This is a genomic window from Halolactibacillus miurensis (assembly GCF_900116255.1).
GTDB classification, from domain to species: Bacteria; Bacillota; Bacilli; order Bacillales; family Amphibacillaceae; genus Halolactibacillus; species Halolactibacillus miurensis.
Window position 1 is genome coordinate 57672 of record NZ_FPAI01000008.1, and the last position, 54395, is coordinate 112066.

General features: G+C 40.2%; 41 protein-coding genes and 1 riboswitch (1 of these 42 only partly in view). Of the genes, 14 read left to right on the forward strand and 27 right to left on the reverse strand.

Annotation, left to right across the window (positions count from 1 at the left end; genetic code table 11):
• The 3 genes from BM390_RS06915 to BM390_RS06925 all read right to left on the reverse strand — a co-directional run.
• A protein-coding gene (locus BM390_RS06915) for an ABC transporter substrate-binding protein (RefSeq protein ID WP_089853717.1) crosses the window boundary here: on the reverse strand, positions 1-21 show its 5' portion. It extends 1254 nt beyond the left edge of the window; only the first 21 of its 1275 coding nucleotides appear in the window; its start codon is at positions 19-21; the stop codon falls past the left edge of the window.
• A 41-nt stretch (positions 22-62) separates the two neighbouring features.
• Positions 63-1862: a sensor domain-containing diguanylate cyclase gene (locus BM390_RS06920; protein ID WP_089853721.1), complete on the reverse strand. Its 1800-nt coding sequence runs from the start codon at positions 1860-1862 to the stop codon at positions 63-65.
• A gap of 164 nt (positions 1863-2026) precedes the next feature.
• Positions 2027-2114: riboswitch (cyclic di-GMP riboswitch) on the reverse strand.
• A 117-nt stretch (positions 2115-2231) separates the two neighbouring features.
• On the reverse strand, positions 2232-3107 hold the full coding sequence (locus tag BM390_RS06925) for a RimK family alpha-L-glutamate ligase (protein WP_177220657.1): 876 nt from the start codon (positions 3105-3107) through the stop codon (positions 2232-2234).
• A 171-nt stretch (positions 3108-3278) separates the two neighbouring features.
• Here BM390_RS06925 and BM390_RS06930 point away from each other — a divergent pair, with 171 nt between their 5' ends.
• Together BM390_RS06930 and BM390_RS06935 are read left to right on the forward strand one after the other, a co-directional pair.
• Positions 3279-5054, forward strand: a complete 1776-nt coding sequence (locus BM390_RS06930) for a methyl-accepting chemotaxis protein (RefSeq protein ID WP_089853723.1) — start codon at positions 3279-3281, stop codon at positions 5052-5054.
• A gap of 99 nt (positions 5055-5153) precedes the next feature.
• Complete coding sequence (locus BM390_RS06935) at positions 5154-6158, forward strand: Gfo/Idh/MocA family protein (RefSeq protein ID WP_062321384.1); 1005 nt, start codon at positions 5154-5156, stop codon at positions 6156-6158.
• A 122-nt stretch (positions 6159-6280) separates the two neighbouring features.
• Here BM390_RS06935 and pfkA read toward each other — a convergent pair whose 3' ends face one another.
• From pfkA to BM390_RS06955, 4 genes are all read right to left on the reverse strand, one after another.
• Positions 6281-7237, reverse strand: coding sequence for a 6-phosphofructokinase (gene pfkA / locus BM390_RS06940; protein ID WP_371859885.1), 957 nt, complete (start codon positions 7235-7237; stop codon positions 6281-6283).
• A 112-nt stretch (positions 7238-7349) separates the two neighbouring features.
• Positions 7350-9071, reverse strand: coding sequence for a putative bifunctional diguanylate cyclase/phosphodiesterase (locus BM390_RS06945; RefSeq protein ID WP_062322728.1), 1722 nt, complete (start codon positions 9069-9071; stop codon positions 7350-7352).
• Between the two features lie 74 nt (positions 9072-9145).
• Positions 9146-10171, reverse strand: a complete 1026-nt coding sequence (locus BM390_RS06950; RefSeq protein ID WP_062322731.1) for a TIGR00341 family protein — start codon at positions 10169-10171, stop codon at positions 9146-9148.
• A 21-nt stretch (positions 10172-10192) separates the two neighbouring features.
• Positions 10193-12442 (reverse strand): putative bifunctional diguanylate cyclase/phosphodiesterase, encoded by a 2250-nt coding sequence (locus BM390_RS06955; protein WP_062322733.1) that lies wholly within the window; start codon positions 12440-12442, stop codon positions 10193-10195.
• A 123-nt stretch (positions 12443-12565) separates the two neighbouring features.
• Here BM390_RS06955 and BM390_RS06960 point away from each other — a divergent pair, with 123 nt between their 5' ends.
• The 6 genes from BM390_RS06960 to BM390_RS06985 all read left to right on the forward strand — a co-directional run bounded on the left by BM390_RS06960 (position 12566) and on the right by BM390_RS06985 (position 18355).
• Complete coding sequence (locus BM390_RS06960; RefSeq protein WP_089853730.1) at positions 12566-13540, forward strand: hypothetical protein; 975 nt, start codon at positions 12566-12568, stop codon at positions 13538-13540.
• Positions 13541-13769: 229 nt separating this feature from the next.
• Positions 13770-14231 carry a GNAT family N-acetyltransferase gene (locus BM390_RS06965; protein ID WP_089853733.1) on the forward strand — a complete coding sequence of 154 codons (462 nt, stop codon included), beginning with the start codon at positions 13770-13772 and terminating at the stop codon, positions 14229-14231.
• Between the two features lie 53 nt (positions 14232-14284).
• Positions 14285-15253 carry a G5 domain-containing protein gene (locus BM390_RS06970; protein WP_177220658.1) on the forward strand — a complete coding sequence of 323 codons (969 nt, stop codon included), beginning with the start codon at positions 14285-14287 and terminating at the stop codon, positions 15251-15253.
• A gap of 185 nt (positions 15254-15438) precedes the next feature.
• A complete protein-coding gene (locus BM390_RS06975) occupies positions 15439-15972 on the forward strand; it encodes a DNA-3-methyladenine glycosylase I (protein WP_062322740.1) in 534 nt (177 codons plus the stop codon).
• Positions 15973-15991: 19 nt separating this feature from the next.
• Positions 15992-16282: an MGMT family protein gene (locus BM390_RS06980; protein ID WP_089853740.1), complete on the forward strand. Its 291-nt coding sequence runs from the start codon at positions 15992-15994 to the stop codon at positions 16280-16282.
• Between the two features lie 276 nt (positions 16283-16558).
• Positions 16559-18355, forward strand: a complete 1797-nt coding sequence (locus BM390_RS06985) for a heme NO-binding domain-containing protein (RefSeq protein WP_062322742.1) — start codon at positions 16559-16561, stop codon at positions 18353-18355.
• A gap of 80 nt (positions 18356-18435) precedes the next feature.
• On the opposite strand, the gene BM390_RS06990 is transcribed toward BM390_RS06985, so the two are convergent.
• The 4 genes from BM390_RS06990 to BM390_RS07005 are packed head-to-tail and all read right to left on the reverse strand — an operon-like array spanning position 18436 to position 22636.
• Positions 18436-19464, reverse strand: coding sequence for a MupG family TIM beta-alpha barrel fold protein (locus BM390_RS06990; protein ID WP_062322744.1), 1029 nt, complete (start codon positions 19462-19464; stop codon positions 18436-18438).
• Positions 19457-20881 (reverse strand): PTS transporter subunit EIIC, encoded by a 1425-nt coding sequence (locus BM390_RS06995; protein ID WP_062322746.1) that lies wholly within the window; start codon positions 20879-20881, stop codon positions 19457-19459. Before BM390_RS06995 ends, BM390_RS06990 begins: the two co-directional genes overlap by 8 nt.
• A 2-nt stretch (positions 20882-20883) precedes the next feature.
• Positions 20884-21789, reverse strand: a complete 906-nt coding sequence (gene murQ, locus BM390_RS07000) for an N-acetylmuramic acid 6-phosphate etherase (protein ID WP_062322748.1) — start codon at positions 21787-21789, stop codon at positions 20884-20886.
• Positions 21734-22636 carry a MurR/RpiR family transcriptional regulator gene (locus BM390_RS07005; RefSeq protein WP_089853743.1) on the reverse strand — a complete coding sequence of 301 codons (903 nt, stop codon included), beginning with the start codon at positions 22634-22636 and terminating at the stop codon, positions 21734-21736. Before BM390_RS07005 ends, murQ begins: the two co-directional genes overlap by 56 nt.
• Positions 22637-22918: 282 nt before the next feature.
• Here BM390_RS07005 and BM390_RS15805 point away from each other — a divergent pair, with 282 nt between their 5' ends.
• The 3 genes from BM390_RS15805 to BM390_RS07020 all read left to right on the forward strand — a co-directional run bounded on the left by BM390_RS15805 (position 22919) and on the right by BM390_RS07020 (position 29778).
• Positions 22919-26215: a glycosyl hydrolase 53 family protein gene (locus BM390_RS15805; RefSeq protein ID WP_177220659.1), complete on the forward strand. Its 3297-nt coding sequence runs from the start codon at positions 22919-22921 to the stop codon at positions 26213-26215.
• A gap of 563 nt (positions 26216-26778) precedes the next feature.
• Entirely contained in the window at positions 26779-27426 is a 648-nt protein-coding gene (pgmB, locus tag BM390_RS07015) for a beta-phosphoglucomutase (protein WP_089853746.1), read from the forward strand.
• A 48-nt stretch (positions 27427-27474) separates the two neighbouring features.
• On the forward strand, positions 27475-29778 hold the full coding sequence (locus tag BM390_RS07020) for a glycoside hydrolase family 65 protein (protein WP_089853749.1): 2304 nt from the start codon (positions 27475-27477) through the stop codon (positions 29776-29778).
• Between the two features lie 107 nt (positions 29779-29885).
• Here the strand turns inward: BM390_RS07020 and BM390_RS07025 are convergent, their stop codons facing one another.
• The 12 genes from BM390_RS07025 to BM390_RS07080 all read right to left on the reverse strand — a co-directional run bounded on the left by BM390_RS07025 (position 29886) and on the right by BM390_RS07080 (position 47814).
• A complete protein-coding gene (locus tag BM390_RS07025; RefSeq protein ID WP_089853752.1) occupies positions 29886-32285 on the reverse strand; it encodes a sensor domain-containing protein in 2400 nt (799 codons plus the stop codon).
• A 190-nt stretch (positions 32286-32475) separates the two neighbouring features.
• Positions 32476-35586 carry a beta-galactosidase, LacZ type gene (lacZ, locus tag BM390_RS07030; protein WP_062322760.1) on the reverse strand — a complete coding sequence of 1037 codons (3111 nt, stop codon included), beginning with the start codon at positions 35584-35586 and terminating at the stop codon, positions 32476-32478.
• Complete coding sequence (locus tag BM390_RS07035; protein ID WP_089853755.1) at positions 35583-37796, reverse strand: alpha-galactosidase; 2214 nt, start codon at positions 37794-37796, stop codon at positions 35583-35585. The genes lacZ and BM390_RS07035 overlap by 4 nt, the downstream gene beginning before the upstream one ends.
• Before the next feature lie 68 nt (positions 37797-37864).
• Positions 37865-38692, reverse strand: coding sequence for a carbohydrate ABC transporter permease (locus BM390_RS07040; RefSeq protein ID WP_062322762.1), 828 nt, complete (start codon positions 38690-38692; stop codon positions 37865-37867).
• Positions 38689-39561: a carbohydrate ABC transporter permease gene (locus BM390_RS07045; RefSeq protein ID WP_062322764.1), complete on the reverse strand. Its 873-nt coding sequence runs from the start codon at positions 39559-39561 to the stop codon at positions 38689-38691. Before BM390_RS07045 ends, BM390_RS07040 begins: the two co-directional genes overlap by 4 nt.
• 75 nt (positions 39562-39636) lie before the next feature.
• Positions 39637-40959, reverse strand: a complete 1323-nt coding sequence (locus tag BM390_RS07050) for an ABC transporter substrate-binding protein (RefSeq protein WP_089853758.1) — start codon at positions 40957-40959, stop codon at positions 39637-39639.
• A 194-nt stretch (positions 40960-41153) separates the two neighbouring features.
• Positions 41154-42923, reverse strand: coding sequence for a sensor histidine kinase (locus tag BM390_RS07055; protein ID WP_062322766.1), 1770 nt, complete (start codon positions 42921-42923; stop codon positions 41154-41156).
• Positions 42920-44422 carry a response regulator transcription factor gene (locus BM390_RS07060; protein ID WP_089853761.1) on the reverse strand — a complete coding sequence of 501 codons (1503 nt, stop codon included), beginning with the start codon at positions 44420-44422 and terminating at the stop codon, positions 42920-42922. The genes BM390_RS07055 and BM390_RS07060 overlap by 4 nt, the downstream gene beginning before the upstream one ends.
• A 247-nt stretch (positions 44423-44669) precedes the next feature.
• Positions 44670-45038 (reverse strand): dihydroxyacetone kinase phosphoryl donor subunit DhaM, encoded by a 369-nt coding sequence (dhaM, locus tag BM390_RS07065; protein WP_089853764.1) that lies wholly within the window; start codon positions 45036-45038, stop codon positions 44670-44672.
• Complete coding sequence (dhaL, locus tag BM390_RS07070) at positions 45035-45619, reverse strand: dihydroxyacetone kinase subunit DhaL (RefSeq protein ID WP_089853767.1); 585 nt, start codon at positions 45617-45619, stop codon at positions 45035-45037. The genes dhaM and dhaL overlap by 4 nt, the downstream gene beginning before the upstream one ends.
• 12 nt (positions 45620-45631) lie before the next feature.
• A complete protein-coding gene (gene dhaK / locus BM390_RS07075; protein ID WP_089853772.1) occupies positions 45632-46612 on the reverse strand; it encodes a dihydroxyacetone kinase subunit DhaK in 981 nt (326 codons plus the stop codon).
• 95 nt (positions 46613-46707) lie between these two features.
• The gene (locus BM390_RS07080) at positions 46708-47814 is read right to left on the reverse strand and encodes a glycerol dehydrogenase (RefSeq protein ID WP_089853775.1); all 1107 of its coding nucleotides are present in this window, start codon (positions 47812-47814) and stop codon (positions 46708-46710) included.
• A 187-nt stretch (positions 47815-48001) separates the two neighbouring features.
• Between BM390_RS07080 and dhaS the strand changes: the two genes are divergently transcribed.
• From dhaS to BM390_RS07095, 3 genes are read left to right on the forward strand one after another with little or no spacing between them, the layout of a single operon-like run.
• The gene (gene dhaS / locus BM390_RS07085) at positions 48002-48562 is read left to right on the forward strand and encodes a dihydroxyacetone kinase transcriptional activator DhaS (RefSeq protein ID WP_062322771.1); all 561 of its coding nucleotides are present in this window, start codon (positions 48002-48004) and stop codon (positions 48560-48562) included.
• A complete protein-coding gene (locus BM390_RS07090; RefSeq protein WP_089853778.1) occupies positions 48559-49542 on the forward strand; it encodes a dihydroxyacetone kinase subunit DhaK in 984 nt (327 codons plus the stop codon). The genes dhaS and BM390_RS07090 overlap by 4 nt, the downstream gene beginning before the upstream one ends.
• Positions 49543-49554: 12 nt before the next feature.
• A complete protein-coding gene (locus BM390_RS07095) occupies positions 49555-50466 on the forward strand; it encodes an alpha/beta hydrolase (protein WP_089853781.1) in 912 nt (303 codons plus the stop codon).
• A 131-nt stretch (positions 50467-50597) separates the two neighbouring features.
• On the opposite strand, the gene BM390_RS07100 is transcribed toward BM390_RS07095, so the two are convergent.
• From BM390_RS07100 to BM390_RS07115, 4 genes are all read right to left on the reverse strand, one after another.
• Entirely contained in the window at positions 50598-51959 is a 1362-nt protein-coding gene (locus BM390_RS07100; RefSeq protein WP_082394600.1) for a sensor histidine kinase, read from the reverse strand.
• A complete protein-coding gene (locus BM390_RS07105) occupies positions 51943-52665 on the reverse strand; it encodes a response regulator (protein WP_062323919.1) in 723 nt (240 codons plus the stop codon). The genes BM390_RS07100 and BM390_RS07105 overlap by 17 nt, the downstream gene beginning before the upstream one ends.
• Positions 52666-52800: 135 nt before the next feature.
• Positions 52801-53613 carry a formate/nitrite transporter family protein gene (locus tag BM390_RS07110; protein WP_062323917.1) on the reverse strand — a complete coding sequence of 271 codons (813 nt, stop codon included), beginning with the start codon at positions 53611-53613 and terminating at the stop codon, positions 52801-52803.
• 246 nt (positions 53614-53859) lie between these two features.
• Positions 53860-54395: DUF4351 domain-containing protein (locus tag BM390_RS07115; RefSeq protein WP_143103149.1), on the reverse strand; the 536-nt coding region annotated here is incomplete at its 5' end.

The window sequence follows — 54395 nt, forward strand, 5'->3', positions numbered from 1 at the left end:
AAGTCGACAACCTTTAGCCATGACCGATCCCTTCCCTTCTGCCTCCAAATATAAGCTGCGTTTTATTCTTTTCCTTTAGAAACCTTTTTATCTTCATACATCGATTGGTCTGCAATATGCAGCAGTTCTTCAAATGTTGAGCCATCTTCCGGCATTAAACTCAGACCAATACTTACACTCATCTGTTGTTCTTCTCCCGCAATATAAAACGTGGTGCTAAACGTCTTTTTTAACGTCTTTGTGAAAAAGGCGACATCTTCATGATGATCACGTTTTAAAATGGCGACGAATTCGTCACCCGCTAATCGGTAAAATCGAACGGGAAACTCTGTCTCTAAACTTTTCAGACGATCACCCACACGCTTTAACAGCGTATCTCCCTCTTTATGACCGTACCGGTCATTCACTGCTTTAAAATCATCCAGATCAAGGAAAAACAAGGCAAAACTATCCTCACGGTCAATTTTTTTCTCTAGTGTATGATAAAACAACCGGCGATTCGGTAAATCCGTAAGTGCATCGTGATGAGCGACATGATACAGCTCTTTCCTTGAGGCGTTGAGTTCTGACGTTTTTTCATTGAGTTCACGATTCGTATTCGTTAATTCTTTAAACATACGCCGCAGTTGTTTATCAACTTTTGCGAGACGCTCAGCTAATATTTTCACCTCTAATATGCGGGTCGATGGTATTTGGGTCGGATGTTCATGCATCATGCGACGTGGTATTTGATCGGCCATTCGAGTAATGCCTTCAATTTGATTTAATAAGACCCGTTCACTTAAAAGACCGATGACAAATGAAGTTAGAAAGACAATCAACATCAGGATATGATAATAATAAATCGCTTTCATTTGTTCAACAACAGCATCCGCCATACGAATGAAATAATAGGCGGGTCGGTTTAATACCGTCAACTCACTCACAACATAACCGTGATACCAATCCCTCGGTGTCATGCCTCTTCGACTAAGCCAAACATGACGATCGTCATTCGGTTGATATATGACCCCTTTAGACAACGTTTGATTAAACACATCGAATTGATCAGATAGAGATGAGCGAAGAAACACTTGACCACCGGTGTTTAATATGTAGATATATTCTTCTCTTGTGCCAATGTGCCGATCAATCACTTCCGTTAAACGTCCCCGATCAATAGCCGAACCAATTTCTAGCCGCTGGATTTCTGTCTCGTCAAGACGGTTGATTTGTTCTGTCAGCACAGACTCCAAGGCCTCTGTCCGGTCATCAAAGGTCATCAACATTTGATGTTCTAAAGACATTGATTGGACAATGGTGATTAAGATGAGCGGGAGGATTGCAACAAGATTGACCCCCATAAAAATAAGTTCATTAAAGCGTACGGGTTCTCTTTTGATCGGTAATCGATTAAACAATGGTAACTGAGGAAGGATTAAAAATAACACATCCGTCAACAGACTGACAAATAGGAGCATTAACCAATATGATAATACTTCTACTTTATACAATAATTCTAAACTATTCGAGTCGACAAGTAGTTGGACAGCGACATAACTCGCACCGAAACCGATGAGCGTATACGCAATCGTCCAAGTAAATAAATTGCGACGGAAGCGCTCGTAAAGCACACCAATCACAAACACATGAACAACCATCATCAAATGAAAAATGATCGGGTCTCCCATGAAGATAAATAGGATGCTTAATAGACTTGTTAAGACAACAGCATACTGAAGCCGGCATAAACGTAGAGCTAAAATCGGTACGAAGAAATAAAGGGGGAGATACAGACTATAGGATACTTGAACATCCCATTGTCTTAGCACAATCCCTAATAACAACAGCAACATAAACTTCCACATGCCCGTCATTCGCATACTGCCCACCTCTTTTCCTATTAGTTTGCATCGCTTACGCGTTAATCTATTAGATTGGCTTGTTTCACTATACTTTTTGAAGTTTTAAATGACGTCTAAAGAACTTAACACCATTAAAAAAGCCGACCCAAAGAAAGGATCGACAAAACCGGTAATGAGACTATATCGGTAACCCAGCCGTCATGGTACAATATGCACCGAAGACCTGAAGCTTTGCGTCACTATTTTTCAATAGTTTTGCCTTTATCCTAGTCTTATCGTAACATAATGTACAAAAAAATCCACTATTTTTTGGTGTTTATTAAGTATTATGTCGCGAAATTTGTCTTAACTCGTCACACCATTGTCATAATATAATCATCTTCCGCCTTAAACACGCGTGAGTATATGCGTGAGAATCCTTTCACTCACGTCTATCCCAGTCGCATGATAAATATTCTCTATATGCGCATTTGAGTTTACTTCACATACAACCGGTTGTTCATCTTGGTCAAATAATAAATCCACACCCGAAAAATCAAGTCCCAGTGCCTGTGTCGCTTCAATGGCTAGTCGTTTAAAGTCGTCTGGTACGTCTACAACAGACATCTTTCCGCCATTAGTGACATTCGCTCTAAAATCTGTATCTGACTGACGTAACATACTGGCAACGACCTCGTCACCTACCACATGAATTCTTATGTCACGTCCATGACTTGATTGGATATATTGTTGATACAGATGTGGCGTATGTTTTAATGCTTCGCTGTATTGCTTTAAAGCCGCCATTGTTTCAACTAAATATACCCCTTCCCCAAAGGAACCAAAACTTTTTTTCACGACCAGAGGAAATCCGAGTGTCTCTTTGACTCGGTCTAAGAACGCCTCTGGAAAAGATTGACCTGTTTGAAAAATGAGCGGCGCGACGATGGTTTTCGGTTGCCGAATGCCTTTAGTCGCAAGCACATGGTGCATCAAACCTTTATTGTCACACTGCTCAATCGCCTGACTCGTGTTAAAGATCGGTAGACCTAATGCTTCTAATTGTTTGGCAAGTAACACATCTTTATCTAGAAACAAGACAAAATCAATGTTTTCTAATTGAGTGAGCGACAGATGCGCCTCTCCTAGCAACACCATCACCTCATCGTTTCGTTTTAACGTGAGCTCGATGCCTTGTTTTTTTGCCTGTCTAAGATAACGGGTATGCACTTGTTGAAACTTCTCTGTCTTTAGACTACCATTATAAATTAACCACCCATTCATTTCGATCCATCCTTTCAATATTTAACTAAACTTGTGATATTCAAGGAAAAAGAGACTGAAAAATCTGATTTATTTTCACTTTTTCAAGTCAATGTTCTTCACATTTACGCTCCTGCTGACGACATATACAGTAAAGAGATAAAAAACTACATGCAGAAGGGGAAGACCATTATGTCACGTGTTAAACAAATTAAATTTTTATTACCTGCTTTTATGATGTTACTGCTTATTTTACCCGTCGCTATTTCTAGCTTTATTTCATATCAGAACACCGCCATTATTGAACGAGCGATTATTGAAAAAGAAGAAATGGCCCAGCTCGGTTCCCGGTTTGAGGATACTTTTACTGACTACGAGAATAAAATAGAAGCCTTCAGTAACCGTGAAGACTTTCAATTGGAGGCAACAGAGGGATCGGCTGATTCATCCATTGATCTGTCTAAGTTGCCACAAGTAAATGATCCAGCCTTAACGAGCTATTACCAACAAACACTCTCAGACTTAGCTAAAGGTGACGACTACATCGTCAACTTGTTTATCGGTTCAACTGACGGTGCCCTTTATCTCCACAGCATTCCAGATGCTGACCTGTCTGAGTATGACCCGCGAGAGACCGAATGGTACCAAACAGCCGTCGCTGAAAATGATACGATTTGGACAAGCCCTTATATCGATACGGCCACAAGCCGTTCCATCATTACCGTTGCCCGTCCCATTATACGTAATGGTGAAACCGTAGGTGTTGTTGGCCTTGATTTTGATATGGCTGAACTTGCCAGTCTCGTTCGGACCGAGATTTTAATCAGTTCTTTAATTACCGTCGCTGTTGCGATTGTCATTGGTCTTATTATTGTCTTTTATTTCGTGAGAAATATCAATCATAATTTAACGACTGTCTCAAAAGAAATGGATCAGCTCGCGCATGGCGTGATTACAGAAGAGGATGTTGACATAAAGGGCGACAATGAATTTAAACAACTGGCTGTTAGTGTCAATCAAATGAAACAACACACCCGAAAAATGTTACTGGATATAAAACGCGCGACCGATCAAGTCGCCAGTCAATCTAGCACCTTATCTCAAGCGTCAGAACAAGTGCGAGAAGGTAGTGAACAGATTGCCGCAACGATGGAAGAGCTCTCAAGTGGCAGTGAAACACAAGCTAATAGTGCCAGTGACTTAGCCATGACGATGGAACGATTTAATCAATACGTGATTAATGCGACACATGATGCCAGTGACATTGATGAACGCTCAACCCATGTGTTAACCTTGTCTAATGATGGCACGACAAAAGTACATGATTCGATCCGTCAGATGACACATATTGAAGCCATCGTCAAAGAAGCCGTTGATCAAGTTGAAGGCTTAGAAAGTAAAGCTTCAGAAATTGGATCGATTGTTGAAGTGATTCAAGCTATTTCAGAACAAACAAACCTCCTTGCCTTAAATGCCGCCATCGAAGCGGCGCGTGCTGGTGAAGAAGGTCGAGGGTTTGCGGTCGTTGCGAATGAAGTGAGAAAGCTAGCTGAACAAGTGGGGGCGTCTGTCACGGATATTACCTCAATCATTGAGGCGATTCAAAACGAATCAAAAAGTGTCGCAACTTCCCTTCATAAAGGATATGACGCCGTAGAACAAGGCTCTAGCCAAATGACCGATACCGGTCAGGCGTTTGATACGATTAAGCAATCGATTACCGACATGGTTGAGAATGTTCATCGAATTGTCAATGATTTATCAAAAATCAAATCAGAGACCGCGGATATGCAAAAGTCGGTCGATGATATCGCGGCCGTTTCTGAACAATCAGCCGCCGCCGTTGAAGAAACGGCCGCTTCAGCCGAAGAAACAAGCAGTTCAATGGAAGAAGTTTCACGTAGTGCCGACGAGTTACGTCATCTTTCTAAAGAACTGGAAGAAGATGTGAACCACTTTAAACTATAAGCGGATAAACAACCATACAATGTCGTGTGGTTGTTTTATTTTCTTTAAAAAGGGAAAGGTGTATATGAGAAAGATTCTTACTAAAGGAGTGGATCATCTATGACACAAAAGGTCAGATGGGGAGTTTTAAGTACCGCAAGTATTGCGCAAAATCATGTGATTCCGGCATTTATGCGCGCAGAAAATGCAGAAGTTGTGGCGATTTCGAGTTTAAGCGGAAGAGCGGAAGAAGTTGCTGAGGCTTTAGGGATTGAAAAAGCCTATGATAGCTATCATGAAGTACTTGATGATGAGACGATTGATGCGGTCTATATTCCGTTACCAAACAGCCTGCATAAAGAATGGGCCATACGTGCCGCGTATAAGAAAAAGCATATCCTTGTTGAAAAGCCGATGGCTTTATCAAGTACTGACGTACTAGAAATTAAGCAAGCGTGTTTAGATAATGATGTCATGATCATGGAAGCTTTTATGTATATGTTACATCCACAACACCAACGCGTGAAAGCACTTATTGAAGAAGGCGCGATTGGTGAGGTCAAACATTTCGAATCAACCTTTACTTTCTATTTAGCCGACCGCGACAGTAATATCCGGATGGAAAAAGAATTAGGTGGCGGCAGTTTGTATGATGTTGGAAGTTACAACGTTCATGCGATGCGGTATATATTAAACGAAGAACCGATTTCCGTTAGAAGTGATGCGGTGATAGATGAAGCATCAGGCGTTGACTTAACAAGTGTCAGCTATTACACGTTCAAGTCAGGCGTGACCGCTTCTTTAACAAGTAGCTTCGATCACTTCCATCAAAACGCCTATAAAGTTATCGGTACCGAAGGGATGATTACGGTCCCATACGCCTATCGACCAGATAATCACGGGGGACTTGGTGAAGTTATTCTACAGACAAATACGTATACAAAAACAGAAACCTTTATGAATGACCTATATCGAGATGAAGCAGAACATATCTCGTATGCCATTTTAAACAATCAAGAGCCCATAAACACGCTGACAAACAGTTACCAAAATATGCGTGTCTTAGAATCAACAACCGCATCATTTACACATAACGAAACCGTTACGATTGATAATGATGAGTAACCTCATTCACTAAAGACAGATAGAAGCTTTTAATCATCTTAACCAACGAAAAAGCACCGGCCACTGGCAGGTGCTTTTTCGTATATCCCCTGAGATATATTCATAACGTTGATACTAAGATGTTAAACAAGATCCATAAACACTTGATACATTTTTTTATTGATTGTATTTTCACCCGCAAAAATCTCATCAAACGTATGATAAGTAATCTCATTTTTCTCCATACCTAACGCGACACCATCAATGCCTTCATCAATCAGTTCAATCACCCGGTGGCCCATCCGACTCGTAAAGACACGATCAAACGCACTCGGGGTGCCACCGCGCTGAATGTGCCCTAAGATCGTTGCCCGCGTATCAAGACCGGATAACGCTTTAAGTTCTTTTGCGACTTCTTCAGCATTCCCAGCCCCTTCTGCGACGACAACAATGCTGTGAGATTTGCCTCGGTCAAAGCCAGCTTTTAGTTCTGCTGCAATATCATTTAAATTGTATGGCACTTCCGGTATTAAGATCGCATCAACACCGCTACTAATCCCGGCTTGTAAGGCAATATCACCACAATGACGTCCCATTGCTTCAATCACGCTCACACGTTCATGAGAACTCATCGTATCACGCAAGTTACCAATCGCATCTGTAACAACATTCAGCGTAGTATCAAAACCAATGGTATAATCAGTGAGTGGAATATCATTATCAATCGTCCCTGGTAGGCCAAACGTTTTAATGCCGTGTTTGATTAACGCCTGTGCCCCGCGATAACTCCCATCACCACCGATCACTACAACATAATCGATGCCACGTTTTTTTAAGTTGTCAACCGCTACCTGTTGTCCTTCTGGCGTTTTAAATGTCTCCGATCGTGCCGATTGTAAAAACGTCCCCCCTCGATATAAGATATCACTGACATCTCGTGAGGCCATTTTGAAAAAGTCATCGTTCATTAAACCTTTAAACCCTCGTCTCACACCATACATCTCATGCCCATGATGTAAACCTGTTCTCACTACCGCACGAATCGCACTGTTCATCCCTTGCGAGTCGCCACCTGAGGTTAATATTGCGATTTTTTTCATCTTATCCACACCCTTTCCTTTGTTACTTTTCCCTTTCCGATGCCTCATTAATCACGTTCACACCGAAATATAAAAGAAAAAAACATCCCACTCACAAGATGCGTTTTACTTATTACGACTGAGGATAGGTTCTGTCATCGAACTTTAAATCAAGTTGAACTTGTTCTTTTGACACTGGTTTTTGAATTAAATAACCTTGAGCTTTATCCGCATAGTTATTCCTTACAAAGACTAACTGATTAAATGTTTCGATTCCTTCAATGACGACATCAAAACCGAATAATTTCGCCATATGAATAATCGCTTCCACAAATTTCGCATCCATATCCTCACCGGTTGACTCACGTATAAAAGCTTGGTCGACTTTGACTCTGTCAAAGGTAAAGTTTCTGAGTTGACTGAGACTAGAATAGCCTGTACCAAAATCATCAAGCGCCACTTTCACCCCAAGAGCTTGAAAAGCTTTAATCGTGTCAAACGCATGCGTCACTTGATTTAATGCGATTGATTCTGTGATTTCAATACAAATAGATTCTGGCATGAGGCCTGATTCACGTATCAATTGCTTCATCACTTCCACAACATTGACTTGATTGAATAAATGATACGACATGTTTACGGATACCTCAAGCTCCGTGTACCCCTCATCTTGCCAAGTTTTCGTCTGACTAAAGGCTTGTTTCATGACGAGCTGATCAATTTGACTAAGTAAGCCAAACTCCTCTGCTTCATTTAAGAAGTGAAAGGGTGTTAACACCCCTCTCTCTTGATGACACCAGCGTACAAGAGCTTCAACACCGGTCACCTTTTGTTGTTTAAAACTATACTGCGGCTGATAGTAGACGATAAATGCCTGTTGCTCGAGCGCTTGATTGAGTTCATGTACTAAACCTAGACGTGTCAGTAACTCACTTGAATTCGATTGCTTAAACAGTCTAATGGTATTGCGTCCTTCTTGTTTGGCTTGATACATCGCTTGTTCGGCATGTTTAATCAACTGTTCAACGGAAATGGTTGTTTCTGTTGAAAAACGCACCCCGCCACTTAACGTTAAATAAAGCGCATCATTCTCAATCTCAAACGGATGGTGTCTCATTTTGAGCAGTTGGTGTTGCAGTTCATTCATTAACTGTGCTTCATCCATATCTTTCTGAATAAAGACAATAAAAGTATCACCACTAAAGCGTCCAACCAATCCTTGATCGTTAAATAGATCAGACAACCGGTTCGCCATTTCTAAAATAATCCGGTCACCTGCATCATGCCCATAGCCATCATTAATGTATTTAAACCGGTCAATATTAAACAGCATAAACGCATACGGTAAATCATTCACCGCTAACTGACTTTCAATCATGTCTTTCGCATATAAATGGTTCGGTAGTCCGGTCAGCTGGTCGTAATACGCTAACTGATGGATTTCTTTTTGTCGTTCCACTTTATCTGTCACATCACGCATAATCCCAATGAAGTAAGTTTCCTGTTCGTGAGTGATTTTCGTAATGGTTTGTTCGGCGTGAAAAATAGTGCCGTCTTTTTTACTATTAATCAATTCACCTGTCCAAGAGCCTTTCTCTTTTAAGGCTGCTTTCATTTGTTGATACGTTTTTCTCGGGGTCAAGTGCGACTTTAAGATATTAGGTCGTCTGCCTAACGCTTCTTCGAAAGTATAACCCGTCATCAGTTCATAAGATGGATTGACCATAACGATGACTTCATCCTCATCGGTAATGATTAAAGCATCGTTCGTTTTTAAAAATAAGTGCCACATATATTCAACGTGCTCAGCAAAAAAACTAAACGCCCGCTTCATTTTTTTATTGATATGATTCATCTTGCGACTCCCCTTTATGTCGATAGGACTAGTGTATCAGAGGTTTCACAAATTTGCGATATGTTTTTCATGCTTTAAACGTTTTGTGATACGAAGAAAATAACTACCGCCAAGATGACAATAACGATGGATACAAAAATAAGAGCGGCTACTCTTGATACACTCGCCACTTGGACTTCTTTCCAGTTAATCGGTTTAATACCGGTCAACCAGAAAACTAAAATAGCAGAAAGTATAATCGCATGAATATTGACAAGGACAAGTAATAACGGCGTAATGACCATTCCCCACTCACCGGCCCCAATCGTCATCCCGAGGACAACGGTTGGCGGGAGTAAGGCAACAGATACCATGACCCCTACAAGTGCTTCTGAGACGCGCTTAACAAACGATAAAGCCCCGGCAGCACCCGCGGCAAGTGCGATAATGATATCCATAATACTGACTTCTGTTCGTGAAATAAATTCCGTACTTGATAAAGGCACATCAAAAATAAGACCAAACCCAATCGCAATCACGAGTGGAATGATAATACCGAGTGTCGATGTTAACAACGACCGGTGCATTAACTTTAAGTCACCAAGCAAAGCCGCAAAACTAAGGGCGGTAAACGGTCCGATTAAAGGCGCAATCACCATCGCTCCAATCACCACAGCGGCGCTATCATTAATCAGTCCAGCGGCTGCGACAAGACTCGATAACACAAGCATCCAGCGATAATTCACACTAAAGTGACTGGCCGATTCTACTACATTGTATAATTCATGACGACTGGCCCGGGTAATCTCAACACTGTCATCTTCTTCCTCTTCTTCTCCGGACGCTATCTTTGTCTCTTCTTCTTCTTCGTCGTCAACCCGCGGTAAATACGTTGAAATATCATATAAAAAGGCATGAAGTTCTTCAGAGAATTCATGCTCGGTTTCAAGAAAGTCTAAAATGTCTTCGGTGTATTGCTTTTCCACGAGCACTTTAAATAAACTAATTTGATCGTTTGTCCGCGTTCGCCAGACATTGATCACTTTAAATGCTTCTGCTTTTTCTTTAAATGTTTCTACATCGTTATTGGGGACATAGATTTCAATCATTTGTAATTCCACAACAATTCCCCCTTCATAGGCTTATGTCTTGATATAATATTTTTTTATATAATGATCAATTTCTTCTATTGGCATCGGTCGAGCGAAATAATACCCTTGACCAAATAGACAGCCGAGCTCAGTGAGCGTTGTTAAACAACCGGTGTCTTCAATACCTTCTGCGATGACTTGAAGTCCTAGGTTTGACCCAATATCGAGAATGGTTTTGACAATATTTGCGCTGCGCGTATCATCGATTGTACGCACAAATGATTGATCAATTTTTATCGTATCAATCGGCAGTTCTTTTAAAATAAATAGAGAAGAATAACCTGTCCCGAAGTCATCAAGAGACATCCTTAACCCTAATGACTTAAGTTGTTCTAACTTCGGCAACACATCGGTTAATTCCATCATCACTGATTCCGTTAGCTCAAGTTCAATATATTTACCCTTCAGTCCATGTTTTTCTAATAAGTATTTCACTTGCGGATAGAAGTCCATTTGTCTTAATTGTACTGCCGATACATTCACAGAGACAATCTCGTAAAAATCGTACACGTGTTGCCAATGAGCAACTTGTCTCATCACTTCATCCAATATATAGTATCCGATTAAATTAATGTGTCCAGTCTCTTCGGCAATAGGGATAGCTTCAGCTGGTGAAATAAACCCAAGCGTTTCATGATGCCAACGAAACAACGCTTCAAAGCCAACCAGCTCTTCTGGATTCAACATATATTTTGGTTGATAATACACACTAATTTCGCCGCGATTCGCCGCAAATTTTAACTCATTCTCAATTAGTAACCGCCGATCAAGTTGTTGTTTTAAGCTGCGATCGAAGAAGAAATATTGATTTTTTCCATACGATTTCGCCTGGTGCATCGCTTGTTCAGCCATTTGAAACAGTGATTCAGCCTTCGTCGCATCTGTTGGCGCAAAGCTTACTCCGATACTTGCGGTGACGTTCATCTGCTTATTATGATAGTCAACAGGTTCAGAGATCGTTTTTAATAATTGTTCTATTAAGGCGACGAGGTGTGATTTTTGTTTATTGTAAATAAGTAAGACAAACTCATCCGCGCCAAGATGATAGAGCACAGTATGTCGATCAATAGTCAATGCCAATCGATTTGCGACTTCCTTTATTAACACATCCCCGTACTCACGTCCTAATGCATCATTAATATTTTTGAACCGATCAAGATTAATCACAACAAGCGCGAGTGTTTGACGGAGTCGTTTCACGCGATGTAATATATGCGGTAAATCATACATTAAACTTGTTCTATTTCTAAGCCCCGTTAAGGGTGTTAAATACATAATCTTTTCATAAGAATTTAATAATTCTGTATTCCGTCGAACGACGAGTAGCTGATAAACAATTAAGACTAACATTAAGATAACAACGGCAATTGAGAGAGCATTCAGCATAGGTGAAACGACCAAACGTACAAAGACAGTGAAGCCAATAATCCAAATATACGGCAATATGCTATCTTTATGATCGACGAGCCTAAGCAGACGCCAACTGACCTCAGCTGGACGTTGACGTGATAAATACGTCCCCGCTAAAAAATTTAATAAAGCAAACACCCATAGTACGTCAGTAAACTGTCCGACGACATAGCTCTGTTCAACCATTTGAAAGACATAAAATATTTCAGCGAGTGCCTGTGTTAAAAAACCTGAAACGAAAAACAGATGAATACGCCGCTCTTCTGATTCAATCGTTAAAAAGTACAAGACCACTGCCGCAATCATTAACAACACACTAAGCAACGGCTCTAGGATTAACACTAAAAAGCGAACAAGTGTCATATCACCTACGACAACAAATGGTTCAAATACATAATGAAACACAATCGCAAAAACAATGACAACGAACGTAATAATGTGAAAGAGATATTGATACACATGTTCTTTATTGCGTAATTGAATGATTTTATAAATGATAGCGTAAAACATAAAGGGGTAAATCATGATCCACAGGCTAAATGATAATGGCGTCGAGATAACTAATTGTCCTTGAATAAAGTCGAAAGCCCACACGAGATAAGAACCAACATAAAATAACATAGCGATGAATAATGCCAGCCAAAACGGTCCATCATCGATATGTTTCGTTTTGACTAATCGAATGATCTGTACAATCACTAGGAGTGAGAGAATGAGCGGTAGAAACGTACCGATAAATTGTCTCACCGTTGTTTGATCATGATAGATGAAGAAAATCATTTGTAGTAAAACGACACTCATCATATTAAGTATAGCTAATCGTTTGACCATTCACCCCGCCTCCTTCTTTCTGTTCATCCTTAGGTCTAGATGAATTGTCTTATTCAACATTTACCCTTTTCTTGCATAGACTAGACATGTTCAATCGTTTTATTTTAAAGAGGAGGCGTTAATTTGTCATCATTAATTTATTTTCATGCGGCTGAAACAGCAAAAGGAAGACGCGATTTTTTATCAAGTCAACTACAGGGCATTGATAAAATTGTTGAAATCAATGAACCGACACGTTATGAAGCAAGTCGAATGTTAGATGAGATTTTACATGCGTGGGAAAAAGAGTCATCAATACCTGATACTATTGAGTGCTTACTCGACCCGCTCAACCCTCGGTTAAAAGTGGCCATTATTAACCGGACGAAACGATGCGCATGTGTAACTCCGGTAAGAGTTATTAACGAAAACATTAGAGCATCTTACTATCAAGCTTTACAATCAGGGCTCGTTTTACATGATGATTTAGAAGCCATTTATCAGCAAGCGACTGATTTTAACTTACTTAATCAATTCGTCACAACTTTTATTGCTGAACATATTCCCCCTCGCACTGATCTAGAAAAAAGCGGTCAACCAATCACCTTCCACCGTTTCTTAGGCTCCACCACAGCTTATGGTACGATTGATTTCATTCCTAAGTTAACTGAGAATGTATCTAGACGTTATTTTATTAAGGGGCGCGCAGGTACCGGAAAGTCAACGGCGTTGAAAAAAGTAGCCCAAGCCGCACGAAGTGAGGGCTATCAAACCGAAGTATACCACTGCGGGTTTGATCCTGATAGCTTAGACATGGTCATTATTCGCGAACTTGACTTGGCGATCTTCGATAGCACGTTGCCTCATGAGCATTTTCCAACGCGGGAAGGTGATGAGCTCATCGACCTATATGGGACGTTTATTAAAAACACGATCGACGATGATTATGCGAGCGAGATCGCTGAATTAAATAATAAGATTAATGAAGAAACAAAAAAAGCAATCAAACTATTGCAGCAAGATGAACAACAAAAAAAACAACAAGAAGATCTCCCAAAAAACATCGTGATCGCTTTTAATGACCGGCTAAAAGAGTATGTCAAAAAATTAAACGAATAGTCTAAGATAAATGTAACAAGGGCCTCGAATGGGCTCTTGTTTTTTAGTTATGACCATCAACCATCTATAAGCGCAGTCGTAAGATAGCTCTAGTCATTCATAGACAGGACAAAAATTATGTTAATCCATTAAAAATAGTCATATTTTTCATAAATTCTCGGATTTTTTTACTAACTAAAGTGAAAACATGATACACTTTAATTAATCAGAATTTCTAGGAGGTTGATTTATGAGTTCTATTTCAATTATTGCGGTCCCAACAGATCTACGGGAGCCACATCTCCCCCTATTACTTGAAGCAGACCCAAATGAAGCACTCGTAAGAGAATATTTAAACAACGGGGATTTGTTTTTAATTAAGCGCGAACAACGCATCATCGGCGTTAGTCTTTTTACCTTTCCAAAGCCCCGCACGGTTGAATTAAAAAACATAGCGATTAAATCGACCATTAGAAATCAGGGATACGGTAAAAGCGTCATTCAACAAGCCACCGATTTTTACAAACAAAAAGGTTATCGTGAAATGATCGTTGGTACAGCTAACTCAAGCATCGACAATATTGCCTTTTATCAAAAGCTAGGCTTTAGATTAGTAGACATAGAACCAGATTTTTTCACTCATTATCCTACGCCACTATCGGAACATGGTATCCCTACTCGCGACCGGTTATTATTCGTAAAAAAACTATAACGACTAATCATTAAGTACTAACAATGAATAGGAACGATTCAAAGGAGAAAAAAATGAAAAGACAATCAATATTTGTTTGGGGAATCAGCATTCTTTCTATTGTAATATTAGCTATTTTAATTATCGTTAATCAGCAACAAACCTTTGGTTTTTATGAGTCACAAGATGCACCTCATAAAGAAGTATTCGTGCCAAATCAACCAACAGACTCGCTAACCATAGAAGACCAAGAATCAAGTACAGAACCACTCTCCTTCCCGTTGGATGATGCCGCAGCAGCGCAACTTTTCACGACGACAAAAGAAATGTACATTAACGCCACCTCACTAAATTTACGTACTGGACCAAGCACGGCCTTTGATATTGTGAAAACATTATTTATGGGTGACAACGTATTAGTTGGGGCAACCATAACCTTTGACCAATTTGATTATGGTGAAGATGACGTTGAATGGGTCTCGATTCAATCAGATGATGTTTTTGGATTTGTGAATCCGAACTACCTATCTGAAGATATAGGTGAATTATCAGATGAACAAGAAGATGAAGTGACATCTTTAGATGAGTCATCGCAAACAAATGACTCATCTTCGCCAGATAACAATCCAACGAATAAACCATCAAGTTCTACTAACAAACCAAGTTCTTCTGGTACATCTGATAAAGAGACGCCAAACAAGGAGGACTCAACAGAAGATACTGATAAAGCAGAAGACGAAAAACCTTCAACAGATAAGAACGAAACAAGTGATAAGAACGAGAAACCTCAAACCACAACGAAGTCACGTACAGAAACTGAAATTATCTATCATAAATTGATTGAAATTAATAACCCTGATCTTAACGAAGGCGTCATTAAACTCGTGACTGAAGGTGAAAATGGTATTCTAACCATCACATATAAAGAGACTTACGAAGTTACCACATTGATAAAAACTGAAGAAATAAAGCGCGAAGTCACTAGAGAACCCAAGGATGAAGTTGTTCACATTGGAACTAAGCCTGTAACAACAGAAGAGTAAATCAATTATACACGCCCTGCAAAATATCACTCATATTGTTGTAGGGCTTTTTTAGAGGGATGAGATACTTTAAGAAGTAACCTAAGTACAACCGACAAATTATGATATTTCCCGGGCAATATAAGGTGACAACTTACTGTGTCATGAGTAGTTTAAAATAGTTTTTCATGAGAAAGGATGATCCTATGCGTTGCCACTGGGTAAACCATGACCCGCTTTATATTACCTACCACGATAACGAGTGGGGAAAGCATAAAACAACGACACATCTGTTATTCGAATCACTAACTTTAGAATTGATGCAGTCAGGTCTATCTTTTTTAACTGTTTTGAAAAAACGCGAGGCATTTAAACAGGTATTCTTTCATTATGACTTAGAAAAACTATCAATGGCTACTAGTAACGACATTGAAAAATGGTTATCTGATGCTTCGATTATCCGTCATAAGAAAAAGCTTGAAGCCGTCATTCAGAACGCTTCCGTTGTTGTTCAAATAGAAAAAAATCAATCATTTTATGATTATTTACTAGTATTAATCAATAGACAATTACCGAACTTTGAGTTAAATGATCCGCGTCTAGACCTTGATATATCACGGCACATTGCCAAGCAGATGAAACGGGATGGCTTTAAGTTTGTCGGTCCAACAACTTTATACAGTTTTTTTCAAGCGACGGGATTCATTAATGATCATGATGAGGCATGTGATTTTAATTAGAACGTAAGGTGGTGATCTTTTGACATCAGATTTTAAACAAGCGGTTATAAACATCGTGTCGAATACTAAACCAGGGGAATGGATCAGTTATGGGGATGTGGCCGTCCTCGCCGGACGCCCGCGCGCAGCCCGTGCTGTGAGCGGGATTATAAAACGCCAACAAGAGACCCTGCCCTGGCACCGTGTCGTTGGAAAAGGCGGACATATTTCTATTAAAGACCCTGATCTCAGACGTAAACAAATCCAAAAATTACAACGAGAGGGCCAAATCATTTCAGAAACTGGTCACATTAAAACAAAAGAAACTTAATAACAAAAGAAAAACCGTCAACAAGCCTTCCTTACGCTTGTTGACGGTTTTTTGTTAATTTTCTTTTCTTTCCCATTATGATAGGACATATGACATGATAATGACATTTTACGATGAATTTTATATCCTTTTTCGTTTAATTAGTGGGATTATCTTATAATCACGACACTGTTTGTAATTTTTTCATGTATTTCGACTTAGAATATGCGACATGTTACTAAAGTTCTGATAGAATAGACTTAACTATTTTAGTATTTAACAGAAAAGAGGAACAATATGAAAGGAACAGTCGTAAAAACATGGATTAACACGTTAACACGTGCCTATTCCAAAGAATTTATTCACCCCCGCTTAGAAGCTTCAGGTATTGATCCAAATAAAACTATTTCCCCGATTGACAACATTGAAGACGATAAAATTTTCACCTTCATAGACCGTGTCGCACATGATCAACAACTATCGACAGAGGATCTTTGGCTGAAAATTGGTGAAGATAATATCACTTCCTTCTATCAAGGGTTTGGCTCATTCTTTAAAAAGGATAATTTATTTCAATTTCTTAGCTCAATGAATGATGTCCACCAAGTAGTAAGGAAACGGATCAAGGGCTCTAACCCACCTGGCCTTGATTTAGAAGTAATCGGTCCGCAAACAGCTAGACTGACCTATCGATCCAAACGTAATATGTACGATTATTTACACGGGTTGCTGATTGGTGCACAAGCGCACTTTAACGAAGACGTGACTGTAAAAGAATCTGAACGGCGTCCAGGTGAAATGGTACTAGAACTTACCTTTCCATATGAAATTAGAAAGAAAAAAACTTATCGCTTCTCACAACTCCTTTCATTAGGCGTTATTAAAAGAATTGATATTAAAGTAAGCCTTTTCTTAACGGTTGGAGCGTTTATGTTAACTTTTCTCCAACAGACGTTCGATTTTTCCGTTTATCTGTTGCCTGTCGGATTTGGAGTGTTTAGTTTAATTGGTATAAATCAAGCGATCCGACCAATCAAAGCGGTTCGTGATAACTTAACAGATCTTAATAATAAAGCCTTTGTCGTGACGACAACGATGAAAAGCGGTCAAGATGAACTCGAACAACTGCATGAAGCGATTAACCAATACAAACTAAATTTAAGCGAAGATTTTATTAGCTTTATGAGTATGACAGAAGAACTCGAGAACTTTAGTCTCGACTTAAACACTATCTCAGACAATATGAGTGAAACGAGTAGCGATATTAGACAAGTTGTTGACGAACTGGCAACAACAAGTACAACACAAGCAGAAGAAACTGAACAAGGTGTCAGTCGCTTAGAGAGTAATATTTCATCCATCACACATATTACCGCTGCCGAATTAAACAGCCGTGATTTATTGACTGAACAAATGAAGAAAATCAAGTCTGCCTTTTCTAACCTTAACCAAACAAAACAGGCACTTGGCCAATCCTTACGCGTATTTGAAGGCGTTAAAAACGAAAGTGTTTCATTAAAAGAAAAAGGAAAAGAAATTGAGAAGATTACCGCTGTTGTCACGTCAATCGCTGAACAAACGAATCTCCTTGCCTTAAACGCTTCGATTGAAGCTGCCCGAGCTGGTGAGATGGGAAAAGGGTTCTCTGTTGTTGCGGAGGAAGTCAGAAAATTAGCGACGGAATCAAATGGTGCTGCTGAAGCTATTCAAACAAACCTCGGCTCATTTTTAGCTGACTTAGATGTGATGGTCAACGATTTGACTGATCAATTCCAAGCAATTGGAATTGAAACAAAGACGATGAGCGATGCAATCTCAGAAACGGAAAACTCTTATCAATCCATTGATACCATTGCTGAAAAGATGATGGACACAACATCACAGTTAGAACAAGAAACAAAAGCCATCGAACAACTATTCACAACGATGGAATCACTGGCCGCTATTGCGGTGGAAAACTCAGCCTCAACCGAAGAAGCGAGTGCGAGCGTTCAAACATATACGATGGAGATTCAAAAACTCTCACAAGAACTCGATCAGTTTAAACAATTAACTCAAACCTTTAAACAAGAACTACAAACGTATCATTATTAATGTGACTCACTCCTAATGGAATTTAATTAAAAACATCCTTCTAATTTATAAATCTAGAAGGATGTTTTTATATGACTGTTCTATCCTATATCTTCACTTGGAATGAGTGTAATAATATCTCCATTTTCAATAATATCAAGTAACGGAAGATATGGCGCATCAATATGACCAACGACATTCACCCGATCATCTTTTTCAAAATCTGCTTTGGTTATTTGAATTTCTCCAGAATAACGTAAGTACCGCTTATTATCCATTGTAATTGTTCCGCGCGATCTATCTTTAGCTTCTGTTGGTTCAATAGTCGGTCCTGCTTTTGCATATTGTCTTGATTCCTTTAATCGCAACAACTGTTTTGGAGAATCTGTGCGAATAGTAAACGATTGATTATACAGTTCTTCATTCTCTAAGTGAACAGGAATAGCAATCTTACCTGTATTCTCAAAGGCTTGAATCAATTGATACTGTTTCCAATCAAGTTTTAAATCTCCTACAAATACATAATCTAACATCTCTTTCTTAACGAGATCTAAGTAACTTATATAACTTGGGAGTAAACGATGTTCTTCTAAGGTTGGTAAACCTAAATAAAGAGGGCCACGCTTATATTCTCCTGGAATAAAGGCGAGCAATTTAGCTCCTTGCTTCTTTAGCTTTTTATTCTTTTCTTGAAACTGTTCGCGGTCTAATCCCGTTTCAGGTCTCGGATAAAAATTATGCATAAGGATAGGTTCGCTAAACTGATTAGCTATCGCTATTTCCGTAGACGCATTAAAGACAAAATCAAGTGTTAATGTGGCAACATCATCTTTGCTAAAGCCATCATCTAACCTAAAGTAATCAATCTGTAAAAGTTTTTGTAATTCCTCAAGTGAAGAAACGTTAAATGTTGATAGAGACGACGGAGAAACATCACCGATCACTTTAAATCCTCTTAATTTTAACCAAGAACACATTGACATAATCTCATTTTTATATGTCGCTGACACTTCTTCACTCATATGGAGAGAGGTGAAGACAAAAACGTCTTCACCTGATATAGTATCTAAAAATGATTTTTGTTCATTAAAATGACTAACATAGACGGAGAATCCTAAACGTTTAGGCATTTTGAATATCCTTTTGTTTAATGAACATATAAGTAATAATGAATCCAGCAATGTAAGAAATTAAAATACCAATCGCAAAGTGAATCATTTTATCTGGGTGCATTAAAGGAATAGCCACTACACCAGATGGTCCCCAAGCGTTAGCCATCACATTTGTCATCATCACGTACGCCCCGCCAAATCCAGCACCTAATCCAGCTGTAATAAAAGGTTTACCTAACGGAAGTGTGACACCGTAAATCAGTGGTTCACCAATGCCGAGAATACCCGCTGGTAAAGCACCAGTAATCACTTGTTTTAACCGCTTGTTCCCTACTTTATTCGCAATCAAGTAAATCGCAATCGCAGCACCTACTTGACCAGCCCCGGCCATAGCTAATACAGGGAAAAGCGACACACCACCAAGCGCTTCCAATTGAATCGCATAGATAGGAATTAAGCCGTGGTGTAAACCGAGTAATACCATCGGTAAGAATACAGCCGCTAACACATACCCAGAAATCACACTCACAACAGCATTCTCAGAACCGATAATGAGACTGAGTGCATCCACTAACCAATCCGATACAAAACCTGACACAGGCATAACAACAAAAATTAATAACAATGCCGTTGTAAAAAGTGTTACGAGAGGAGTTACAATTAAATCTAGAACATCAGGAACACGCTTACGTACATTTCGCTCGATAACAGCTAACAAGTAGACACCAAAGATGACGCCAATAATACCTCCCTTACCTGTTGTTAAAATAGAGTTAAGTGGCTGTTCTGCATCATATAATCCAAATAATGTCGATAAATCTACGATAGGCCCAGCAATAGACATGGCTCCAACCATACCACCAAGAGCTTCAGTAGCCCCAAATCGTTTGGCTGCATTGACACCTGTATAAATTGCGAAATAACCTAAGAAACTTGTACCGATTAAGGCGAAAATAAGACGAAGAGCTTCAAAGAACTGACCAGCGATAGCTCCTTCTGAGATCAGTGTACCGAGTAAACTACTGAATCCTTGGAAAATCCCCGCCGCTATAATAGCTGGAATCATTGGAATAAAAATACCGGCAATAGTTTCAAGTGCTCCTTTTAATTTCGACTGTTTTTGTTTATTTTTCACTGCTTGTTTATTTTCTTCCCAGTTATTTTCAGCTGATTGGTCAGCCGGTATGTTATATTGACTAATCAATAGATCCGCTAATTTTTTCGCCGTTCCTGGACCAACAACAACTTGAAGGGTTTCTGCTTTAACTACTCCTAATACACCGTCAATATCTTTTAATTGTTCATGATCAATCTCTTGATCATTGCGGATTCGCATACGTAAACGCGTCATACAATTAGTAGCAGAAGAGATATTACCTTTTCCACCAACAGCATTTACAATCTTTTCAATAAGTTGTTCATTTTTAGTTGCCATTATTATCGCTCCTTTATTTTTGGTAACGTTTGTCTAATATGACCGTTTGCTTCTGATAAAGCTTTGACAGCTGATGATTGATCAACATTGAGTAGAATCATTGTAATCGCCACTTTAACTTGTCCGTGACTTTCTTTTAATGCCGTTTTAGCTACCTCATCATTCACCCCTGTTGCTTCTTTAATAATGTTTAATGCGCGGCGTTCTAATTTTTCATTACTCCGCTTCACATCAACCATTAAATTTTCATACACTTTTCCCATACCAATCATGGATACGGTCGACAACATATTTAAGATAAGTTTTTGTGTTGTTCCTGCCTTAAGACGGGTCGAGCCTGTGAGTACTTCTGGTCCTGCCTCGGCTTCAATCGGTAACTTGGCTTCCTTTCCAATCGCGCTCCCTTTATTACAACTAATCGCCATCGTATAGGCACCCGTTTCATTGGCGTAACGCAGCCCACCAATCACATAAGGCGTGCGTCCGCTTGCAGCTAGACCAACAACCACATCATTTTCAGTAAGCTGCAACTGAATCAAGTCGTCTTGACCAAGTTGCTCTGAATCTTCTGCCCCTTCAATCGCTTCTGTAAAGGCTTCTTTTCCACCAGCGATTAATCCGATGACCATACCTGGGTCTGTACCAAACGTTGGTGGGCATTCTGCCGCATCCAATACGCCTAAGCGTCCACTTGTACCTGCCCCCATGTAGATAAGACGGCCTCCACGGTTAAATCGCTCGACAATGATGTTAATCCCTTGTTCGATCAATGGAATCACTGATTGAATGGCTTGAGGTACTAACTGATCTTCTTCATTCATAATGGTTAAAATCTCTCGGAAAGATAACGCATCAAGTTTCATCGTACGGGGATTTCTTTTCTCTGTTGTTAATTTGGTTAAATCCATCCTCATTTGTCCCCTTTCTAATTTGTGTTTTCTCTAATATTTCCAGTGATTGTTCATACTCTTTGTTGACATAGGCCGTGTATAGAATATCGACTAAATTGAGTTGAGCAATCCGAGACGACATCGCCCCGCTTCTAAAACTGTATTCATTTGCTGCAACATAAAGTTGTAAATCTGATTTGTCAGCGATTGGGGAATGACCAAATTTCGTGATTGAAATGGCTCTCGCACCATTTCTCTTCACTTCATCCAAACATGTCACCATCTCGTCTGTTTGACCTGAATAAGAAATAACAATAGCTAAATCACGTGGATTCATATTTTTGGCCATCAACAGTTGTGTATGCCAATCTTCATTCACATACGCCATTTTATTGATACGAGTGAATTTTAACTGGGCATCTTTTGCGACAATTAACGAAGCCCCAATCCCAAATAAGACAAGTCGGTCCGCTTTCATCATCAAATCAAGACAACGGTCGACGATCGACTCATCAAGTAAGTCTCCAGTTTCTTCCAACGAAAGCATATTTTTATGCGTCACTTTATGAATCACATCACTAAGCGCATCGGTTCTTTCAACATCACTGATTTCTTTTGCTTTATAACTATCTCTTACTGCTAATTCATATAAAAGTGCCTTACTAAATCCTTTAAATCCTGAAAAACCTAATCGCTTACATAACCTGATAATGGAAGATGGCGACGTAAACGTCGCTTCACTTAATGCATAAATTGTCATACGGCTAACGTCTTGCGGATGAGCAAGTACAAAGTCAATAATGGCCTGTTCTGTTGTTGTTGCTTCTTCTCGGTATGTTTTCAACCGAATCGTAATAATTTCCATTGAGGAGCGCTCCTTTAATTCACATCTTATCACTCTAAAACTTTGTGTCAATAAAACGCTTACTTTATGAAACATTGTACCAGAACTTGATGAAAAACACGCTCTTTCATCGACAAATCATGACACATATTGTATTGAATAAGTCCCCCCCTATTTCAACAACATGAATGTTTATCTACTGTGATTTAATAATCTGAAGATTTTTGAGAACTATATTATCTATACGAAGGCGTGTAAGCGCTTTTATAATAGAGTTACATTACATTAGAAGGAGTGGCATAAATGAAGACATACCGTCAATTACTTTTGTTCATTAGTTTTGTCTTACTGATTCAACTGATCATCCCTATTGAACCAGCTCAAGCAACACACTTACTCAACAACAATGGGTTTGAAACAGATCCTTTTGAAGACTGGGACATAGACTCATCCAATTGGGATTTAGCTACCTTAACCCACAGTACCCAAGACGTACAATCTGGGAGCTATCATTTAAACTATTTTAACGATGATACAAATTCAAACACGGAAACCATCACGGTTTCCCAGACGATCGCGAATGTTTCCGCTGGCAACTACACCCTCTCTGTACAATCAATGGGGGGAAGTGAGTCTGTGGCAGGTCACGTGAGACTTGAAGCAAACGCATTACAATCAGATGTCTTTATGACAACCGGTTGGGGAAACTGGGAAACGTCTGAATTTAACTTCTCACTGGAAAACGACCAAGAGATGACCATCACTTTGACCGTTGAGGTACCACCTGGTGGATGGGGCTATCTTGATAACGTTGAATTGGTGCGTCAAGATGACAATACGACAACGCCGGTAGAAGCTGATATCCATGTTGAAAAGGTTGATGGACTAACCGATGATTTCATTAATGGTGTCGATATCAGCTCTATTATTGCTTTAGAAAATAGTGGTGTTAAGTTTTATAACGATCAAGGCGACGAGACAGATATTTTTACTACACTTAAGGACAAAGGCGTGAACTATGTCCGCGTAAAAATTTGGAACGACCCATACAACGCCGAAGGTTTTGGTTATGGCGGCGGGAATAATGATGTGGATAAAGCCCTCACCATTGGAAAACGCGCGACAGAAGCTGGCATGAAAGTCCTTGTCAACTTCCACTACTCCGACTTTTGGGCCGATCCCGCGAAACAAATGGCACCTAAAGCTTGGGCAGATTTTTCATTAGAAGAAAAACAAGTCGCGATTGATGACTTTACAACCTCGACTTTAACGACATTAATCGATCATGGGGTCGATGTCGGTATGGTACAAGTCGGAAATGAAACGAATAATGGTATGGCTGGTGAATCCGGTTGGACGAATATGCTGGCGCTATTTGATGCCGGTACACAAGCGGTTAGAGCGGTCGATCCTTCCATTGATATCGCCTTACACTTTACTAACCCTGAAAAAGGCACTTATCCTGGTTATGCCAAACGACTAGACGAGGCGAATATTGATTACGATATTTTCGCTTCAAGTTATTATTCATTCTGGCACGGCTCACTTGAAAACTTGACTGATACTTTGTCACACGTTGCTGACACATATGACAAAGACGTCTTAATGGTGGAAACAAGTTATGCCTATACACCAGAGGATGGTGATGGCCATGAAAATACGATTAAAGGAACAGAAAACAATCCACCTTATCCGTATACGGTTCAAGGTCAAGCAAATGCGATAAGAGATGCGATTGAAGCCGTTGTCAATGTCGGTGAGCACGGCTTAGGTGTCTTCTACTGGGAACCAGCCTGGTTACCTGTTGGCCCTAAAGAAGATGTCGAACAAAATAAAGACATTTGGGAAACATACGGCTCTGGTTGGGCTTCTAGTTATGCAAGTGAATATGACCCAGAAGATGCTGGTGTATGGTACGGGGGTAGTGCCATCGATAACCAAGCATGGTTTGATTTTGATGGGAACCCACTACCAACAGCTAATATTTTTAATTATGTCAAAACCGGTACCATTGCACCGGTCGTTCTTGAAACGATTGACGTACCAGAGATAACCGTTCATGTCGGTGAAACGATTCTCTATCCAGAAGACGTCACTTATCGTTATAGTGACGGTTCTGAAGAACAAGTTGGCGCAACATTTGATGCCCTTGTTGATACGAATCTTTCTCCTGGGACTTACAAAACAACAGGTACAACTGAAAAAGGTGATGATGTCACCCTAACAATCAAAGTTCTTGCCCAAAACTTTGTCGTTGACCCAAGCTTTGAACAAGTTAGTGACGCTTGGCAATTCACCTTTAACAAAGTAACAAATCAAGCCTCGATTAAAGAAGGCCAAGGTGATTCACATACCGGTCAATTCCATACGCATTACTGGTCAGATGAACCGATTGATTTTGTTTTAAGCCAAGAGATTGACTCACTTGAACCTGGAATCTATCAGTTGTCGATGTACAACCAGGGTGGTGACCATACTGATGGGGCGTTACTGTTGTTTGCAGAATCAGATACAAGATATGTTCAAGAAACAACGGTCAATGGTTGGGCGAACTGGCAATATACGACGATTGAACATATTGTAGTAACAGGTGATACTTTAATTATTGGCGCACATATCACCGCAAACAGCGGGGCATGGGGTACGTTAGATGATTTCAGTCTAATCCGGACAGGTGATTTACCGAGTGATCCTACACCTGAAAACCCAGACAATAACGAGACACCTGATGATTCTGACATAGAAGATGAGGAAGAAGGAGGCGATGACCCTGTCACAGATGATGATTCAGAGGTAGATGAAGATGATGACACGAATGATGAATCAGACACAGATACACCTGAAGATACGTTAGCGATTGATGACGCATCAAACATGACTGAGACCGATGATTACTTTGTAATTAACTCATCAAAACCAGTTATTACTTTTACTGAATCCGTGACACAAGCGTTAGACCGGCCTGTCTTCATTCAACAACCAAATCTATCACTGCTTATACCATATGAAAATCTCGTCAGTGACAGCGATGTGTCACTTCGTGTGGAACAAGTGAATGATCTCTCACTACAGACAAAAAGTCCTGTTTATCGTTTCAATTTAACGAATCTTTCCGGTCCGATCACGTTCCAAGAACCTATTGAAGTAACCTTTACCGTGACCGAACCTGTGGCTAATTGGGATGACCTTGTGATTCAATACTTATCTGAGTCAGGTGACGTTTTAGAAACAATTAAACCTACATCCTTCAATGTAGCAAATCAAACCGTGACAGTAATGTTAACCCACTTTAGTCTTTACACAGTCGCAGAAGTGGCATCAACACCTGAACGACCAACAGATAACGAGACAAACACTGATAATGACACGAATCAAGATGACACGGTAATTGATAACGATGTAAATAACGACAACGCATCGAATCAAGAAGCAACGACTGACCCATCAGATAATGAAACACCAGATGATTCAGAGAATACAAGCGGTGAACAGTTACCAAATACTTCAACTGTAACATTTAACCTTATTCTACTTGGTTTACTATTCATTTGTGTAAGTTCATTCATCATGTATTCTTACCAAAGAAAAGCATCAAATTAAGGAAAAAACTACAACTGTAAATAATTAAGGACAAACATATACCCCTAATCGACTCGATTAGGGGTATTTATGCGGCTTGTTAAAGTGTTGATCTTTTCCTTACATGTCTTTTATCCTGTTTTACTCTATCTCTTCTAAGACATCGGGATAGACAACCGTATCTTGAACTACCCCCACCTAACATTCTAACGAATGTTTGAGGAAGGTGTCTTCTCGCCCTAATACGATAAAGACATGCATCATTTTTTCATGTCTTATTCCTCCAATTTTTCAAAAATATTGTCTTATCGCTTCATCCTATCACATCCCTCCTACTTTTTACATTGGTATCCCTATTCTGTTACTCATTAGCAAACGCCTCTCAATAAGGAAACCGATTGCATGATATTTCATCAGTGATTCTCCCCCTCTAATTCAGCAAAAAACATATTGTCCTTGTATTTTAGCGTAGTAAATCGCTTACTCTTTTATTTTTTTATAAACTTTTTATGCGAAATCGCTTTCATTTAATTATCTCATGTTGTATGATAAACATAGAGATTAATCTTGAGGAGGAATCACATATGGGAATGCCTAAAGCTGTGCTATTTGATTTAGACGGTGTTATTGTTGATACCGCTAAACATCATTATATTGCTTGGCGTGCACTCGCAAGTGAATTAGGTTTTGAATTCACTGAACAAGACAACGAACGTTTAAAAGGCGTCAGTCGAATGGATTCGTTAAATATTTTACTAGAAGTCGGAGGGTTAGCGTTACCCGAAGATGAAAAACAACAACTAGCTGCTAAAAAAAATGACCAGTACGTTAAAGCAATTAAACAAATGGATGAAACAGAGATTTTACCTGGTGTAACAGCGTTTCTCACCGCTTTAAAAGCAGCCGGTATTAGCTTCGCTTTAGGTTCAGCAAGTAAAAATGCGCCGATTATTTTGAACCAAATTGGGCTGTATGATGCATTTGATGCGATTGTTGATGGCAATGTGATTGAAAAAGCTAAACCAGACCCTGAAGTCTTTTTAAAAGGAGCCGAGTTGCTCGGCGTTGCCCCAGAGGCGTGTGTCGTGTTTGAAGATGCCCAAGCTGGGATTGAGGCTGGTAAAAATGCCGGTATGTATGTTATTGGTGTGGGCGATCCCGAGGTGTTAACCGGGGCCGATGATTACGTGAGTGACTTATCAGAGATGACGTTAGACCGTCTCGCTCATTAATCCTTAATGCAAATAATGAAAGCGATCACAGAGTAGGAGGAATTTATTATGAAACCGTATTTAAAAGAACATCCTTGGTCTATTATCGAAGAAGGCTTTGATCAAACGAAACATGAAATCTCAGAAAGTATTTTCAGTATCGGTAATGGCCATATGGGTCAGCGCGCGAACTTTGAAGAAACCTACACAGGTGCTTCACTCCAAGGCAGCTACATGGCAGGTGTCTACTACCCAGATAAAACCCGTGTCGGTTGGTGGAAAAATGGCTACCCTGAGTACTTTGCTAAAGTCTTGAATGCGACGAACTGGATTGGATTAAAGCTTGTCATCAATGGGATTATCCTTAATTTAAATACTGCTAAAGTGTCTGAGTTTAAACGTGAACTTAATATGAAAGAAGGCTTTTTATACCGAGCCTTCACCGCGACACTTGAAAATGGCGATATCGTAACGGTAGAAGCGACACGATTTGTCAGTATTACAATGAAGGAAATCGGTGCGATTGAATATAAAGTGACACCCGTTAACTTTGACGGCGAGATAGAGATTACCTCTTTCTTAGACGGCGACATCATTAATAGTGACGCTAATTATGATGAAAAGTTTTGGGCCGAGGTGAACCAAACAGCCACTGACAATAAAGCCCTTGTCACAGTAAAAACAAAAAAACTTGATTTCTATTACACATCAAAGATGCAAACCTTTGTCGATACCGACGGCGTAAACATTGAACCCACGACTGCATCTACGCGCGAAAAATATGCCGACGTTGTCTTCCACGCGCCGCTTAAACAAGGGAAAACGACAGCTATTTATAAATACGCAGCCAATGTTACAAACCGCGATCATGCTCATGACGTCCTAGAAGCTGTAGCGACAGCCAAACTAACCGACGCTGTAAGTATTGGATTTGGCGCATTAAAGTCCGCACAAAAAGACGCTTGGGATAAAAAATGGCAGGATAGTGATATCGTCATCGAAGGTGACGTCAGTGCCCAACAAGGGATTCGTTTTAACATCTTCCATATGAACCAAACATATACTGGCGAAGATGCGCGCTTGAACATCGGGCCAAAAGGCTTTACGGGTGAAAAATACGGCGGCAGTACTTACTGGGACACCGAAGCATACTGCTTACCATTCTATCTTGCGACAGCGGACCAAAATATTTCCCGCAACTTACTCGTGTATCGTCACAATCATTTAGAAAAAGCGAAAGAAAACGCACAAAAACTCGGCTTCACTAAAGGTGCACTCTACCCAATGGTCACAATGAATGGTGAAGAAAGCCATAACGAATGGGAAATCACCTTTGAAGAAATTCACCGTAACGGAGCGATTGCTTATGCGATTTATGACTATGTCAACTACACCGGTGACAAAGACTATATCGGAGAATTAGGGATTGAAGTCCTCGTTGAAATTTCTCGTTTCTGGGAAGAACGCGTTCACTACGTCCCACGTAAAGACGTCTATATGATGCACGGTGTGACGGGGCCTAACGAATATGATAACAACGTCAACAACAACTGGTACACGAACCGCATCGCCAGCTGGACACTTGACTATACGTTACAGTCACTCCGTGACTTAAAAGAAACCGATCCAAGTCTTTATCAACAATGGGTAGAGAAACTACATCTTCAACCTGAAGAAACAACTAAATGGGAAGATATCATTGATAAGATGTACTACCCCGTTGACGAGAACTTAGGCGTCTTCTTACAAGCGGATAATTTCTTAGATAAAGAGATTATGAAGGTAGAAGACTTAGATTCTAAGCATTTACCTCTTAACCAAAACTGGTCATGGGACCGAATTTTACGCTCATGTTTCATTAAACAGGCGGATGTTTTACAAGGCATGCATTTCTTAAATCATGAATATGACCTTGACACAATTAAACGCAACTTTGACTTCTATGAGCCAATGACTGTTCATGAGTCATCACTCTCACCATGTGTCCACTCAATCTTGGCTTGTCAACTTGGTTATCAAGATAAAGCGTATGACATGTACTTACGTACCGCCCGTCTTGATTTAGATAACTACAACAATGATACAGAAGATGGCTGTCACATTACGAGCATGGCCGGCACGTGGATGTCTGTTGTCCAAGGCTTTGGTGGTATGAAAGTTATCGATCACGACTTACACTTACGACCATTTATTCCTGGCAAGTGGGACAGTTTCTCATTCAAGATTGTCTTTAGAGGGGCACGTCTGAACATTCATGTAACCCAACAACACATTGAGGTCACAAATGAAACAGCTGTCGACACTGCTGTAAAAATTTTCGATGAAACCGTTCATGTGGGTGGAAACGAAACCGTATCCGTCAAAACAAAGTAAAAACCTTAAACATTAAGCCGTAAGACGTCACCCCTACGACGTCTTACGGCTTGTTTCATTTTATGTTGTCAGCTGTGTAATCCTCTTTTACTAGAAATAATTCTTACCTACTTGTTAGACGATTGTTTCTGTATGACATACGCCTGAAAGTCTTTAAATGGGATGGGCCGGCTAAAGTAATAACCTTGAACATAATCACACGTGGTTGCCTTTAAGAAATCACGTTGCTCCTTCGTTTCGACTCCTTCTGCGACAACCGATAAACCTAAACTCTTTCCCATAGCTAAAATTGCATGAACGATGGCTTTTGTTTGATCTAAGTCACGGATAAAAGATTGATCAATTTTTAGTTGATTGACTTTTAACTTATGTAATTTTTCAAGTGATGAATACCCTGTACCAAAATCATCAATCGACACACCAACACCTAATGCTTCAATCTGATTGATCGTTTCTTTCACTCGCGCAGAATGACTGACAGATGTTTCCTCTGTTACTTCTAATATAAGATGATCTTTCGGAAAAGCTGTCTCCTCTAATATCGTTTTTAAGACTAAAGGAAAGTGACTATTTTCTAGTTGCTGGATCGACACATTCACCGCCATTTTAAACATCCCTTCCGTCATCTCTACAACCTCGCGCATCGTTGAACATGCTTGTTTAAGCACCCACTCACCAATGGGCAAAATTAGACCATAATCTTCTGCGATTGGAATAAACTCACCTGGTGACACACGACCAAGCGTGTCATTTTCAAAACGAAGAAGGGCCTCTGCTCCAACAACCTGATCCGTTTTCACATCGACAACTGGTTGATAATGAAGCGTAAAATCTCGGTCAAAATCCGCTTGCTGGAGTGCTGTTTTCACCTCGAAGATCCGGTTCATCTCTGTCGCGAGCGTTTTATTGTAGTGGACAAAGGTATTCCCTTCATGCTTTTTAGCTTCAAACATGGCAATATCCGCGTGCATTAATAAGGCATTCGAACTGGCCCCATCAGTAGGATAAATCGCCACACCAACACTACACGTAACAAGAAGTTGGTAGCCTTCTAAGTCAAACGGTACATCGAGGTATTTAAAGAAGTCTTCAAGTCGCTCATCGACTTGATTGTGGTCTTCCTCTAACATCACTACAACGAATTCATCCCCGCTCACACGAGAGATTAGCGATGATGTAAAGGTGCGACGCAATGTGTCCGCAAACTGAATCAACAAATCATCCCCAACCGCATGACCCAAATTGTCATTAATGGTTTTAAAGCGGTCGATATCGATATACAATAAAGTGACAAACTGATGCTCTTGTCCAATTAACCACTGATCAATGTAACGAGTGATGAACGAACGGTTATAGAGGTTGGTTAACTTATCCTTTGTCTCAAGTACATCAATCGCTCGTTCATGTGCTTTCATCTCAGTGTTATCAATAAAGATCCCGACAAAACGAGCGAGATTATCTGCTTCATCTTTAATAGAAAAAATCTTTAGAAACTCAGGAAATATCTCGCCACTTTTTCGCCGATTCCAAATCTCACCTGTCCAAGAACCGTGTGTCAAAATGTCTTCCCACATCTTTTCATAAAAATCAGCCGTGTGCTTTCCCGACTGTAAAATACGTGGATTTTCCCCTAGCACGTCTTTTTCTGTGTAACCCGTAATTGTCGTATAAGCGTCATTGATCCATTCTATATCACCGTTTAAATTGGTAATGACAACCCCTTGGTTCGTATTCTCTAACACCGAAGCCAACATCTGATTATATGTTTTTAATTCTATTTCTTTTCGCTTATCAATATAAATCGCACACGTCGCGAGTAATACGTTATCCACATACACCGGCATAGCGACCAGCTGAACGTGAATGGCCTGACCACTTTTTGTTTGGCGAATATTATTTTGAGTAATAACCATACCTTCATTTATCTTCTCTTTATTCGATTCAAACAGATCGGTATAGCCTTTCGGATATATTAATTGTTCTGGCGTGCGGCCGATTGTCTCTTCATGCTTATAACCAAATAAAGCTTCAAAGTGTTGGTTCACTTTTTTCACCCGATATTCCTGGTCCATCACCATAATGGCATAAGGCGATTGTTCAAACAACACGTTGAAATAACTATTATTCTCTAACAGATCAGTGACGTCGGTTACAAGTGAAAATAATAATGTTTTCCCTCTAAATGTCACTGGAATGCTGTTCACCTTTACTTCACGAATGCGACCGTCTTTTAGCCGGTGGCGGAACTGAAAATACCGCTCCTTTTTCCGCTTCGCCTCAGCTATCTTTTGTTTAACCGACGCCATCGGTAGTGTGTTAATATCAAAAATAGTCATGCGTTTTAATGTCTCTTTTTCGTACTGATAAAACTGACAGGCTGTTTGATTCGCCTCTATAATTTGACCATCAACTGGCCGAATAATTAATACCGGTAAATGATGTTGTTCAAATAACGTATAATAAAGATTTTCTTCGCAACCATCTTGGGACTGAATAATTGGAGCCATCTGTTGGTCCACCTTCTTTCCTTGGACTAGCTATTAGATATCGTTGGTAGGTCATGTAAGTTCCCCTATTATATCATGACAAAAACCCTTCTCCTAGCGATTTATCATAACCTTCCCTACTTAAACAGACAAAAACAGCTACTTATCTAAAAGCAGCTGTTTCATCGGCTTGTCTTCCATCTATTTGGCGTTAGTTTTTAAAATCTAACAATAGGTTTAACTGATACGTCTGGGTTGGATAAAGCGTAAATTCAGGGTGCGTTTTTTGTCCCCATGAATCATCGCCACCAATCCCCATTTGAGACGCATTGACTGTCATGACAGTCTCGGTTACCTCTGGTAAGAGGTGATGGTGCGTCGCTGTTTCTATTTGATTCGCACGATAGGGTAAAGCACTTGCTTCAAATGGTGTCTCACCTTTAACGGTAAAGGTTGTCACATCATTTGAGAGACTCATGCGATACACATCTATTTTATTTCCGCATTCCTGTGGTTTCAAATACGGCACCATCTGATCCGTTACTTTTGCGGTGTAATGACCGACTAATTGAGACGTGTAACGATCGATATAAGACTCTTCTGGTCCACGACCGAGATAATCTAATGTTTGATAGTCTTTTGGCAGTCCAAACGTTAACCCAACCGCTGGAATCTCAGGTAAGTCTCGGTTCGGTGTAAAGCGGTAATCCAGTGACACCTCTCCCATCGTTTGAATCGACAATTCAAGACGCGTTTCACTATTTTTAAGTGCCGGATAACGGTGGCGTGATATGACTGTCACCTCTGTCGTTGACGTTTCAACATCTAATGACTGTAACGTCATATCCGCTGTCGCCTCTTTAAAACAAGCACTGCGCTTGTCTAGTCCATTTCCACGGTCGTTATCCGTCATCGCGCGCCAGAAGTTAGGTAAGACAGGACTTGTGAGCATGTCTTTCTTGCCTTTAGAAAGCTGCGTGATTAATCCTGTTTCCGTTGAAATGACCACAGCAAGATGCTCATTTTCAATGATGATGGACTGATCTTTCTCTATGACAGAAAGTGGTGAAGTCGCTTGTTTCACCGTTTCTTGTACCACATGTTGTTTGACTACAGGTAAAGCGAACTGATCATAAGCTAAACAATCGCCTTTATTCGCAAATGTATTCGTTTCTGTATAGAGTATCGACAGATTAATATGATAGACGTCTCCTTTGTAGTCAGATAAATCAGGATCAAATGTGACCGTTACCCGTTCACCCGGAGCACAATCAACGGTCGTTGTATCACTCCTCACGACATCCCCATCAACTAACCAATCGAATTTTAAGGCATGCGCATTTAAATTCATAAATAAGTAACGGTTTTCAATCGTGACCTCACCTTTTGCCGCATCTAATAGCTCAAACGCAACGGGTTGATATTGACGTTTGACTTCTGCCAGTTTTGGTGTTGGACGACCATCGGCGAAGACAATCCCGTTACCACTAAAGTTGCTGTCATGTGGTGATTCACCAAAGTCGCCTCCGTAGGCAAGGAAGGGTTGTCCATCTTTTGTCTCGTGGCGAAGAGCCTGGTCTTTAAAGTCCCAAATAAATCCACCTTGTAAAATATCATATTGATAGAATAGGTCTTGGTATTGATTAAAGTTGCCGAGCGAGTTCCCCATCGCATGCGAATATTCACAAAGAATATACGGTTTTTTATTCGGTGTCTCACTTTCAGCATATTGTTTAATGCCCTCTGGCGAAATGTACATCGTACTTTCAATATCACTTGCTCGCTCTGAGTCGCGGTAATGGAAGATTCCTTCGTAATGAACGAGACGTGACGGGTCTTTTTCTTTAAAGAAGTCATGCATTTTAATAAAGTTGTCGCCACCAAATGATTCATTACCGAGTGAATAGATCACAATCGATGGATGGTTTTTATCGCGTTCAAACATGCTTTCAGAACGGTCTAAGACATTATTTGTCCACTCTGGTTTGCTACCTGGAACAGTGTCTTCTAACGTTTGTTGTCCATAACGCCACGTACCATGTGTTTCTAAATTGACCTCATCAATCACATAAAGACCGTACACATCACATAAATGGTACCAATACGGATCATTCGGATAGTGTGACGTTCTGACCGCATTAATATTCGCCCGTTTCATCGTGAGAATATCTTCAAGCATATGTTCTTTTGTGACCGCGCGACCAACATCATAATGAAACTCATGACGGTTGACACCTTTAAAGACGATGCGCTCCCCATTGATTTTCATTAGCCCATCTTTTAACTCAAAGGTACGAAAACCCGTGAAGTGTTTTTCTGATACATACACGTCTTTTTCAGGTTCTTTTAAGCTAACGGTTACCGTATAAAGATGCGGAAATTCTGCCGACCACTTCTTCGGTGATTCAATAGCGGATGATAGTGTCAGGACTTCAGTCCCCTCTTTTAAAGTCACTGTTTTTTCTAATGGCTCATCAAACACTAACTGATCACCATCATAGAGGTTAACAAGACACGTCACCGTTTGTTCCTCATCGCTGTAATTTCTTAACGTCACATCGATGTTAAACACACCATCTTTATAGTCCTCATCAAGTACAGGCTTAATAAAGGTATTATCAATATGAACAACTGGTTGACGATATAAATAGAGATCACGGAAGATCCCACTTAAACGCCAAAAGTCTTGATCTTCTAACCAGCTCGCATCACACCAGCGGTACACTTCTAGCGCAAATGTGTTTTCACCTGGTTTTAAATATGGTGTCACATCAAATTCACTCGCAGTAAAGGTATCTTCACTGTAACCAACAAAGTCACCATTGATCCATAAATAAAAAGCGGACTCAACCCCCTCAAGGCGGAAGTAAACCGGTTCTTTCGTGAAGTCTTCCGGTAAGTCTATTGTTTTTAAGTAATGGCCGACCGGGTTATAGTTTGTCGGCGCAAATGGCGCTTTTATGTCTTCATGTTCCACCCACGGATACGTCGTATTGGTATACTGTGGATAATCATAACCTTCTAATTGCCAGTGACTCGGTACCTTGATAGGTTTAAAGTTTGACTGATCAAAGTCGTCTCGATAAAACCCTTCCAGTCTTTCACTTGGATTTTTCACCCAATAGAAATTCCACTCACCACTTAGTGATAGATAGCGATTTGATTGTTCTTTATCCAGTGTACGTGCGGCTTCCTCTGAATCAAACGGCATATGGTCGGCCGTTAAGGTCCGTCGGTTTAATTGGAAAATTTCAGGGTTGTTGTTCCACTCAGGATAACCGTTTTTTGGTGGTGCATAGGTGTATTTTGGATAATGTTTCATTCTGTTTCCTCCTGTACTTTAAAATGTAAGAGATACCCGCGAGCATCTCCCGCGTCACTACGGTCGATATACCGGTCTAACTCTAATCCATGGTACATCAATTGATCCCCATAGAAAATACTATCTGTGCCGACTAATGTGTAAGCTTTATTCTTCTTTAAACCGACTAGCTTGAGTTGTCTAAAGGCAGGGTTTGGTTGTGCTTGTTGTTGGATGTAGGTAACTAATACGTCTGTTTCATCTTGAGACACAAATTGCCAACTGGCATGAAGTGGATCATCAAACGGGCTAATCAGCCTGGTCATTTGCCCGAACTGAACTACCGGTTGAACCTGTTTATAGTGACGAATCTGTTCTTGAACGATTGTTTTTTCTTCTTTTGATAATTGACTCGGGTCGAGTTCATACCCCAGCATACCACTAAAGGCGACGACCCCTCTTGTCTCGATTGGCGTCATCCTTCCGGTTTGATGATTCGGCACCGCCGATACGTGTGCCCCCATCATCGAAGCAGGATACACAAGAGACGTCCCGTACTGAATCTTGACCCGCTCTAGGGCATCCGTGTCATCACTCGTCCATCCTTGCGGCGCATAATACAACATGCCTGGGTCAAAGCGCGCCCCACCAGCGGCACATGATTCAAACAAAACGTTTGGAAAATCGGTCGTTAGTAACTCATATAACCGGTATACCCCTAAGATATAGCGATGTCTAAAAGAAGTTTGGTCAGCTGGGGCAAGATGAACGGAACCTGCTTCAGTCATAAACCTGTTCATATCCCATTTAACATAGTCGACGTTTGCCTCGGTTAAGCGCTCTTTGATTAGATGATAGATATAATCAATCACCGCTTTATTTGAAAAGTCTAACACATATTGGTTACGTCCCGGACTGTTTGGTCGATTGTTGACTCCAACGACCCAGTCTGGATGAGCATGATAGAGTTCTGACTTTGGCGAGATCATTTCAGGTTCAATCCAAAGACCAAACTGAAGACCGAGTCCGTGAATCTTTTCTGATAAAGACCTCAGACCATTCGGTAACTTCTTCTCATCAACAAACCAATCACCGAGTGACGTTGTGTCGCTGTTTCTCCCTTTAAACCAGCCATCATCTAAAACGAATAACTCAACACCCAGCTGTTTTGCTTCTGTTGCCATCTGTAACAATTTATCTTCATTAAAGTTAAAATACGTGGCTTCCCAGTTATTGATAAGGACAGGACGTAATTTATCTCTCCAAACGCCACGGGCTAAACGGGTGCGGTATAGAGTGTGATAAACTTGACTCAATTTATTTAAGCCTTGGTCTGAATAAACCATCACCACTTCTGGTGTCGTAAACGTTTCGTCCCTTTCTAATCGCCAGTTAAAATCAAACGGATTAATCCCCATCGTCACACGGGTCGTGTCATAATGATCGACCTCCATTTGTGCTAAGAAGTTACCGCTATAGACTAAACTAAAACCGTAAGCTTCACCAACATGTTCTGCAGTCTCAGGTCGTAATAAAGCGATAAACGGATTGTGTTGCGGGGAACTCGCTCCACGGGTAGATTGGATGTTTTGTATCCCAGCATGAAGCGGTGTCCGTTTTATATGGCGCTCACGCGCCCACGAACCCGCAAGTTCTAACCAATCAAATTGGTTATGATTGAAATCAAGTGATGCGCTCATCATTTGATTAATAATGAGGTCATCTCGGTGATGATTTGTTAAAGTGACGTGACGTGTTATTACCGGATGATGTTGATAAATTGTATAAGAAAGTGTTAATGTTGCCTCTAACACCTCATCTCTTAAGAAGACTTTAAGCGTATCTGCCTCCTCACTAGATTCGACATATGTCGCCGGAAGTCCTTTCAATTTTGTTTTTCCTTTTACTTTTTCGTATCCCGTATAAGTAAATCGACTGACCCGATGGCCGTCTTTATTCGTTAGCTGAACAGCGGGCAAGCGAAAATCACTCCGAGAAAAACTCGGGTATTCTTGTCTTATCACATCCATTGAAAGCGCCGCATCCGCTTCTGTACAACTATTATCTTTTACTTCCGTATAAAACAACTGACTAAAGTCAGCGACATGACTTAGTTTTTTTCCGTAATAAAGATGCGTGAGTTCTCCATTTGGTAAAACGCTAAAAAGATAACTCACATCCCGATTGGTTAAATGGAATGTGAGCGTCTCTTCATTGACATAAATCGCCATTAAATTTCCTCCCTTAACTGTCAAACTTCCTATCGTTCTATAGGTATTGATTGATTAAATCAGTGATTTTATCCTTTGACTGACCCCATCATACCTGCGACAAAGTGTTTCTGCATAAAGAAGAACACCAGCGCCGTTGGTAACGTCGCGATCGTAATCGCCGACATAATCATGCCGTAATCGGGCGAATAGCTTGACCCTAAGTTAGAGATCAGTAACGGAATCGTTTGTTTACTGGGTGACTGCAAGACAACGAGTGGCCAGAGGAAATTATTCCAACTGTTCATAAAGGCAATAATCGCTGCGGCCGCATACGTTGTTTTCATTGTTGGGACAAAGATTCTAAAGAAAATACCGATTTCACTTAAGCCATCAATCCGTCCTGCTTCAATTAAATCTTTCGGAAACATCTTCGTATTCTGTCTAAAGAAGAAGATGAAGAAAGCGGTTGTAATCGTCGGTAGAAAGGCCGCCGCTAACGTATCAATCCCGATAATCGGGGCGGTTTGTGAAATCCGTCCAAATAAACGATACAGTGGGATCATAATCGATGCGAATGGAATCATCATCGATAGGAGTAAAATGTTAAAGACGATGTCTTTTCCTTTACTGCGATACATCTGAAAACCATAACCAGCGAGTGAGGCAATAAATAGCGTAAAGACCGTTGATAAAATCGCAATAATCGCACTGTTTGTGAGCGCAGTGACCATATCAACTTGGTCGAATAATTTGCGTAAGTTTTCAAATAAATACGTTCCTGGTAGCTGTCGACCTTGAGTGACATCGACAGATTTATTCGTCATACTCACAATCATCCAAAAGAATGGATAAATGGAAATGATGGTTGCGATAGATAAGAAGAGATATATGAGTGTCTTTTTTAGTTTCTTCATTCTTTTTCACCTGCCACTTTAAATTGAATAATAGATAGAATAACGACGAGGATCACAATGACATAAGAGACCGTTGCAGCATAACCGAAGTTCGGTGTGTACTTAAATGATAAGTCATAAATGTACTGCGAAATCGAAATCGTTTGGATCCCTGGTCCGCCACTCGTAATGTTGACAACTTCATCAAAGAGTTGAAGTGTCCCGATGGTGGATGTGATCGTTGTAAAGAGAATAATCGGTTTAAGCATCGGAATCGTGATTTGAATAAATTGTTGGAAGCTATTAGCCCCATCAATGCGAGCAGCTTCATAAATGGATCGATCAATATTTTGAAGGGCGGATAGATAAAAGATCATATTATAGCCTGTCCATCGCCACGTAATCGCAAGAATAATAACAACTTTTGCCCAAAACGGATCTGAGATAAAGGCAATGGGCTCACTAATAAAATTCAAGTTTAAAAGTAATTGATTGACAATCCCATCAATACTAAACATGTATTTAAAAATAACAGAATACGCAACGAGTGAGGTAACTGCTGGTAAAAAGATCGCAGTTCTAAAAAAACCACGGAATTTTAAATCAGGATCATTTAAGATGACAGAGAAAAATAAAGCAAGGACAATCATGAGTGGCACTTGAATAATAAGATACGTCATCGTATTAATTAAAGCTTGTCTTAAGGTTGGATCATTAAGTAATCGACTCCAGTTATTAAGACCAACATATTCTAAATTGGCGCCCATACCCGATTGAAAGGATAATAAAAAGGCATCGAACATTGGGTAAAAATAAAACAACGTAATGGCTACAACAGATATAAGAACAAATAACCAACCGATATTATTTTTATTTGTGAGCTGCTTCATCGTTATCTAACTCCTTTTTTAAACTAAAGCCGCAAGGCTTATCTTTCTATCCCCTTGCGGCTTAGCCATTCTAAATTAACGTAATTGTGTTTCAGCTTGTGATTGCGCGTTATCTAATACATCACCAACATCCGCACCGTTAAGGTAGTTTTGCATTTCAACTTTTAAGATGTCATCAACCGCATAGGTGTGCATACCGTAGTTGACTGGTGGGATTTGTTCTGACCAAGTCGCAAAGTCTTGGATAATCGCTTGACCACCGAAGAATGGATCTTCTTGTTCAAAAGCTTCACCTTGTGTCCCTGGAATATACGTACCAAGTGCACCAATCTCCGTAACTAAATCTGTGTAGAACTGTTCATTTGAACCGAATGTATTCGCTAAAAACTCAGCCGCAAGTTCTTTACCATCTTGATTTAACACATACCATGAACTACCACCAAGGTTTGATGTGTTCACCGCACCGTCTACTTCTAAACGTGGAAGTGGAAGAACAGCCCAGTTACCTGATTGACTCGCTTCTGCTTTCACACTAGGAGTGATCCAGTTACCTGTTGGGACTGTTGCGACATCCCCACTGTTAAACGCACTAACAAATTGGCTCCAGTCAGAGTTTAATTTGACGATATCTGCATCCATCATCTCTTTATATAAAACAAAGATTTCTTCAAGGGCAGGGTTATCAGCTAAAGCTGGTGTGTTACCATCTTCTTCAAAGTACCATTCGCCAGCTGACTGTAACATCATCCGCACCATACCAAAGTCGTTTGGATCAAGCGTAATCATATCTTTACCTGTCGCTGCTTTCACTTCTTTACCGATTTCAATGTATTCTTTCCATGTAATATCACTTAAATCTTCTACAGTATAGCCTGCTTCTTCTAAGTAATCGGTCCGAACATAAAGACCACTTACCCCTGTATCAAATGGTAAACCGTAAATGTCGCCATCAAAGCTTGTTGCTTCGACTTTGTACTGAGCGAAGTCATCTGGGTTAATATAATCCGTTAGTGGATAAAAAGCGTCAGGGTACGATTGTAAGAAACTCTGTGCCCGGTAATCTTCAATTAACACAATGTTTGGCATCCCTTGTGTTGTACCTGATGATAATCCTGCGTTTAAACGTTGAATAATATCATCTTGAGCATTTTCAATGATTTCAACATACATCTCACTGTCACCATCATACGCTTGGTTTGCAAGTTCTAATGCACGAATATTAAAGTTTGGATCCCACGCCCACGCGGTGACTGATTGCACGCCGTCCGATGTTTCACCTGAGTCTGTTCCGTTATCTGAATCACTTCCGCCCGTGTCGTCATTTGACGTGTCATCCCCACCACAAGCAGCTAGTACACCCAGCATCAAAATAAGTAATAAAGTAAAAATCTTTTTCATAAGTAAACCCTCCTTATAATTTGTGTAAGCGTTTTCTTTTTCGCTACATCCTTAGTATAACGCCAAAGAAAAAAGACCGTTAGCACGATCTTTAGATAAGTAATGGTCTATTTTTTAGATAGTGCCCGGTCTTTTCTCTTCATTTTTGGTCTTATTTTTAGAAGTTGGACTATTTTTATATCTCGTGAAAAGTCTCACGATTTTTTTATCAGTGGTAAGGTGACGATCACCCGTGTTCCTTGTCCTTGTTCACTCTTTACCGTGACACCGTACTGATTACCATAAAGTAAATGGATCCGTTCTTGAACATTTTTCATCCCAATACCTGAAAACATTTGCCTTTTATGATTCACCACATAAGGGAATTGTTCTTTTGACAACATCATGCCATCACCATCATCCATGACTTCACAGTAAAGCGTCTCCTCTTGTTTTCTCATCATGATTTGAATGAAACCTGTTTTCTTTTCATTAAACGCATGAAAAAAGGCATTTTCAATAAATGGTTGTAAGACGAGTTTCGGTAAATGATACGCATATACATCCGGTGCGACAAAGAAATTCACCCTTATTTGGTCACCGTAACGGGCTTGATTAATTTTAACGTAGTGTTTCATGTTGTCTAACTCTTGTTCGACCGTCACTGTTTCTCCGACTTCTCCTAGTGTGTTTTGGAGTAAGTTAATAAGTGCATGAATCGTCTCAATCGCTTCTTCTGTCTGTTCATGTCTTACCATAAACTTCACCGTCGTCAAGGTGTTATATAAGAAATGCGGATTGATTTGGTGTTGCAGGGCACGCAGTTCCGCGTCACGCTGTTTCTTTTGCGATTCAACAACGACACTTACATACTGGTCGAGTTCATCAAGCGTATAGTTAAACGCTCGGGCAATCTGAGTGGACTCATAGCCACCTTCTTCTTTTAAGCGCTTGGTGAAATTGTGTTTATTTAACTTTGCAATTTGTCTCACTAAACGTGTGAGTGATAAGGTAATATGTCGAGAAATTAGCCATGATAGTAAAATTGCCATTAACACAATACCGATCGTAATGACTATAAGCTCCTGGGTATCGATTAAATTACCAACAATGGTTTCTTGGTCAATCACGTTCACTAAATACATATCCAGTCCGGTTATATACTCCATTAAAACGTGATAATCCGTCCCAAAAATCGTCACTGTATCTGTCAGCGTCTCATTTAGTGGATCTCTTTCAATCATTTGTTTTAAGTGATCAAGTTTTTTACCAACCCAACCAGCTTGGTTACTCGATAACACGACGCCTTCTCTGTTTAACAGGACCATCGAGTTTTCCGCACTCGTATAACCTTCATAGAAGGAACGCAGCTCATTTTCTTTAATCGCCACGTAACTAAAGCCATACGTACCAGAAGTAAACCGATTAGCCAGAGCTTTGCCGGCGACGATCAGCGGCTCGTCTTCTGTTTCTACCATCGCATAATGAATACTATTTGGCTCATTTTTTAATTTGTTATTGAACGACCAGCTGGACAGTTGGTCATAGGTCACGGGCCAATACGAATAATTCATATTGTACAAATCTTCATACGGGCCGAGAACCATCAAGTTTGCCCCTTCAGGCTGAATGCGGGTATAAATCCGGCGGATTTCTGTGACGATATCGAACGCATTTTGTGCGTGATTAGTAGAAGTGGTATCCTCAACGGCTAATACGCGTTTAATTGTTCCTGAATTCTCAACATCTTGAAGCGTTCTAACAACAGCCGCCGTGTAGTCATCAAAGCGACGCTTTGATTCATTGATAATCCGTTCGTTCGTTAGACTGAATGTATCCATAAAATACGCCGTTGAAATTCGCAAGGTACTGACACTAATGAGAATCGCCACTAACAAAACACTCAGCAACGTCACACCAAATACTTTAAGAAATAAACCATTGCGATACAACCAATCTTTCAATCCAAATAATAACCGACTCATCGCGTCGTCTCTTTTCTATAGCGACTCGGTGATAATGATGTTTTCTTTTTGAACACTTTACAAAAATAACTATGGTCTTGATAACCCACCATACTTCCGACATCGGCAATCGATAAATCATGATTATTCAACAACTCTTTCGCTTTATTAATTCTCACATCCGTGAGGTAATCACTAAACCCTTTATTTAAGTGTTGAGAAAAATAACTGGATAAGTACGAGGGATTAAAATGAAAATGGGCACTTAAATCGGTCAGTGACAGTGATTCACTGTAATGGTCATCAATATAAGCAAGTAGCTGCGTTAAATTATCGTGTTCTTGATTGGACTGCATCACTTGGTTGGTCAGTTCATTGTAGAACTGTTGGAAATGAAAATAGGCTTCAACGAGTGTTGTACTATGATTGATCGCATTAAAGTACTGATACTTTTTTTGTTCAAAGTGATCATTCTTGCCTGTTTTATCGGTTAAGGCCACGACCATGTTAAAAATAATGTTGCCGAGTAAATTCTTTACTTCATTCGGTTCTGATTGGTAGTCTTGTTTTATTGAATTTAGATAGTCGTCCATATATCGAAGGGCCACACCATATTTCTCTTGTTTAAATAACGTCAGAAAAATACTGAGATCAAATGGCTTATTACTTGGAACAAGTACTGGTAAAGCTTGATAATCGAGTAACACATGTTCAGATAAAAAGAAATGATAGCGCCGTAACAACTTGATCTCATCATATAAACGCGTAATCTCACGTGCCTCTTTCGCCTTCGATGATTGAATGAGTGAGACAGCGTGTGAAGACAGAGCTTCATGTTCATGATTTAAAGCATCAGCCAACCTATCTTCTTCACCAAACAATAGCTGTAACCGGTGATGGTCATCTCGTTCTAATTCAATGTTATCTACCGACGTCAGCTGCTCAATGGCAACGAGCGGTTCTTCACGTGAAAAATCTGATCGTCTGACTTCCACAAAAACAAATACCTGCCCTGAAATAATCTGATTTAACTCATCTAAGTCAGCATCGTGATGATACTTTTTCAAGACTTTGTCTACTTTCGATTTTAATGACACATCCATCTGATCTTGTTTAACTGTGTGGCCTTTTAAATCAGCTGTTTTTTCCACACGTTTGAGTGTTTCTAATAGTACTTCACCATCAAGTTTAGGCTTTAAAATATAATCAATCACGCCGTGTTTAAACGTATCTCTGACATAATCAAAATCGGCATAACTACTTAAGACAATCACTTCGATGGCTGGGTAATGGGCTTTGATATATTTAATCAAATCCGTCCCGTTCATCACTGGCATCACAATATCGGTAATCACAATATCTGGCTTCAACTCATCAATCAACAGACGGGCTTCTTCACCGTTTGACGCTTCACCGACGACTTCAAATCCTTCATCTTGCCAGTTGATATAATGCAAGATGCCTTGTCTGATTAATCGTTCATCATCGACAATCAATACTTTTGTGAGTGACTTCGGCATAACATCTCCCCCTTACATACAGAAAAACTTATCACTAGTATAGCACGACTTTTCTGAAATCGTCACGAGTGATAGTAAACGTTGTCAACGATTCCACTAGCATCACATACACGATGTCTTCATCATCGTCTAAGACAGCTTTCTCTTTTAGTCGCTTTATATTGAAGCTCTTTCATCTTTAATGTGAAAAAGCGAAGGAACATTCACCTTCGCTTTTTCATCCATGTATGTGTCTATCTTAACAGCATCACTTGACTTTTAGCGGTGCTAACTGTGCATCAATGTCTGTTTGTTTATAACCACCTTGGATAAGCGCACAAGCTGTATACGCCCCTTCAATAAAGGCGGCATCGATAATCGTCACGTCTTTATCCGTCATTTCACTGACCATTTCTAGTGTCATCTTGGCACTGCCTAAGTCATAGAAACAATATAACGTGTCACTATCATTTTGTTCAATCGCCGCTTCAATTAAAGCATAACTTGAACCAACTTCACCGTCATCAGTCCCACCTGCATAGGTAATCGACACATCCGGTGCACTTTCTTTGAGTAAGCGATACACGCCTTCGGCAATATGATCGACATGTGACGCAATGACAATGCCTAAACTCATGCGATAACCTCCTCAATGAGTGCTTCAAATAGATAGCCGCTTGAGACGGCCCCAGGATCGAGGGCGCCAATCGAGCGGTCGCCTACATAAGACGCCCGGCCTTTTTTCGCTTTAAGTGGTTTCACATCGAGAAGGGCTTGATCAATAGTCGCTTGAGAGAACGTCCCTTCTTTTAAAGCCGTTGCGACAGGCTGCCACATATCAATCATCGTCTTATCACCCACATCTGCCTTTCCGCGGTGTTTAATCCCTTCTAGTCCTGCTTCAATAAGGACACTTAAGTCCCTTGTCTCTTTGGCTTTCTTTGCCATCGCCATAAAGGCAGAGCCGTATAAAGGGCCTGAGGCTCCGCCAACTTTACTAATGAGTGCCATCGCCGTTTGTTTTAATACGGCCTCTAAGCTTTCATCTGTCACACTTGCCAATTTTTCTTTGACGGCTTCTGTCCCTCTTGCCATATTCGAACCGTGATCGCCATCTCCAATCGCTTGATCAAGATCACTTAAATAAGCTTTATTATCTGTTACTTTTCCATGAAAGTTTAATAGCCAGCGCTGCGCTTGTTCATGTGTTAATTCCATGCTATCTCCTCCTTACCAACTCAAGACATCAACAGGTGATGTGAGTGCTTCTTTGTATGTTTCATCATCTAAATCAATCACTGTCAATGATAATCCGGCCATATCAATCGATGTCATAAAGTCGCCGATTTTTTGAAACGTGATCTCAACGTCATACGCTTTTAGTTCGTTGACGACGTCGCGGTAAAACACATACAACTCTTGTATCGGCGTCGCACCTAAACCATTCACTAAGAGGCCGATTTTCTTTGTTTCTTTTCGTGTCTCCATCAGTTTAGTAACCAGTTCTTTTGCGATCTGATGACTTTGTTTTAACTCACTCCGACGATAACCCGGTTCACCATGAATCCCGACACCATACTCCATTTCGTTCGCTTCTAGCGTAAAACCTGGTTTTCCAACTTCAGGGACGGTCGCCCCAGTTAACGCGACCCCTAACGTGTCGATATGATGAATCAGCGCATCACCTAACTGTTTTAACTCCGCTAACGTTTTACCTTCACGCGCAAAGTGTCCTAAAATTTTATGCACAAGAATCGTACCAGCGACGCCGCGTTTTCCGGCCGTATACGTACTATCTTCGACCGCAATATCATCATCCACAAGAATCGATTCGACTTCGATGTCTTCCATTTCGGCCATCTCTTTTGCCATATCAAAGTTCATCACGTCACCCGTGTAATTTTTTACAATCAGTAACACACCTTTACCCGTATCACTCGCTTTAATCGCTTCATAGATTTGATCGGGTGTTGGTGACGTGAACATTTCACCAAGCACAGCTGCCCTGAGCATCCCGTCACCGACAAAACCAGCATGAGCCGGTTCATGACCACTCCCCCCACCTGACACTAATCCAACCGTTGCTTGTTTCTCTTTCTCAATCACGACGCGGGTATCTTCAATCCTTGTCAGTAAATCACTGTGGGCCAACAGCATGCCTTCTAATAAGTCATCTACAACTAAATGGGGTTCATTGATAATTTTTTTCATCGGTTGTCCTCCTAGATGGTTCAGCCGAGACCATGCGGCCCCGGCTGATATGTTATTTGTCTTTAAATGTTTGGTCATTTTACACGTGTTACCATTTATTCTCCGCGTTTTTTCATGTAGGCTTTCGCATAAACATCGACGGCTTTAATCGCTTGAACGACATCATCAGGTGTCACGGTAAACGGCATATTTTTCATCGTTTCTTCTGGTTTAGTCGCCAGTTCACCAATTTTGTATAAGTCCTCATCAGTGGCTTTATCTAGATGCACAGCTTCTAATGTGACCGGTAAATCTAACGCCAGGTACAAATCAAGATAGCGCTCGATTTCACTTTGCGTTTTATTTTCTAACACAAGTTGTGTCATTGTGCCGTAGGCCACTTTTTCCCCGTGTGATAAATGGTGAATGTCCCCGTCGACAGCAGTAAAGCCATTATGAATCGCATGTGCTGCAGCTAGACCTGAATCTTCAAATCCAAGGCCACTTAATAACGTATTCGCTTCAACAATCGCATCAAGGGCTGGTGTGACAATCCCTTGTTTATTCGCTTCATAAGCAAGTAAGGCGTAATCGAATAACACCGCTTCACATTTTTCTGCAATCGCAAATCCTGCAATAGTCGCTTTTCCACCACTCATTGTCTCGCCATTTTTTTGTTTAACGGCACGTGCCTCGACAAGTGTCGCCAAAGCGTCAGAAATACCTGAAGCAAGCATACGGCTTGGTGCTTTTGCGATGATTGATGTATCCATTAACACGAGATCTGGATTCTTTTTATAGAATAAGTATTGTTCAAACGCACCTTCTTCTGTATAAACAACCGACAAACCAGACGTCGGGGCATCCGTTGATGCAAGGGTCGGGAAGATGACAATCGGAACATTTAAGTTATTCGCCACTGCTTTAGCCGTATCAAGGGCTTTACCAGCACCCACACCAATTACCGCATCGACGGATTTATCTTGACCAATCTCAGATACACGATCGATTTCTTTCATTGAACACTCACCGTTAAATGTCACTTTCGTCACAGTAAAGTCTGATTCTAAGTTACCAACAAGTGTATCCGCTGCGATACTTTGTACAAATTCATCGGCTAACACGAGTAAGTTTTCTCCGAAATGTGTTAAATACTGACCTGCGTGATTAAGTAAATCTTTACCTTGAATGTAACGACTTGGGCTAACAAAAATTTTATCCATGTGAATCCTCCTAAAGATTTTTTCCAATCTCTACGATTGGTATTTGGTAACGCTTTAATCTATACGATTATTGTAGGATGTAAACGCTTTATTTGGAACGGACAAAATAGGTCATCTGTCAAAACGACTATATTTTTTGCTTTATCCGCTTGTCATTTTCAGCTACACTATGGATAGGGTGATGCCAATGACAACTTCAATCATTACACAAAAAATGATTGCACAAGCATTAAAAGACTTAATGAACCATCAGGCGTTTCAAAAGATTTCAGTCTCTGACATTATGAAGCAGTGTGAGATGCGCCGGCAAACATTTTACTATCATTTTCAAGATAAATATGAACTACTAGCATGGATTTATCAGTCCGATACAAAAGAACATATTGCCGACTTTTTAGACTATGAACGGTGGGATACGATTCTTTATCAACTGTTTCATTATTTCTATGATCACCAAACATTTTATAAAAATGCCTTAAGTGTGACAGAACAAAATGATTTTGGTGATTACCTTTACCATGAATTGCATCAATTATTTATACATGTCATCAAAGATCTAAGTCACCACGCTTCTAGTGAACAACTGGATTATCAAGCGAAGTTCTTCGCCCACGGGTTTGTCGGCATGACAAAGGACTGGTTGCTCTCAGGATGTGACGCGTCACCGATCGTGATGCGTGATGTTGTTTATGGTTTGCTTGATGAACAACTCAAGATTTCATCACACGAAAGCGAGGAACAACAATGAAACACATAATAAATATGAAACAAACAGCGATAACATCGATGTTATCAGCCTTTTGGTTTGAACATCAATCGCGGATAAACATCGATTCCGATCATCACATCATTTATCTCCCTGAAACGACGGGCGTGAGCTTAATCTCTGGTGGCGGAAGTGGTCATGAACCAGCGCATTTCGGCTATGTAGGCGAAGGGATGTTGACGGCCAGTGTCAGCGGTCAACTCTTTACCCCACCTTTTCCTGCCGCAATTTTAAAAGCGATTACATTGACAGACAACGGGCAAGGAGTTTGTCTTATTGTCAAAAACTTCGCAAGCGATGTGGAAGTTTTCACTGAAGCGATGCGACAAGCACGTGAGAAAGGACATGACGTTGAGATGGTCATTGTCAGTGATGACGTGTCAATTGATAATAAAACCACTTACTCCAAACGTAAACGTGGGGTGGCAGGCACAGTACTGATGCATAAACTACTCGGCTTCTATAATCAACAAGGCAAAACGTTAAAGGAACTGACAGCTATCGCAAACAATATCTTACCGCATCTCTTCACTTTAGGGGTGGCCTTATCTTCTGCGGAACTACCAAAGACAGCGCCATTTTTTAAGTTGAATAAGGATGAAGTCTATTTCGGTGTCGGTATTCACGGAGAAAAAGGGTACCGAAAGGAACCGTTTCAATCGTCAGAACAACTCGCGATTGAACTATATAACAAACTCAAGCATTTACACCAATTTAGACAAGACGATCATTACGCCTTTTTGATTAACGGGCTTGGGGCAACACCGTTACTCGAACAGTATGTTTTTTCGAATGACGTAAGACGCCTAGCGGCGCTTGATAAGATTACGATTGATTTTTTAAAGACCGGGACGCAACTATCGTCATACAACATGCAAGGTATTTCTTTAACGTGTTTAAAAATCACCGATCCATCAATGAAAACAGCCTTACAGGCACCCGTTGATGTGAGCCACTGGTAGGAGGAGAAAACGATGGAAACAAGTTATGTGACAAGTAAAGACAAGACATTACTCCATCTTTATCGTTATACGAATGAAAAAACACCGACACTCATTCTTCAATTTGCGCACGGGATGGGGGAACACGCGGGGCGGTATCAAGATTTTTTTAACTACTTATCTGAAAGAGGGATTTTTATTTTTGCGCATGATCACCGCGGGCACGGAAAAACAGCTGAGAAAAATGGCATACTGGGTCACTATAGTGATCACGATGGTTTTGAAAAAGCGGTGGATGATCTTTTACTCGTCAGTGATTTGATTAAAGAAGCGTATCCAAGAACACCCAAAGTGATCATGGGTCATTCCATGGGTTCTTTTTTAGTGAGACGCTTTATTGAACGCTATCCAAATGAATGTGACGCGGTTATATTGTCAGGTACCGGCTATCATCAAGGTCTTACTGGAAAGGCGGGCCAACTATTAAGTTTGATTGAAACGAAACTGTTCAGTAAAACCCACCGCAGTAAAGTGCTTGATGCCTTAAGTTTTGGTCAGTACCAAAAACACTTTAAAAATAGAGGTAGCTGGCTCTCACGTGATGAGGTTATTGTGAAAGCTTATCAAAATGATCCCTTTAGCGGCTACGTTTCAACGAGTCAGTTTTATCTTGACCTGCTCACAGGTATTGAACGCCTTCATAAACAAACGGAAGTGAACAAGGTGAATAAAGACACACCGATTTTATTAATCAGTGGCGATGAAGATCCTGTAGGTGATTTTTCTGAAGGAGTTAAAAAGGTAGCGGCGGATTATAAACACGCTGGGATTAAGTCTGTTGATGTGATTCTTTATCCAGGTGGACGTCATGAAATGTTGTTTGAGACAAATCGAGATGAAGTTGCAGAAGACGTTTATCAGTGGCTGACGAGAACCTTTTCCTAATGCTTAGAAAAAGACTTTTTTCATTTAGTTAACGTAAATATAATTAAAAAAGCGTTTCCCAAAGATAGTTTTTTCAATGGGGAAACGCTTTTATATTGCTTTGAATAATATTTCCTAATAGAAACGCATGGTTACTGTTTCGGAAGATGAATATGAAACGTTGTGCCTTGATTGGGCTTGCTTTTTACTTCCACTCTTCCTTTATGTGCATCGACTAAAGCTTTCACAATAGATAAGCCGATGCCAATGCCACCTGTTTTACGATCACGTGATTTATCTCCGCGGTAAAAACGTTCAAATAAGTGAGCTAAATCGTCTTCACTAATACCTTTACCTTCATCTTGGACAGTAAAGGTTACCGTCTTAGATGATTCTGATAGTGATAGTTTGACAGATTTCTCTTTATCCGTGTATTGTAGCGCATTATTAATTACATTCGTCAGTACTTGTATCAGCTTGTCACGATCGACTGTTACGGAGATCGGTTGATTCGGTACCTCAAGTGATAATTGAATGCTCTTGTCATGGAAACTTGAGCTAAATTGTTCATACATAAAGCTTAATAATTGATTAGCATTGATTGTTTTCTTATTGAGTTTTATTTCCGGATTTTCTGCGGCAATTAAACTCTCCAGTTCATTGACTAACCGCACCAGTCGCATCAATTCTTCATGACTTTTTTCGAGTCGGTCTGTTGTCGGCTCAAAGACGCCATCTAGATAAGCTTCTAATTGAGACCGTAAGGTCGCAAGGGGCGTTCTTAGTTCATGTGCGAAATCAGCGGTAAATTGTTTACGTAAGCGCTCTTGTTTATCTAACGTAAGCGCTAAGTCATTGACCGCTTCACCGATGTCTTTCATTTCACCAGAGAGCGTTTGAACATCAACTGGTGCTTTTAACTTACGCGCTTTTAAGTCACGTATCGCTTCGCTTACGACTTTAAAACTTTTGGTCAAACGTTTGGAGAAGAGCGCTGAGAAAAATAGAGCTAAAACAATCGTGATAACAACCGCCAACATAATGTTTCGTCTAATTTGACTAAAAAAACTAAAGTCAGCCCCAACAAGTTGATTCGGTGAATAGGCGATTAATGTACCAATGGTCGTATTGTTTTTTGATAAAGGAATGGTTGTTTCATTTAATTCAACTTCCTCCATCATATGGTTATGCATATGCATACTGCCCATGCGGTTGACCATACGTAAGGTTGTAAGAACACGGTTACCATTTGCATCATAAAGCTCATAAAACACATCATCACTTTGCGCTTGTTGGCGCATCATACTTTCTAAGTGGGTTGAGACAAGCGACTCGTCTCTTTCATATGTCTGATAGATTTCTTCTATGATTAAGTCGTGATTTTGAAGACGAGCCTCATCTAAGTAATCACTAAATTGTTGTTCAAAACCAAATAACATCGGGAAGCTCGTTAACACAATACCAATCACACTGATCAACAGTAAATAGAGAAAGACTTTAGAACGTAATGTCATCGCGGTCAACCTTTCCGCTAAATTTATAGCCCATCCCAAAGACAGTCACAATAAAGTCCGGTGACTTGCTGTCTTGTTCAATTTTTTTGCGTAAATTTTTAATATGGGTATCAATCACCCGTTCATAACCTTCGACATAGACTCCGTCATCTTCAAGGCGGTCAAGTAAATCAGCTCGGCTATAAACACGATCTGGATAGCGTGCGAGAGCGGTCAATAATTTATATTCAATCGGGGTGAGTGCGACCGCTTCATGATAGGCCGTAACTGATTTTGTTTCTTCATTTATTATCAGGGCTTTTTTATTAAAGGACCGGACGACGTCAGTTTGATCATTTTTTGTCATACCAATTCGGCGCAACAATGCTTTCGTTCGAACCACAACTTCTTTTGGGCTAAAGGGTTTTTTAATATAATCATCTGCCCCGATGACAATCCCGTTAATTAAATCTTCCTCTTGCGACTTTGCTGTTAACATAATAATAGGTACATCGCTTGTCACACGGGTACGTTGACAGATTTCTTCACCGGTCATATCCGGCAACATTAAATCAAGTAGAATAATATCATAGGCGGCTGTTTCAATCATCGCGAGTGCTTCTTTACCATTCATTGATGTATCGACCGTCCAATTTTCTTTTTCAAAATAAGCTGTTAATACTTCTAAAATCGATGGTTCATCATCGACAAGTAATACATGTGTCATTCTGATCACCTCACGCTTTAGTTTACCACGAAATAGTGTCTTAAACGCTTATCTTCACATAATCCACACAATCAAAAAAGCTTACGACACCCATTCTATTGGATATCGTAAGCTAATCATCTATTATAAAAGCAGTTATGACGCGCGGTGCTCGCTATGTCTGATTGGGAATAAGTGATCCGGTTCTTTTTTTAAGTACACAACCCAGTAAGCGCCGGCGACAAACATGACACCACCAACCGCATTGCCTAAAAAGACAGGAATAAAATTGAGAACATAAGCTGTCCAACTAAAGTAACCGGCAAAAATAGCCGCTGGGATTAAAAACATATTCGCAACCACGTGCTGAAAACCAATGGCCACAAACGCCATTGTTGGAAACCAGATCCCTAAGATTTTACCGGACATATCTTTCGCACCATAGTTCAGCCAAACGGCTGAAGCAACGAGCCAGTTACAACCAATGCCTGAAAGAAAGGCTTGTAAGAAGGTCGCGTCTAACTTATGTTCAGCTAAATGAACGGTTGTTTCTAAGAAAATGCCTTCTGTCATTCCAACCACATGACCGAAAAAGTAAGCAACAAAGATCGCACCTAAAAAATTACTTACGGTAATAAGGACAATATTTTTTAATACATGACGTGATTTGATTTTTCGCTCCATTCGAGATAATGGTACCGCCATTAAGTTGCCCGTTAAGAGTTCCCCGCCTGCAAGTAACGTGAGAATAAGACCAATAGGAAAAAGAGCTGCGCCGATAAACGATGAAAAACCGCCCCACGCTTCAGGCATATTTGCCGTGACATGAATATAGAGTAAGTATCCTAAGGCGATAAATGCCCCTGCCTCAAAGCCTAAAATCGTTGATTGTAAACTTGTGTAGTGTGCTTTTTTGTAGCCAGATGACACCGTATAATTGGCTATTTCGTCTGGATTGTAAAAACCCATCATGATCAGATCCTTTGCATAAATGTTTGTGATTCATTTAACATGATATACCTATTAATGGGTTTTGTCTATATCAAAATGAGAATATATTTTTGGTATGCGCTTACATTTTAAAAGTATTATCCCGACAAATGTATGACGCCTTCTTATTGATTACGCTTGTTAAAACGTCACGTTATCAAGTCGTTTAATGACAAGAAAAAAGACAGGCAGTTGCCTGTCTTTTGCATCATTGCTCTCAAATATTTAAAGATATTTATTTAAGTCTTCTACTGTCTCGATCTGATGAAAGTCATTAACAATTGTTTCAAGTTTTTGGTCATCTAACTGTCGTAACTTATCTTCTGTTTCTTCAGGCAAGTGCTCAATTTTTCGACTGAGGAAGGCCAACAATGTTTTTGCCATGCCTTTTTGTTCTCCTTTTTCTATTCCTTGTTCTATTCCTTGTTCTATACCTTCTTCTCTTAACACATCAGCAATGGTCTTCATGACATCACTCCCCATAGGATAGGCTTGTTCTAATGTTTTTACTATATCACGGATATCATTTTTTGTGAATGCATCACTTACATTAAAAATATACCGCATCACCGTTTCAAAATAGGCGATACCCGACGCTTTTTCATCTAACGTATTTAACGCTTTCGCCGCCTGATAGATACTCTCTTTTAAATCCGCTGGATTTTTCGTATAAAGATTGCGCCATACCGTAAAAAGTATCTTTAATTGGGCGACCCCTTTTATTTGTTCATCTTGATACGTCGATACATCAAATAGTAAAT

Coding starts and splice junctions, on each gene's coding strand:
- BM390_RS06920 (WP_089853721.1), bottom strand. CDS start 1,862: ATGCGAATGACGGGCATGTGGAAGTTTATGTTGCTGTTGTTATTAGGG.
- BM390_RS06925 (WP_177220657.1), bottom strand. CDS start 3,107: ATGAATGGGTGGTTAATTTATAATGGTAGTCTAAAGACAGAGAAGTTT.
- BM390_RS06930 (WP_089853723.1), top strand. CDS start 3,279: ATGTCACGTGTTAAACAAATTAAATTTTTATTACCTGCTTTTATGATG.
- BM390_RS06935 (WP_062321384.1), top strand. CDS start 5,154: ATGACACAAAAGGTCAGATGGGGAGTTTTAAGTACCGCAAGTATTGCG.
- pfkA (WP_371859885.1), bottom strand. CDS start 7,237: ATGAAAAAAATCGCAATATTAACCTCAGGTGGCGACTCGCAAGGGATG.
- BM390_RS06945 (WP_062322728.1), bottom strand. CDS start 9,071: ATGAATCATATCAATAAAAAAATGAAGCGGGCGTTTAGTTTTTTTGCT.
- BM390_RS06955 (WP_062322733.1), bottom strand. CDS start 12,442: ATGGTCAAACGATTAGCTATACTTAATATGATGAGTGTCGTTTTACTA.
- BM390_RS06965 (WP_089853733.1), top strand. CDS start 13,770: ATGAGTTCTATTTCAATTATTGCGGTCCCAACAGATCTACGGGAGCCA.
- BM390_RS06970 (WP_177220658.1), top strand. CDS start 14,285: ATGAAAAGACAATCAATATTTGTTTGGGGAATCAGCATTCTTTCTATT.
- BM390_RS06975 (WP_062322740.1), top strand. CDS start 15,439: ATGCGTTGCCACTGGGTAAACCATGACCCGCTTTATATTACCTACCAC.
- BM390_RS06985 (WP_062322742.1), top strand. CDS start 16,559: ATGAAAGGAACAGTCGTAAAAACATGGATTAACACGTTAACACGTGCC.
- BM390_RS06990 (WP_062322744.1), bottom strand. CDS start 19,464: ATGCCTAAACGTTTAGGATTCTCCGTCTATGTTAGTCATTTTAATGAA.
- BM390_RS06995 (WP_062322746.1), bottom strand. CDS start 20,881: ATGGCAACTAAAAATGAACAACTTATTGAAAAGATTGTAAATGCTGTT.
- murQ (WP_062322748.1), bottom strand. CDS start 21,789: ATGGATTTAACCAAATTAACAACAGAGAAAAGAAATCCCCGTACGATG.
- BM390_RS07005 (WP_089853743.1), bottom strand. CDS start 22,636: ATGGAAATTATTACGATTCGGTTGAAAACATACCGAGAAGAAGCAACA.
- BM390_RS15805 (WP_177220659.1), top strand. CDS start 22,919: ATGAAGACATACCGTCAATTACTTTTGTTCATTAGTTTTGTCTTACTG.
- pgmB (WP_089853746.1), top strand. CDS start 26,779: ATGGGAATGCCTAAAGCTGTGCTATTTGATTTAGACGGTGTTATTGTT.
- BM390_RS07020 (WP_089853749.1), top strand. CDS start 27,475: ATGAAACCGTATTTAAAAGAACATCCTTGGTCTATTATCGAAGAAGGC.
- BM390_RS07025 (WP_089853752.1), bottom strand. CDS start 32,285: ATGGCTCCAATTATTCAGTCCCAAGATGGTTGCGAAGAAAATCTTTAT.
- lacZ (WP_062322760.1), bottom strand. CDS start 35,586: ATGAAACATTATCCAAAATACACCTATGCACCACCAAAAAACGGTTAT.
- BM390_RS07035 (WP_089853755.1), bottom strand. CDS start 37,796: ATGGCGATTTATGTCAATGAAGAGACGCTCACATTCCATTTAACCAAT.
- BM390_RS07040 (WP_062322762.1), bottom strand. CDS start 38,692: ATGAAGAAACTAAAAAAGACACTCATATATCTCTTCTTATCTATCGCA.
- BM390_RS07045 (WP_062322764.1), bottom strand. CDS start 39,561: ATGAAGCAGCTCACAAATAAAAATAATATCGGTTGGTTATTTGTTCTT.
- BM390_RS07050 (WP_089853758.1), bottom strand. CDS start 40,959: ATGAAAAAGATTTTTACTTTATTACTTATTTTGATGCTGGGTGTACTA.
- BM390_RS07055 (WP_062322766.1), bottom strand. CDS start 42,923: ATGAGTCGGTTATTATTTGGATTGAAAGATTGGTTGTATCGCAATGGT.
- BM390_RS07060 (WP_089853761.1), bottom strand. CDS start 44,422: ATGCCGAAGTCACTCACAAAAGTATTGATTGTCGATGATGAACGATTA.
- dhaM (WP_089853764.1), bottom strand. CDS start 45,038: ATGAGTTTAGGCATTGTCATTGCGTCACATGTCGATCATATTGCCGAA.
- dhaL (WP_089853767.1), bottom strand. CDS start 45,619: ATGGAATTAACACATGAACAAGCGCAGCGCTGGCTATTAAACTTTCAT.
- dhaK (WP_089853772.1), bottom strand. CDS start 46,612: ATGAAAAAAATTATCAATGAACCCCATTTAGTTGTAGATGACTTATTA.
- BM390_RS07080 (WP_089853775.1), bottom strand. CDS start 47,814: ATGGATAAAATTTTTGTTAGCCCAAGTCGTTACATTCAAGGTAAAGAT.
- dhaS (WP_062322771.1), top strand. CDS start 48,002: ATGACAACTTCAATCATTACACAAAAAATGATTGCACAAGCATTAAAA.
- BM390_RS07090 (WP_089853778.1), top strand. CDS start 48,559: ATGAAACACATAATAAATATGAAACAAACAGCGATAACATCGATGTTA.
- BM390_RS07095 (WP_089853781.1), top strand. CDS start 49,555: ATGGAAACAAGTTATGTGACAAGTAAAGACAAGACATTACTCCATCTT.
- BM390_RS07100 (WP_082394600.1), bottom strand. CDS start 51,959: ATGACATTACGTTCTAAAGTCTTTCTCTATTTACTGTTGATCAGTGTG.
- BM390_RS07105 (WP_062323919.1), bottom strand. CDS start 52,665: ATGACACATGTATTACTTGTCGATGATGAACCATCGATTTTAGAAGTA.
- BM390_RS07110 (WP_062323917.1), bottom strand. CDS start 53,613: ATGGGTTTTTACAATCCAGACGAAATAGCCAATTATACGGTGTCATCT.